Source organism: Coriobacteriia bacterium, from assembly GCA_041658765.1.
GTDB lineage: Bacteria > Actinomycetota > Coriobacteriia > Anaerosomatales > JBAZZO01 > JBAZZO01.
The window spans coordinates 56717-98800 of sequence record JBAZZO010000008.1; the positions used below are offsets into that span (position 1 = coordinate 56717).

General features: G+C 68.7%; 40 protein-coding genes and 2 tRNA genes (1 of these 42 running past the window's edge). 21 read left to right on the forward strand and 21 right to left on the reverse strand.

Annotated features, from left to right (window positions below):
• Together WC971_06330 and serS are read right to left on the reverse strand one after the other, a co-directional pair.
• Positions 1–438, reverse strand: partial view of a DNA-3-methyladenine glycosylase 2 family protein gene (locus tag WC971_06330; GenBank protein MFA5844429.1) — the 5' portion only. Its footprint begins 171 nt before the window's first position; only the first 438 of its 609 coding nucleotides appear in the window; it begins with the start codon at positions 436–438; the stop codon falls past the left edge of the window.
• Positions 435–1718 carry a serine--tRNA ligase gene (gene serS / locus WC971_06335; GenBank protein MFA5844430.1) on the reverse strand — a complete coding sequence of 428 codons (1284 nt, stop codon included), beginning with the start codon at positions 1716–1718 and terminating at the stop codon, positions 435–437. The genes WC971_06330 and serS overlap by 4 nt, the downstream gene beginning before the upstream one ends.
• Before the next feature lie 202 nt (positions 1719–1920).
• Between serS and WC971_06340 the strand changes: the two genes are divergently transcribed.
• Together WC971_06340 and WC971_06345 are read left to right on the forward strand one after the other, a co-directional pair.
• Complete coding sequence (locus WC971_06340) at positions 1921–2175, forward strand: hypothetical protein (GenBank protein MFA5844431.1); 255 nt, start codon at positions 1921–1923, stop codon at positions 2173–2175.
• A complete protein-coding gene (locus tag WC971_06345) occupies positions 2172–2603 on the forward strand; it encodes a type II toxin-antitoxin system VapC family toxin (protein ID MFA5844432.1) in 432 nt (143 codons plus the stop codon). The genes WC971_06340 and WC971_06345 overlap by 4 nt, the downstream gene beginning before the upstream one ends.
• On the opposite strand, the gene pheA is transcribed toward WC971_06345, so the two are convergent.
• A complete protein-coding gene (pheA, locus tag WC971_06350) occupies positions 2566–3387 on the reverse strand; it encodes a prephenate dehydratase (GenBank protein ID MFA5844433.1) in 822 nt (273 codons plus the stop codon). The genes WC971_06345 and pheA overlap by 38 nt on opposite strands.
• Positions 3384–4997 carry a GGDEF domain-containing protein gene (locus WC971_06355; protein ID MFA5844434.1) on the reverse strand — a complete coding sequence of 538 codons (1614 nt, stop codon included), beginning with the start codon at positions 4995–4997 and terminating at the stop codon, positions 3384–3386. Before WC971_06355 ends, pheA begins: the two co-directional genes overlap by 4 nt.
• Positions 4998–5105: 108 nt before the next feature.
• Here WC971_06355 and larB point away from each other — a divergent pair, with 108 nt between their 5' ends.
• From larB to WC971_06370, 3 genes are all read left to right on the forward strand, one after another.
• On the forward strand, positions 5106–5861 hold the full coding sequence (gene larB, locus WC971_06360; protein MFA5844435.1) for a nickel pincer cofactor biosynthesis protein LarB: 756 nt from the start codon (positions 5106–5108) through the stop codon (positions 5859–5861).
• Positions 5858–7018, forward strand: coding sequence for a nickel pincer cofactor biosynthesis protein LarC (gene larC, locus WC971_06365; protein ID MFA5844436.1), 1161 nt, complete (start codon positions 5858–5860; stop codon positions 7016–7018). Before larB ends, larC begins: the two co-directional genes overlap by 4 nt.
• A 570-nt stretch (positions 7019–7588) precedes the next feature.
• Complete coding sequence (locus tag WC971_06370) at positions 7589–8290, forward strand: hypothetical protein (protein MFA5844437.1); 702 nt, start codon at positions 7589–7591, stop codon at positions 8288–8290.
• Between the two features lie 61 nt (positions 8291–8351).
• On the opposite strand, the gene WC971_06375 is transcribed toward WC971_06370, so the two are convergent.
• The 6 genes from WC971_06375 to WC971_06400 all read right to left on the reverse strand — a co-directional run bounded on the left by WC971_06375 (position 8352) and on the right by WC971_06400 (position 12708).
• Positions 8352–8591 (reverse strand): hypothetical protein, encoded by a 240-nt coding sequence (locus WC971_06375; protein MFA5844438.1) that lies wholly within the window; start codon positions 8589–8591, stop codon positions 8352–8354.
• A gap of 261 nt (positions 8592–8852) precedes the next feature.
• Positions 8853–9782 carry an HD-GYP domain-containing protein gene (locus WC971_06380; GenBank protein ID MFA5844439.1) on the reverse strand — a complete coding sequence of 310 codons (930 nt, stop codon included), beginning with the start codon at positions 9780–9782 and terminating at the stop codon, positions 8853–8855.
• Between the two features lie 177 nt (positions 9783–9959).
• On the reverse strand, positions 9960–11000 hold the full coding sequence (locus WC971_06385) for an alcohol dehydrogenase catalytic domain-containing protein (GenBank protein MFA5844440.1): 1041 nt from the start codon (positions 10998–11000) through the stop codon (positions 9960–9962).
• Between the two features lie 7 nt (positions 11001–11007).
• Positions 11008–11877, reverse strand: coding sequence for a 3-hydroxy-5-phosphonooxypentane-2,4-dione thiolase (lsrF, locus tag WC971_06390; protein ID MFA5844441.1), 870 nt, complete (start codon positions 11875–11877; stop codon positions 11008–11010).
• 50 nt (positions 11878–11927) lie between these two features.
• Positions 11928–12506: a class II aldolase/adducin family protein gene (locus WC971_06395; GenBank protein MFA5844442.1), complete on the reverse strand. Its 579-nt coding sequence runs from the start codon at positions 12504–12506 to the stop codon at positions 11928–11930.
• A gap of 116 nt (positions 12507–12622) precedes the next feature.
• Positions 12623–12708, reverse strand: a tRNA-Leu gene (locus tag WC971_06400).
• A 162-nt stretch (positions 12709–12870) separates the two neighbouring features.
• On the opposite strand from WC971_06400, the gene WC971_06405 reads away from it, so the two are divergent.
• The 8 genes from WC971_06405 to pknB all read left to right on the forward strand — a co-directional run bounded on the left by WC971_06405 (position 12871) and on the right by pknB (position 26864).
• The gene (locus WC971_06405) at positions 12871–14010 is read left to right on the forward strand and encodes a LamG-like jellyroll fold domain-containing protein (protein MFA5844443.1); all 1140 of its coding nucleotides are present in this window, start codon (positions 12871–12873) and stop codon (positions 14008–14010) included.
• A 149-nt stretch (positions 14011–14159) separates the two neighbouring features.
• Positions 14160–17936 carry a chemotaxis protein CheB gene (locus WC971_06410; GenBank protein ID MFA5844444.1) on the forward strand — a complete coding sequence of 1259 codons (3777 nt, stop codon included), beginning with the start codon at positions 14160–14162 and terminating at the stop codon, positions 17934–17936.
• A 266-nt stretch (positions 17937–18202) separates the two neighbouring features.
• Positions 18203–19933, forward strand: coding sequence for a serine/threonine-protein kinase (locus WC971_06415; GenBank protein MFA5844445.1), 1731 nt, complete (start codon positions 18203–18205; stop codon positions 19931–19933).
• A 6-nt stretch (positions 19934–19939) separates the two neighbouring features.
• A complete protein-coding gene (locus tag WC971_06420; protein ID MFA5844446.1) occupies positions 19940–20701 on the forward strand; it encodes a DUF3662 and FHA domain-containing protein in 762 nt (253 codons plus the stop codon).
• Between the two features lie 2 nt (positions 20702–20703).
• The gene (locus tag WC971_06425; GenBank protein MFA5844447.1) at positions 20704–21120 is read left to right on the forward strand and encodes an FHA domain-containing protein; all 417 of its coding nucleotides are present in this window, start codon (positions 20704–20706) and stop codon (positions 21118–21120) included.
• Positions 21117–22214 carry a Stp1/IreP family PP2C-type Ser/Thr phosphatase gene (locus WC971_06430; protein ID MFA5844448.1) on the forward strand — a complete coding sequence of 366 codons (1098 nt, stop codon included), beginning with the start codon at positions 21117–21119 and terminating at the stop codon, positions 22212–22214. The genes WC971_06425 and WC971_06430 overlap by 4 nt, the downstream gene beginning before the upstream one ends.
• Before the next feature lie 11 nt (positions 22215–22225).
• A complete protein-coding gene (locus WC971_06435) occupies positions 22226–24949 on the forward strand; it encodes an FtsW/RodA/SpoVE family cell cycle protein (GenBank protein MFA5844449.1) in 2724 nt (907 codons plus the stop codon).
• A gap of 94 nt (positions 24950–25043) precedes the next feature.
• Entirely contained in the window at positions 25044–26864 is a 1821-nt protein-coding gene (gene pknB, locus WC971_06440; GenBank protein MFA5844450.1) for a Stk1 family PASTA domain-containing Ser/Thr kinase, read from the forward strand.
• Here pknB and WC971_06445 read toward each other — a convergent pair.
• The 5 genes from WC971_06445 to WC971_06465 form a co-directional block, all read right to left on the reverse strand.
• The gene (locus WC971_06445; GenBank protein MFA5844451.1) at positions 26843–27487 is read right to left on the reverse strand and encodes a phosphoribosyltransferase family protein; all 645 of its coding nucleotides are present in this window, start codon (positions 27485–27487) and stop codon (positions 26843–26845) included. The two genes, pknB and WC971_06445, sit on opposite strands and share 22 nt — an antisense overlap.
• Before the next feature lie 7 nt (positions 27488–27494).
• Entirely contained in the window at positions 27495–28868 is a 1374-nt protein-coding gene (locus WC971_06450) for a radical SAM protein (protein ID MFA5844452.1), read from the reverse strand.
• Between the two features lie 71 nt (positions 28869–28939).
• Positions 28940–30301 carry a cobalamin-dependent protein gene (locus tag WC971_06455; GenBank protein ID MFA5844453.1) on the reverse strand — a complete coding sequence of 454 codons (1362 nt, stop codon included), beginning with the start codon at positions 30299–30301 and terminating at the stop codon, positions 28940–28942.
• A complete protein-coding gene (locus WC971_06460; protein MFA5844454.1) occupies positions 30298–30708 on the reverse strand; it encodes a hypothetical protein in 411 nt (136 codons plus the stop codon). The genes WC971_06455 and WC971_06460 overlap by 4 nt, the downstream gene beginning before the upstream one ends.
• Complete coding sequence (locus WC971_06465; GenBank protein ID MFA5844455.1) at positions 30705–32087, reverse strand: radical SAM protein; 1383 nt, start codon at positions 32085–32087, stop codon at positions 30705–30707. The genes WC971_06460 and WC971_06465 overlap by 4 nt, the downstream gene beginning before the upstream one ends.
• Positions 32088–32255: 168 nt before the next feature.
• Between WC971_06465 and WC971_06470 the strand changes: the two genes are divergently transcribed.
• From WC971_06470 to WC971_06480, 3 genes are all read left to right on the forward strand, one after another.
• The gene (locus WC971_06470) at positions 32256–32732 is read left to right on the forward strand and encodes a cupredoxin domain-containing protein (GenBank protein ID MFA5844456.1); all 477 of its coding nucleotides are present in this window, start codon (positions 32256–32258) and stop codon (positions 32730–32732) included.
• Positions 32733–32827: 95 nt separating this feature from the next.
• Positions 32828–34009 carry a hypothetical protein gene (locus tag WC971_06475; protein ID MFA5844457.1) on the forward strand — a complete coding sequence of 394 codons (1182 nt, stop codon included), beginning with the start codon at positions 32828–32830 and terminating at the stop codon, positions 34007–34009.
• 72 nt (positions 34010–34081) lie between these two features.
• The gene (locus WC971_06480; GenBank protein ID MFA5844458.1) at positions 34082–34972 is read left to right on the forward strand and encodes a hypothetical protein; all 891 of its coding nucleotides are present in this window, start codon (positions 34082–34084) and stop codon (positions 34970–34972) included.
• A gap of 231 nt (positions 34973–35203) precedes the next feature.
• Here the strand turns inward: WC971_06480 and WC971_06485 are convergent, their stop codons facing one another.
• Both WC971_06485 and WC971_06490 read right to left on the reverse strand, forming a co-directional pair.
• Positions 35204–35503 (reverse strand): hypothetical protein, encoded by a 300-nt coding sequence (locus WC971_06485; GenBank protein MFA5844459.1) that lies wholly within the window; start codon positions 35501–35503, stop codon positions 35204–35206.
• A gap of 60 nt (positions 35504–35563) precedes the next feature.
• Entirely contained in the window at positions 35564–36175 is a 612-nt protein-coding gene (locus tag WC971_06490; protein MFA5844460.1) for a hypothetical protein, read from the reverse strand.
• A gap of 83 nt (positions 36176–36258) precedes the next feature.
• Here WC971_06490 and WC971_06495 point away from each other — a divergent pair.
• Positions 36259–36334: transfer RNA gene (locus WC971_06495), tRNA-Arg, on the forward strand.
• Positions 36335–36424: 90 nt separating this feature from the next.
• On the opposite strand, the gene WC971_06500 is transcribed toward WC971_06495, so the two are convergent.
• Positions 36425–37597 (reverse strand): site-specific integrase, encoded by a 1173-nt coding sequence (locus WC971_06500; protein MFA5844461.1) that lies wholly within the window; start codon positions 37595–37597, stop codon positions 36425–36427.
• The gene (locus tag WC971_06505) at positions 37594–38685 is read right to left on the reverse strand and encodes a hypothetical protein (GenBank protein ID MFA5844462.1); all 1092 of its coding nucleotides are present in this window, start codon (positions 38683–38685) and stop codon (positions 37594–37596) included. The genes WC971_06500 and WC971_06505 overlap by 4 nt, the downstream gene beginning before the upstream one ends.
• Positions 38686–38708: 23 nt before the next feature.
• Between WC971_06505 and WC971_06510 the strand changes: the two genes are divergently transcribed.
• Both WC971_06510 and WC971_06515 read left to right on the forward strand, forming a co-directional pair.
• Positions 38709–38924 (forward strand): helix-turn-helix transcriptional regulator, encoded by a 216-nt coding sequence (locus WC971_06510; GenBank protein ID MFA5844463.1) that lies wholly within the window; start codon positions 38709–38711, stop codon positions 38922–38924.
• Positions 38917–39159, forward strand: a complete 243-nt coding sequence (locus WC971_06515; protein MFA5844464.1) for a helix-turn-helix domain-containing protein — start codon at positions 38917–38919, stop codon at positions 39157–39159. Before WC971_06510 ends, WC971_06515 begins: the two co-directional genes overlap by 8 nt.
• Positions 39160–39647: 488 nt before the next feature.
• Here the strand turns inward: WC971_06515 and WC971_06520 are convergent, their stop codons facing one another.
• Positions 39648–40127, reverse strand: a complete 480-nt coding sequence (locus WC971_06520; protein MFA5844465.1) for a hypothetical protein — start codon at positions 40125–40127, stop codon at positions 39648–39650.
• A 231-nt stretch (positions 40128–40358) separates the two neighbouring features.
• On the opposite strand from WC971_06520, the gene WC971_06525 reads away from it, so the two are divergent.
• Together WC971_06525 and WC971_06530 are read left to right on the forward strand one after the other, a co-directional pair.
• Complete coding sequence (locus tag WC971_06525; GenBank protein MFA5844466.1) at positions 40359–40796, forward strand: ATP-binding protein; 438 nt, start codon at positions 40359–40361, stop codon at positions 40794–40796.
• The gene (locus tag WC971_06530; GenBank protein MFA5844467.1) at positions 40793–41344 is read left to right on the forward strand and encodes a hypothetical protein; all 552 of its coding nucleotides are present in this window, start codon (positions 40793–40795) and stop codon (positions 41342–41344) included. Before WC971_06525 ends, WC971_06530 begins: the two co-directional genes overlap by 4 nt.
• Positions 41345–41885: 541 nt before the next feature.
• Here the strand turns inward: WC971_06530 and WC971_06535 are convergent.
• Positions 41886–42084 (reverse strand): IS110 family transposase (locus tag WC971_06535; GenBank protein MFA5844468.1); only part of this gene is annotated, 199 nt, incomplete at its 5' end.

The following is a 42084-nucleotide window of genomic DNA, read 5'->3' on the forward strand; positions in this document are numbered from 1 at the left end:
CGAGAAGATCAGGAACATCTCCGATGTCCACCGGCCGACGCCCTTGATCGTCGTGAGGCGGCCTATCGCCTCCTCATCGCTCAGGTCATCGAGCGCGTCGAGGTCGACAGACCCGTCTGCCACGCGAGTCGCCAGGTCGGTGACGTACGTGAGCTTGGCGGCCGAAAGGCCCGCGGACCTGAGAGCGTCCCGATCGGCGGCGGCGACTCCGCCGGCGGTGACCGTGCCGACCGCCGCTTCGACGCGCGACCATATCGTTCGCGCCGCCTTCACCGACAGCTGCTGGCCGACGATCGCCCGCGCCAAGGCGGCGAACCTGTCTTCGCGCAGTTCGAACGATGTGACGCCGATCTGCTCGATCAGACCGGCGAGACGCTCGTCGTTCGCGATCAGGTGCTCGACGGCGTCGCCTCCCGGCCCGTACGACACACGGGTCACTTGCGGATCGCGTCCGTTCCCATGTAGCCGCGCAGCACCTCGGGCACGACGACGGAGCCGTCGGCCTGCTGGAGGTTCTCGAGGATAGCAGCGACGGTGCGCCCGACGGCGAGTCCGCTGCCGTTGAGTGTGTGCACGAGGCGCGAGCCCTTGAACACGCCGGGGTCGCGGTACTTGATCGACGCGCGGCGCGCCTGGAAGTCCCAACAGTTCGAGCAGCTCGAGATCTCCTTGTATGCGCCGTACGACGGCAGCCAGACCTCGATGTCGTACGTCTTCGCCGCTCCGAAGCCCATGTCGCCGGTGCACAGCGTGATCACGCGGTACGGCAGCTCGAGCAGCTCGAGGATGTTGCACGCGTCGGTCACCATGCCCTCGAGCTCATCCATCGACTCCTCGGGCTTCGCGAACTTCACCAGCTCCACCTTGTCGAACTGGTGGACGCGGATCATTCCGCGCGTGTCGCGCCCGGCGCTGCCCGCCTCCTCGCGAAAGCACGGCGTGTACGCGGTGTAGTGCAGCGGCAGGTCGGCGGCCTCGAGGACCTCGTCGCGGTGGATGTTCGTGAGCACGACCTCGGCGGTCGGCACGAGGTACAGCGGCGTGCCCTCGCCGGACGTCTTGAAGAGGTCCTCCTCGAACTTCGGGAGCTGCCCCGTACCGGTCAGCGTCTCGGCGTTTGCGAGCACCGGCGGCCACCACTCCTTGTAGCCACGGGCCGTGTGCGTGTCGAGCATGAAGTTGATCACGGCGCGCTCGAGCCGGGCTCCGAGCCCGCCCATGAGCACGAAGCGGCTCTTCGCGAGCTTCACCGCGCGCTCGAAGTCGATGATGCCGAGTTCGGGGCCGAGGTCCCAGTGCGCCTTCGGCTCGAAATCGAACTCTCGCGGCGTGCCCCAGCGGCGCACCTCGACGTTGGCGGTCTCGTCGGCGCCGACCGGCACGCTCTCGTGCGCGATGTTCGGGATCGTCATCAGCAGGTCGCGCACGTCCGCCTCGACCTGCGCCAGAAGCGCCTCCAGAGAAGTGAGCTCGTCGTTTATCGCGCGGACCTCGTCCTTGAGCGCGTCGGCGTCGTCGCGACGGCCCTGCTTCATGAGCTCGCCGACCTGTTTCGACGCCTCGTTGCGCCTCGCCTGCCGCGCCTCGACCTTCCCGATGAGCTCGCGACGCTCCTCGTCGTGCGCGGAGAACCCGTCGAAGTCCCACGAGGACCCGCGGTCGGCCATCGCCTGCCTCACGGCGTCGATGTTCTCGCGGACGAAGCGTGCGTCGAGCATGTGGACCTCCCAGGCAAGGGCGGACTCATTCGCGCGTCGAGGCGCTAGGACGAGTATAGCGGAGCGTCGGGACGAGGATGTTCAGCCCCCGGTAAGACCTCGGTTCGACCGCCGCGCTACCATCCGGGCGTTGTCGCCACGAGAGAACGGGGGTAGGATGACGAGTGCTAGCGTTTCGCTATCAAAGAACCGGAGGATCGTCGTGCCGGACATACTGATCAGAGGGATCGATGCGGACGCGTATGCGCGCCTGAAGTCACGGGCCTCCCTACACGGGCGGTCCGTGAACGCCGAGGTAAGACGGATCCTCGAACACTCGGTCCGGCCACGCCTCACGCGGGAGGAATGGTCCGAGAAGACGCGGGCGCTTCGTAGCGAGATCGCCGCCGACTGGGAGCATCGCGGGATGACGCCCCCGTCCTCGGTCGATCTCATCCGCGAGGACCGCGATCGGTGAGCGCGCGGAGGGTGCTCGACGCGAGCGTCGCGGTCGCCGTCAACGTGCCTGAGGCCGCAAGCGAAGCATGCATGACCCTGATCGACGAGACGCGCGAGCGCCTCGTCCCCGACATCTTCTTCGCCGAGTACGGGAACGCCGTGTGGAAGCGCCGGATGCGCGGCGACATCACCGCGGAACAGGCGTCGATCGCGATGGAGTGGCTCGGAGACCTCGATGTCGAGACCGTGCCTTGCCGAGATCACATCGCCGAAGCCGTGGAACTCGCCATCGCCATGGGGCAGCCGGTCTACGATTGCCTCTACCTAGTGCTCGCGAGCCTCTACGACGCGGAACTCGTCACGCTGGACACGAACCTCGCCGCCGCCGCGCGGCTGGCCGGCGTCGGCGTCACCGTCCCGCTTTCGGGTAGCTTCCGAGCACCTTGACCTCGCGCAGCTTCAGGCGCAGGCACTCGAGCGCGAGCGCGACGCGCTCGTCCTCGAGATGTCCCTCGAGGTCGACGAAGAACATGTACTCGCCCAACCCCTTCTTCGTCGGTCTCGACTGGATCTTCGTGAGGTTGATCTGCCCGTAAGCGAACTCGGAGAGGATCATCAGCAGCGCCCCGGGCTTGTCCTGGCGCAGGAACAGCGCGAGCGACGTCTTGTCGCGACCCGTGCGCGGCCGGATGCCGCGTCCCACGACGACGAACCGCGTCTGGTTCCCGCGGTAGTCCTCGATGTCGCGCTTGAGCACCGCTCCGCCGTGCAGCTTCGCCGCGAGTTCGGTGCCGATCGCCCCCAAGCCGGGCTCCTCGACCGCCCTGAGCACCGCCTCGGCGGTGGAGTTCGCCGCTTCTATCGCACGACCCGGCAGATGGTCGGCGAGCCACCGGCGGCACTGCGCCGTCGCCTGCGGATGGCTCACGACCGCCTTCACATCGCGGATGCCCGTCGCGGGCCCAGCGATGAGCGCGTGATGGACGTCGAGCACGACCTCCTGCTGGATGTGCAGGTCGGAGTCGAAGGCGAGCGCGTCGAGGGTGGCGTTCACGCTGCCCTCGATGGAGTTCTCGATCGGCACGATGCCCGCCTCGGCGGAGCCTCCCTCGACCGTGACGAAGACGTCGGGGATGTTGGCGCACTCGACCGGTTCGACTTCGGGCAGGTCCATCGAGAAGAGGGCCTCCTCGCTGAACGTGCCGGACGGTCCCAGGAAGGCGTACCTCACGTCGTCTCCTCCTCGTCGTCGTGGGAGACGGCAGCGGCCACACGCGGCGAGCGCACCCGGTCCTTGCCGGTCGTCTTCGCCTGGTAGAGCGCCTCGTCGGCCTCCCGCAGCAGCGACTCGCGGTCCTCGCCGTGGACGGGATACGAGGCGAGACCGACGCTGATCGTGAGCCGCACGGTGCGCGCGCCGTCCACATCGACGAAGCCATGCTGCTCGACCGCCTCGCGGACCTTCTCCGCAACGACGAAGGCGCCTGAGGCGTCGGTCTCCGGCAGCAGCACCGAGAACTCCTCGCCGCCGTAACGCGCGACGATGTCGACCTCGCGCACGCTCGTACGCAGCACCTCGCCGAGCTCCTCGAGCGCCTTGTCCCCCGCGACATGACCGAACGTGTCGTTGTAGGCCTTGAAGTCGTCGACGTCGATCATGAGGAACGACAGGTCTTTCCCGTAGCGGCGGGTCCGCTCGACCTCCTGGTCGAGACGCTGCTGCAGGAAACGGTAGTTGTAGAGTCCCGTCAGTTCGTCCGTGATGGAGAGCCGCTTCGTGAGCTTGTACAGCTGCGAGTTCTCGACCGCCACGGCGAGTTCGCTCGCGACGGCCTGGAGGACGAGGCGGTCCTCGTCGGTCATGCCGTCGATACGCTCGGACTCGGCGCAGAAGACGACCATCATCTGGTTGTGCTCGAGCAACGACGCGCACGAGAAGTGGCCACCGGACGACTCCGCTTCCATCGCGGCGAGGTCGAGATAGGGCTCGACGCCGAGACCGGACGCCGGCACCTCGGCCGTCTGCACGCCCTGGCTCGCACTGAACAGGGTCAGCCCCTTCTGCTTGTCGATGACGAACAGCGCGCACGCCGGCATGTCGATGACCTTCTGGAGGATGTCGAGAACGAGCGGACCGACGCTCTCGAAGTCGAGCGTGGAGTGGATGACCTCGGTGATCTCGGAGACGGCGTGCAGCTCGGCGAGGCGACGGTTGAGCCGCTCGTTGAGCCCGGCGATGTGGCGGCTGCTCTCCTCCAGTTCGCGCCGGCGCAGGTCCTGCCGCTCGACGCCCACCGCGACGACGAGTCCGAAAGCGAGGATCGACACTCCCTTGAGCGCCACGAAGAGCACGTCGTCGAGGGTGCTTCCTGCCGCATGCGCCAGCAGGAGCGCAAAGAGGTAGGTGACGGCCACTACGCCGGAGATGGTCCACGCCGAACGGGTGCGCAGCACCCAGGCATAGACGAGCGGGAGGGCGAGCACCACAGGGTACATTGGGTCGCCGTGCTCGTACGTCGCCCACGTCAGCACGCCAAGCGTCACCAGGTCGAACGGAAGGACGACCATCATCACGCTGGCGAGCCGCATCGAGGACGCGAAGACCACGCAGAGCCCGACGGCGGTGGTGATCGCGAAGAGCCCAAGACCGCCCGCGAACAGCTGCCCTTCGAGCCAGCCGGGGAAGTCGATGATGCCGGGGACGAACATCGACACGAGCGTCACCACGATGGCGACACGCCCGACGAAGTAGGCGCGCTCGCTCACCGTCAGCGCCGGGGAGACCCTGCCGGCAGCGACGGGCGGCGGCTCGGCGTGAGTATGCTCTGCAGCGTCTGGCATGCGGACACCGTTCCTCCTGCGCCGGTGCTAGAGTGGCACCGGACGGACGTACGGGCAGTATACCGCGTCCCGCCGGCGCTCCGGACGGGACGCTTGACGGGAGGTCGCATGGACGAGAAGCGGTTGCGGGAGCTGCTCGCGGGGGTCGCCGACGGCACGACGGGCGTCGAGGCGGCCGCGGACGAACTCGCTCGGCTCCCCTTCTGCGACCTCGGCGACGCCAAGGTCGACCACCACCGCGAGCTGCGCTGCGGCTTCCCCGAGGTCATCTTCTGCGAGGGCAAGTCGCCGTCACAGGTGCGTGCGATCGCTCGCGAGCTCCTCGACCGTGGAGACGTCGTCCTTGGCACCCGAGCGTCCGCCGCGCACTTCCAGGCGGTCGCGCAGACCATCCCCGAAGCGCGCTACTTCGAGGAGCCGCGCATCCTGCTCGTCGATCGCCGCGCGGATCCGCCGCGCGAAGGACACATCGTCGTCGCCTCGGGGGGCACCGCCGACCATGCCGTCGCCGAGGAGGCCGCAGTCTGCGCCGAGGTCATGGGGAACCGCGTGACGCGCCTCTACGACGTCGGCGTGGCAGGCATCCATCGGCTCCTCTCTCACCAGGACGTCCTGCGCGACGCGCGCGTCCTCGTCGCGGTCGCCGGCATGGAGGGCGCCCTGCCCTCACTGGTGGCGGGACTCGTGGCGGTACCCGTCGTCGCCGTGCCCACATCGGTAGGGTACGGGGCGAGCCTCGGCGGGCTCGCGGCGCTGCTGGCGATGCTGAACTCCTGCGCGTCGGGCGTCGGGGTGGTCAACATCGACAACGGTTTCGGCGCGGCCGCGCTGGCCAGCCGCATCAATCGGGAGCGCGACCGGTGATCGCGTTCGTCGACGGCGTCACCGGCGTCTCTGGAGACAAGCTCCTCGGCGCGCTGGTCGACGCCGGCTTCGAACCCGACGCGCTGGCGGCCGCTCTCGACGCGCTCGGCCTCGGCGACTTCGACCTCACCGTCGCTCGCACGTCCCGACGGGGCATCGCGGCGACGAGCGTGGTGGTCGAGCCGTGCGGCGAGGAGCCCGACCGCTCGTGGCGCGAGATCCGTTCCCTCGTCGGAGCATCCGGCCTTTCCGCACCCGTGCGCGATGGCGCGATCGAGGCGTTCCGCCTGCTCGCGGAGGCCGAGGCGCGCGTTCACGGCGTCAAGGTCGAGAACGTGCGCTTCCACGAGGTGGGCGCCCTCGATTCCATCGTCGACATCGTAGGTGTCTCGGCGGGTCTCCACGCACTGGACGTGACCGATCTCGTCGCCGCGCCACCCGCGCTCGGCTCGGGGACCGTCCAGACACGCCATGGCGCTCTGCCCGTGCCCCCGCCCGCCGTCGCCGAGCTGCTGCGGGACGTCCCCTCCTACGGCTCAGACCTGCCCGGCGAGCTCACCACGCCGACCGGCGCGGCGCTCCTTCGCGCCTTCGCCTCGCGGTTCGGGCCCATGCCGGCCATGACCGTCACGGCGGTCGGCTACGGTGCCGGCTCGCGCGACCTGCCGGCCGCCAACGTCACGCGAGTCGTGATCGGAGAACCGGCTTCGTCCGTCCCCGACGGACTCTCCCGCGAGACCGTCGTCGAACTCTCCGCGAACCTCGACCATCTCTCCCCCGAGCACGTCGCGTTCGCCGCCGAGGAGTTGCTCGAAGCCGGCGCGCTCGACGTCTGGCAGACGCCCGTGGTCATGAAGAAGGGACGCGCGGCGGTGCTGCTCACGGCGCTCGCCACGCCACCCGACGCCGACCGGATGGCCGGCCTCCTCCTCAGGCTCACCGGTTCGCTCGGCGTCCGGATGCGCGCCACGGAACGGCTCGTCGCGCCCCGCGAGGTCCGGGAGATGGAGACGTCCCTCGGTACCGCGCGCGTGAAGGTCGCGCGCATCGACGGACGCGACGTGATCCGCGCCGAGTACGAAGACGTGGCCGGGATCGCCCGTCGGCTCGCCGCCGAAGCGCAGGAACTGCTCCGAGGCGAAGACCCGAGGAGATGAAGGGGGCCCGCGGGCTCGTTCGCCCGCAGGCCCTCCCGCGACTCCCTGCACTTGGTCGAGCGCCCGCGAGCCGCGGCGATACCGGCGCTGGCACCGCGCGGGTGCCCTCCGTGTACCCCTTATATCGGCGGTCTCGGACGCCTCGATGAGACGTCGCGCGACCGGCGGCGTACGCACGCCCGGATCGCCGTTCGTCGGCCAATGGTGACTTTCGTCACATGATGAGGGTCTCGGCTCAACTCCGGCACACCCCTTGCCGATGAAGTTAATGAAAGTTAAGTCTCCGGAAGGGGGCCAGAAATGGTTACGAAGCAGACCTGCCCGACGTGTGGAGGGAACAAGAGCGTAGTCGTCCGAGTCCCGGGCGGCCCAAGCAAGGTCCGTCGCTGCCCCGATTGTGCGGGCCGCGGCTACCGGGTGAAGATGGTCACCTGGCGCTAGACCACCGCTCTCCTCTCCCCGCGACCCCGTGCTCCCGCGCGGGGTCGCGTGCGTCCGGGCACGAAAAGGGGAGCGGACCTGCACGCCTCACGCTAGAATGTCCTCGACACCCTTCCGTGGAGGTCCAGCATGCGTCGAACCGCCCTCCTGATCTTCCTGCTCTTGATGTCTGCCGCGGTCATCTCCGGCTGCCGCTTGAGGACCGCCTCGACCGTCCCGTACCCGGCAGCTCCACTCGTCGTCTACGAGACCACGGCGGTCGGTCACCCCGATGTCATCGCACCCCCTGGCCCGCCTTCGATCCCGGCGACGCCGTACCCGCTCCCCAAGGTGCCGAAGACGCGAGTAGACGCCCACCTGAGCAAGGCTTTCATCGACCGGGTCGCGAGCCTGTACCGTGCCGGCGACGTCCTGGGGCTGATCGGATTGCTCCCGCCGGATGCCAAGACCGCGAAGCTTATCGGTGAAGACTACGAGGGGGATGCGTACTTCTCCAGGCTTTCGCAGTGGATGTTCTCCGCCAAAGCGACCGACCCGGCGAAGATAGCCAACTGGGCGACCGCATCCTCGTGGGAGTTCGACACCGGGTCCTATGCCTACGTCTACGATTCCAAGGCGCTGCCCTACGTCGTCTACCGGGTCTTCTTCGCCCTGCGGACGCCGCAGGGCGGCAAGGTGAACACCGCTCTCGACCTCGCGCGCGACCGCAAGACGGGCACGTGGTACTACCTGCCCCTGATCTTCGGCCCCATCCAGCGCAACCTCACGGGCAACCCCAACGACCCCTATTACGACGACATCACCTGGCACTTCCTCGTCGCGCCGCGCTGACGTCGGCCCTCGAGCAGTAGCGCCTTTCGGTCCTCCACGAGCGCCTTCTACCGGTCCGCCCTCATCGACGACGTCTCCGACGGAACATCCACAGGACCCACACGGTCACCGCAGTGCTCGCGACGCCCCCGATGCCGCCCCACACTCCTCCGGTCCACGAACCGATCCAGTACACGAGCCACAGGAGGAACAGGGCGGGCACGGCCACTAAGAGCACGGCGGCGATCTTGATGCCGCTGCTCTCGTACGCGTCTGGCTTGGGTTCCGGTCGCAGAGCACGACCGTCGATCGACATGGTCATCACCCGTCCCGGTATGTTCCCGTCGGCGCTAGAGGGGAAGCCGCAGGTAGAGCATGCGCACCGCCGGTACCACATGGCTGTGGTCGGTAAACGGCTCCGTGCGTGCGAAACCCATCCCCTCGTACATCGCGAGAGCGGCGGGCATCGCATCGGGCAGCGTGGTGAGCCGGATCTCGGCGTACCCCAGATCGCGAGCCTCGTCGAAGGCGGCTTCGCCGAGTGCGCGGCCCAGACCGAGGCGGCGCGACGCAGGCTGGGATCCTACACGAACTCCATCTCGGGCTCGATGACCGCAAGGAACGCGGTGACCACCTGGGGATCGAACTGAGTGCCGCAGCACCGTTCGATCTCCTGCAGCGCCTCGCGCGGCGTGCGCCCCGACCGGTACGGGCGGTCGGAGATCATCGAATCGTACGCGTCCGCCACGCACAGGACGCGCGCGCCGAGCGGGATGCGGTCGCCTCCCATGCCGTGGTAGCCGGACCCGTCGAAGTTCTCGTGGTGGCACAGGATGAGAGGGATGACGTCGCGCAGCAGACCCCCGACCGGGCGCAGCATGTGGGTCCCCTTGTCGGGGTGCGTCTTGATGTGCTCCCACTCCTCGTCGTCGAGCTTCGATGCCTTCTGGAGCACGTCGAGACTGATCTCGATCTTGCCGACGTCGTGCAGCAGGCCGGCGACGCGTACGTTCTCGACCTCGTGGTCCGGCAGCTGGAGTCGCTCCGCGACGCGGGTCGCGAGTCCCGCCACGCGCACCGAGTGCTCCTTCGTGTACCGGTCGACCGCGTCGATGTACTTCGCGAGTATCTCGAGGATGCCCTCGTAGGCCTGCCTGAGGTCTCGGACGTTCGTCTCCTTCAGGTCATACAGGGTGCCCACGAGATAGGAGGTGAGGATGAGGAACGCGCCCCACAGGACGACGTTCAGGTACGGGATCTCGACAAGGGTGTCCCTGAAGACGTTCGGGTCGATGATCTCGTACAACGAGACCATGAGCACCGCCAGCATCGAGACCGCCACGCCGCGATTGCGCCCGAGGAAGTAGGCGGCTATCAGCGTCGGAACGTAGAAGAAGTTGAGGAACGCCACCTTGTTCGCCGCCACGAGTACCGCGAACGCGGTCGCGGCGACGAGGACCACGACGAGGATGATCTCGAAGTGACGCATCACGAACTCTCGGAACCGCTCCATGATCCCCCCTAGACCCCGCGGGTTCTCCCAACGGATAGTGTGCGTTCGCGCGGCGGGAGCGTCAAACCTGGCGGCCCACGAAGACCGCGGCCCCGGCGGGGCCTCGCAGGAGATCCCTTGGTGCGGGTGAAATCCGCCACACCCGCATAGCGCGTGCGAGCACCCCGTCCGCGCTCGCTACGGTTCGATGACCACCTTGACGGACTCCCCGGCGCTCGCTACCAAGCCGAAGCCTTCCTGGATCCTGTCGAGCGGCAGGCGATGCGTGATCATGTCCTCCACTGCGACACGGCGAGTCGCGATCAGGTCGAGGGCCATCGCGAGGTCGGCCGGCGCCGCACCGTACGCAGTACGGATGGTGACCTCGCGACGCCAGAGCTCATTGAGAGGCACGGGGTGATCCTGCCCTGGCGACGGTACGGCGAAGATGATGAACACCCCCCCGTTCTCAAGGCACGCGATGCCTTGGTCTATCGCCGAAGGCGCACCGGTGCACAGGATCACGAGGTCGGCCAGTCGCCCGTCATTGGCCTCGCGCACGAGCCGAGGAAGGTCATCGCCCGCTTCGACGGCATCGAAGACTCCGGCCGCTCCGCTCCCACGCGCCCAGCCGAGCCGATACGGACTCACATCCGTGGCGAAGACGCGTCCCGCGCCCAGGGCGAGTGCGAGACGGATATGCAGCAGCCCGGAGATGCCGCTGCCGACGACGAGGACCGTCGAGCCCGGCCTGACGCCGGCACGGGTCTGCGCCCGCACGACGCACGCGAGGGGCTCGACGAACGTGGCCGCCTCGTAGCTGACGGATCCGGGCAGCACGAACACGCCGCGGTCGACCTGCAGAGCAGGCACGCGCACGTATTCGGCGAACCCGCCCGGATCGAAGTTCGTGGCATGCAGCGTGTGGCAAGCCGTGTGGAACCCTGCCAGACACATGCGGCATGAGTTGCACGGCACGTGATGCGAGACGACGACCCTGTCTCCCGGCTCCACGCCCTCGACACCATCACCCACCGCCACGATGTCGCCCGAGACCTCGTGCCCCAGCACGATCGGCGCCTTCGGGACACGGTACCACTCGAGCACGTCGGATCCGCAGATGCCGCTCGCGCGTGTCCGCATCAGGACCTCGCCCGGCCCGATCGCGGGTACCGGCATCTCCTCGACACGGACGTCGGAGTTGTTGTAGTAGACGCCGGCGCGCATGGTGTCGGGCACGGGTGGGTCAGACCTTGCGGGAGTCGTCAGCGGCCACGGCGGACGCACCGGAACGCGGACCGGTCACGCCGGCTGTCGTCTTTTCATCCATGTAGACCGCGTAGGCGTCATCCACGGATGCGTTGCCGTGGACCACCGCTCTGACCGCCTTGATCATGCCGATCGGGGAATCCGACTGGAAGATGTTGCGCCCCATGTCGACGCCGGCGGCGCCGCCCGCTATCGCCCTCGCGGTCATCTCGAGCGCTTCGCGCTCCGGAAGCTTCTTGCCCCCGGCCATGACGATCGGCACCGGACAGGTGCCGGTGACGCGCTCGAAGTCCTCGCAGTAGTAGGTCTTGACGATGTGGGCGCCCATCTCCGCGCCGATCCGGCTGGCGAGCGCGAAGTACCGCGCATCGCGGACCATGTCCTTGCCCACCGCGGTCACGGCGATCACCGGTATGCCATAGCGCTCACCCGCGTCGACCAGCTTCGCGAGATTCGCGATCGTCTGGTGCTGGTGCGGCGAGCCCACGAAGATCGAGAGCGCCATGCCCGCGGCGTTCATGCGGATGCACTCCTCGGTGCTCGTGATGATCGTCTCGTTCGAGAGATCGTCCTCGAGGACGCTGTTGCCGCCGGAGACGCGCAGCACGATCGGCGCAGTGGTCGTCGAGTCGATGCACTGCCGCAGGACTCCACGTGTCAGCATGAGAGTGTCGGCGTACGGCGCGAGCGGCATCACCGAGAGTTCCGGCTTCTCGAGACCCGTGGTGGGGCCCAGGAAGTAGCCGTGATCGACGGCGAGCATGACGGTGCGGCCGTCTTCCGGCTTCAGTATGCGGGACAGGCGGTTCTCAAGACCCCATGACATGGCGCTTTGACCTCTCTTCATCTCGGAACAACGCGAGGTCCATGCTAGCAGACGGCGGACGCCGAAGAACCCTAGAGCAGCCGCAGCCCCGTCGCATCGCGAAGGTTCAGGATGTGGCACGACTCCTCGAGCACGCCGACCATGCCCCACGCGTCCCAGAGCGTCTCACCGATGGCGAAAGGCCCGTGCGTGCGAAGGACCGCGACCGGCACGGCACGCAACGCCTCGGCAAGCATGCGTGCGGCTTCCGCGGAGCCGATCTTCACCTCGGGGACCAGCACCGGTATCGCCGAGCCGATCACGCATCCCGCCTCGGAGTCGAGCGGGACGATCTCGTCTTCGACCAGCGAGCGGAACATCGTGTGCGGCGGGTGCGCGTGACAGATCGCGCGGGCATCGGTCGCGTGGTACACGGCGCGGTGCACGACGAGCTCACGACTGCAGCCCTCGTCCGACGATCCCGGCTCCATGCCCGTCTCGATCAGGTCGTGCGGCTCGAGCCTCGACAGCATCGAGCCGGAGCGAGTGATGATGATCCGGTCATCGACCCGCACGGAGAGGTTGCCGTGCCGAGCGGTCACGGATCCCGCGAGGAACAGATCGCGCCCCACTTCACGGAACAGTTCGTAGCGGGCGGAGCCGACAGCCACCCGCCCACCTCCCTCTACTCTCGATACGTTCGTCCGCGGATCCGTCCGACCTCGCCGCCCCCACCGAAGAACGACAGGGGCTCCGCCGACTCGGACGAAACCCCTGTTCATGGCTGTGGTGCGGGTGAAAGGAGTTGAACCTTCACGGGGTTGCCCCCACATGGACCTGAACCATGCGCGTCTGCCATTCCGCCACACCCGCGTGCGTGGAATTGAAATCCTACCATCGCGTCTGAACAGCGTAAAGACGAGGAGTTGGGGTCGTAGGGCTTGGAAACCTCAGATCGACATCAGCGAAGTGTGCCTGCTTCTTGGTAAAATTCTATATCGTCATATTCGAGATCCCAGGCAGGAGGGCGGACAGATGTCGGCGATACACACGGTGGCCGCAAGACGCTCACGCAAGATCTTGGGAGATGCTCTGACGGCTATGGCGCTGGCGATAGCGCTGGTACTCGCACTCGCATGTCCCGCATGGGCGCAGGGGCTGCAGGGCTCGTCGGTCCTTGCGCTGGATGGCGTCGACGACTACGTGGCCGGAACGGACCGCTCGGCCTACGACGTCGGTACCGGCGCGAGCGCTGACTTCACTCTCGAGACGATGTTCAGCGTCTCCGACTCGGCCGGGTCTCGGACGGGGACCCTGTTCCACAAGAACGGGGCCTATTCGGTCTACATCCTCCTCAACGTGAACGGCGATGAGGACCGGATCATCTTCAGGCTGTGGACGGGGCCGGGCAGCAGCTACACCTACATCTATCACAACGTCACCCTTGCGACCGGGTGGCATCATCTGGCCGCCGTCTTCGACAACGAGAGCACGGCCGACACGGATCTCATGGCGATCTACCTCGACGGCAGCCGCGTGTCCCAAAGCTCCGCCGTCGAGTGGACCCCGGGGATCCCGAACTCGTCGAGCGCACTCAACATCGGCGGATACATGGGGATCAACCCCTTCCCCGGGTGGCTGGAGGAGACGCGGATATCGAGGTGTGTCCGCTACTCCGGCGGTTCGTACACCGTGCGGAGTGCCCCGTTCGCCACGGATGCGAACACGCTCGCCCTCTGGCACTTCGACGAGGCTTCCGGCTCGAGGACCTTCCTCGATTCTTCGGGAGCGGGCAACGGCCTTGCAGGCGTCAACGGGGCGGCGACCTACAACGACACGCCCACGCCCACTCGCGTGACGCCGGCCATCACCAAGACGCCGACGGGTAGCCTGTACACGCTGACCCGCAGCCGTGGGGTGGCCTACTGCACGTTCGGGGCGACACTGCGTGCTCCGACCGGCGCGGCGATCACATCCAAGCGCGTACTCCTCCAGCGCAGCGCCAACGGCACGACCTGGTCGACGTACGCCACCCTGTATACGAACACCTACGGCCGGGTCTCACGCCGGGTCGCTTTCTCTGCTGCCGGCACCACCCATTGGCGCTGGTACTCACCGCTCGACACGAGATACAGCGCGGTGGCGAGCGCGAGGACCCGGATCGTCACTAGGTAGAGTCCTCGCCGCCGAAGTGGGTATAGAACCTCACGTACGGCGCTTCCCCGCGCCGTCTGTACCCTGCGCCGCTATGCAGCCGACGAAACGAGACCCTCGTGAGTGCATCGCAACTCGCGACGAAGCACCGAGCGAAGGCTCCGGGTTCCGTGGTCCCTGTCGTCGGCATCGGCGCTTCCGCCGGGGGCTTGGAGGCCCTCAGCACCCTTCTGTCCGGGCTCCCCGCCCACACCGGACTCGCGTTCGTCCTCGTGCAGCACCTTGAACCGTCCCACGCCAGCAACCTCGCCGAGATCCTCAGCCGCCAGACACCTATGCCCGTGACCCAGGTCGAGGAGGGCATGCCTGTCGAGGCGGACCACGTGTACGTCATCCCGCCGGACACCCAGATGCGCGTGCGCGGCGGCGTCTTCGCGCTGAGCCCGCGCCCGGGGGGCCGGACTCCCAGCCTGACCATCGACGTGTTCATGGAGTCGCTCGCTCGCGAGTACGGCAACCGGGCCATCGGCGTGGTCTTGTCGGGCGCAGCTTCCGACGGCGTCCGCGGCCTCGCCGCCATCAGGGCGGCGAACGGCATCGGGCTCGTGCAGGACCCCGCGACCGCCGCCTTCCCGAGCATGCCGCAGAGCTCCATCGACGCCGGGGTCGCCGACCTCGTCCTCGACGTCCCGGGGATCGCCGCCGAGATCGGGCGGTTGGCGCTCCATCCCTACCTTCGCGAGAAAGCGACGTCCAAGACGGTAGGGAAAGACGGCGAGCGGCAGGTAGACGATCTCGACGCCATCTTCGCGCGGCTGCGGGAGGTCTCCGGGCTCGACCTGACGAACTACAAGCGGCCCACGATGGTCCGCAGGCTCGGGCGGAGGATGGCCATGAGGCACGTGGACACGCGTGCCGACTATCTTCGCTTGCTCGAAGCGGATCCGGACGAGGCTGCGCTTCTCCTTCGCGACGTCCTCGTGCGGGTCACCTCGTTCTTCCGGGACCCTGCCGCCTTCGAGACGCTCAAGACCGAGGTCTTCCCGCGCATCATCGGGGACCCCCTGGTCACGCGACCGGTGAGGGTCTGGGTCGCCGGCTGCGCGACTGGGCAAGAGGCCTACTCTATCGTCATGGTCCTCGTCGAGTACCTCGAGTCGATCGGCTCGAGCCGCTCCATCCAGGTCTTCGCGTCGGATCTGAGGGAGGACGACCTCGTCCTCGCGCGACACGACTTCTACCCCGCCGGGATCGAGAACGAGGTCACCCCCGAGCGCCTCGCCCGGTTCTTCTCCCCGGCTGGGACCGGCTACGAGGTGTGCAAGAGCGTGCGGGAAGCATGTGTGTTCGCGCGCCACGACATGACCGCCGATCCGCCTTTCGCGCACCTGGACCTGATCTCGTGCCGCAACGTGCTCATCTACATGGACACGGCCCTGCAGCGGCGCGTGCTGTCGATCTTCCACTACGCACTGCTCGACGAGGGGATCCTCTTCCTCGGCCCCTCGGAAGGAGTGACCAGCGCCCCGAAACTCTTCGGCCGCGCGAAGTCCAAGAGCATGTTCGTCCGCAACAAGCACGAATCGCCCGTGCCGATCCTGGGGAGAAGGGGTCCGAGCCACCGGGCAGCGGGAGGTTCGGTCGAAGCGGGTAGGAACCCGCGGCCGGCCGACGCACCCACCGTCGGCCCCCAGGGCAGCGTCGACGAACTGCTGCTCGAGCGCTACTCACCGGCGGCGATCGTGGTCGACGGCGACCTGCGCGTCCTGCAGTTGCGGGGCGATGCCGGCGACTATCTTCGCCCCCGGGCCGGAGTCGCCAGCCTCGACCTCCGCAGCATGGCGAGCGAAGGTTTGTCGACCGCGGTCGAGTCCGCGGTCGAAGAGTGCACGCGCACGCAGGCGCCCGCGCGGCGCGCCCGCTTGCATCTCAAGACCGAGAAGGGCAGCACGGCGAAGGACCTGGTCGTGGTGCCCATCGACCCCGGGTGCGAACAGCCGACCTTCTTGATCATGCTGGAACAGGCCGATGCCCGCAACGGCGACGCGGGCGGCAGCCCCGGGCACCCGGACGAGATCCCCTTCCTTCGCCAGGAGCTCGAGGCGACACGCGAGCGGCTCAAGGCAAGAGACCGCCGAAACGAAGCAGCGAACGAGGAGTTCCGGGCGGCCAGCGAGGAGATCCAGTCGAGCAACGAGGAACTTCAGAGCGTCAACGAGGAACTCGAGACCGCCAAGGAGGAGTTGCAGTCCGCCAACGAGGAGCTCACCACGCTCAACGACGAGCTTCAGTCCCGCAACCGGGAACTCGGCGCCAACAACGACGACCTGGGCAACCTGCTAACGAGCGTGGACATCCCGATCGTCATGCTCGACAGGGACCTGGGTATCCGCCGCTACACCGCGCAGGCCGCGGAGATCTTCCACCTGATCCCCGGCGACGTCGGCCGACCGTTCGCGGACATCCGGTCGCGGCTGAGGATCTCCGACTTCGAGAAGATCCTACGCGACGTACTGGCCCGCGATGAGCCGGTCGAGCGGGAGGTCGCCGACGAGAAGGGGATCTGGTACCAGCTGGTGGTCCGCCCCTATCAGACGGCTGCGGGTGAGACCACCGGCGTCGTGGTGACGCTCCAGGACGTGAACGCGCTGCGAACCTACCAGGCCGAGCTCGAGACCATGTGGCGCAACAGCGAGGCCATCAACCGGATCGCCCTGGCTTTCCAAGAATCCACGGACCCCGGGACCGCGGGGCGAACCCTGCTCGGCGAGGCGGTGGCGGCACTCGGGGCGGACCGTGCCCTCTGGCTCGACTATGAGAACAATGAATGGTGTCTGCGGATCGAGTTCCCGCGACCCCGGGGAAGGGGCGCCGTGCTCGCGCCCCACGCGCCCTACTCGTCGGCCGAGGCGAAGCGGCTCGGGCTGCGCCACTACAAGACCGGTGAGGTCCTCCTCGAGAACACGGGAGGACTGTCAGCCCGCGGCGGGCCTGGCGATACCGCAACGGGCTCCCTGCTCACCCTCCCCGTCCTGGCTCTGGACGGGAAGCTCGCAGGCGCCGTGCGGTTCACGTTCTCCGGCGAGCCTCGTACGTTCTCCTCCGCCGAACTGGACTTCTGCCGCAAGCTGGCCGTGGTGGTCACGCTCATCTTCGAGCGCGCGAACCGCGACCGGCTCACCGCGGCGCTCGTGGAGGAGCGCACCGCATCTCTGGCAACGACGGTCGTGCAACTCGCTGAGGCCGTCCACATCAAGGACATCTTCCTCGCGAACATGAGCCACGAACTGCGGACACCGCTCAACTCGATCATCGGCTTCTCGGGCGTGCTGCTGGGCGGCCTCGCTGGCGAACTGAGCGAAGAGCAGAGGCGGCAGATCCAGATGATCCGGACCTCCGGCGACCGGCTCCTCGCGACCATCTCGGACATCCTCGACCTGGAGAAGATCGAGGCCGGGGCGATGCCCGTGGAGCCGACGGAGTTCGTCGCGGCGGACATCGTCCGCGGGGTCGTGGACCTCTTCGAACCGCTCGCGCGCGCCAAGCATCTCGAGTTGACCTGCGAGCCGCCGAACCGCCGCATCGTCTTGCGGACCGACGAGGCGAAGCTCAGGGCCATCCTCGTGAACCTGCTGAGCAACGCGATCAGGTACACGGACTCGGGGACCGTGGCGGCGTCGGCCGAGTCGACGCGCACCACATTCACCGTCACGATCCGCGACACGGGCTACGGCATGACGCCGGAGCAGACGGCACAGGCCTTCGACGCGTTCCAGCAGTTCGCGAAAGAGGGTCACGTCAAGCCCGGGGGCACGGGGCTGGGCCTGAGCATCGCGAAACACCTGGCGGAGATGCTCGGCGGGCACGTGGACGTCGAGTCGGAGCCCGGTAAGGGCTCGACGTTCAAGGTGACGATCAAGCGACGGATCGCGCCGCCTCGCAAGTGATGAGTGTTCCTCAGGCCCGGATGGCGGAAGCGCGCATCGCGGAAGGCGACTCCAGGCCGATGGCACGCCCCGCACGGCAGACCCGCGGTGTCCCTCGGGACGCAAGTGACAGGAGCCGCACGCGGCGCATACCCCCGATCGCAAGTCCCGGCCGGTCCGCCATCTTCGCCTCCGCTGAGCGCTGCCGTGTCCATCCGTTCGTACCCGAATGCCCCTTCGCCGCGGCGCGGTACAATCTCGGGGACGAACGACGACGCGGAGGCCGGATGGAGCAGGACCTCATCCTTGGGCGGTACCGGCCGCTCGCCGAACTCGGCGAGGGCGGGCACGGCTCGGTCACGCTGGCGTACGACACCAGGATGGCTCGCCGCGTCGCGATAAAGCGCCTCCCGCTGCCGAGGCGCTCGCGAACAGACACGACCGGCCTCGCGGAGGCGCGCACCACCGCGCTGCTCGCGCACCCGAACGTCGTGACCGTCCACGAGTGGGAGACGGACGACGACGCAGCGTACCTCATCATGGAGCACGTCGAGGGGGTCACGCTCGCCGACCTGCTCGACGACGCCGAAGGTCCGCTCGACGTCGACGAGGCGGCGGCGGTCCTCGGCGCGGTGGCCGACGCGCTCGACCACGCGCACGACAACGGCGTGCTCCACCTCGACATCAAGCCCGAGAACGTGCTCGTCGACCGCGACGGCCGCGTCAAGGTGGCGGACTTCGGGGTCTCCGCGCTCGAGGGCCTCGGCGGCGGGGCGTCGGGCTCCGGAGGCACGCTGGGGTTCATGCCTCCCGAACAGCTGCGCGGCGAGACACTCGACGCGAGCGCGGACCAGTGGGCGTTCGCGGCCCTGGCATACGTCACGCTCACTGGTGAAGAGCCTCTCGCGGCGGACACCGCGGAAGGCGCTCTCTTCAAGGCGACCGTCACCGAGGTCCCGCCTCCGTCCGAGTTCGAGCCGACGCTGCTGCCGCTCGTCGACGACGCCGTCCTCGTCGCGCTCGCCCCGGACGCGGGCGACCGCTTCGCCGACGTGGCGACTTTCGCCGCCGAGCTCCTGCCGCACCTCGGCGACGCCGCGGCTGGACGCGCGACGCTCGCGGCGACCGTACGCGATCTGCTCGAGGAGGAGGGACACGTCCCGGAACGCGAGTCTCTCGCAGCCCGTCTCGCGCGCCGCGCCGGCGCCGCGCGCAGGGTCTCGGCGGCGTTGGCGTGCCTCTGGCTCGCCTGGGCGGGACTGGCCGCCTACCCGCTCGGTAACGCCGCCGTATGGGGAGGCGCCGGCCTCGTGGCTCTCGCCGCCGCGCTGGCGCCTGGGCTTGGTCTCGCGCTCGCCCTCGCCGCGTTCTCCGCGGGGCTCTTCACGGCGGGGATCCTGCCGGGTCTGGCGTTCGCGGTCCCGGCGGCCGCCTACTGGCTCGTCCTCGGGCGTCGGGGGACCGGCAGCGCCATCGCCCCGGTCGCCGCCCCGCTGCTCGGATCGGTCTGGGCCGCGCCCGCGGTGCCGCTTCTCGTCGGGCTCTCCGGCGAGCCGGTAGACGCCGCGATCGCCGGGGGCTGCGCGGCGGCGGTCGCCATGGTCGCCTCCGCGGCGTCCGGCGGCCGCGCGCCGTACCTCGTGCTCGACCTGCGGCTGCTCGCCGACCCCTGGGCGGCCGGAGTCATGCGAGAGAACCTCCTCGGCCTCGTGCGCGGACCGGGACCCGCGCTGGCGGCGCTGGCCTGGGCCGCAGCCGCCGCGATCGTCGCCTTCGCCTCCCGCCGCGGGTCGCGCATCCTCGCCGCGATCGCGGTGCTGGCGGGCCTCGGCGTCATGCTCGCCTCCTACCGGGCGTGGTCGCTGATAGGGCCGCCGCTGCGCTGGCCCAACCCCGGCGTCGTCCGCCAGCTCGCCGGCTCATCTATACTGGTCGCTGTGGTGTTCGCCGCCGGGATCGGTCCCGTGCGGGGAGCCGATCGGAGGCGCGCCGTCCGGCGCGCGGAGGAGGGCCGCTAAGCCCGCATGAGCTTGCTTTCCGACTTCGAGGATCGCGTCGCGCGCGCGGTCGAGGGCGTCTTCGCCGGCGCGTTCCGCTCGCCGGTCCAGCCCGCCGAGATCGCGAAGGCGCTCGCCAAGGCGATGGACGACGGGCGCACCGTCGGGGTCGGCCGCGTCTACGCGCCTCTCTCGTATCGGGTCGCGCTCTCCGGCGAGGACGCCGAGAAGCTCGGCTCCTTCACCGTCACTCTCTCGAGCGAGCTGGCCAGATACCTCGCCGGGCACGCGAGCGAACGCGGGTATCACCTCGCCACGAAGCCCGCGATCGCCTTCACCGTCCACGAGGACCTGCGCCTCGGCCGCTTCCGCGTGAGCGCCGAACTCGCCGCGACGGACGACGAGTCCGCGCCTGAAGAGGACCTCCGTGATCCCGTGTCGATGCCCGCGCGCCGCCGGCGCACGGTGGAGGTCGAGCCTTCGGGAGGCCATCCTCTGCGCGATCTCGCGACCGTCACCGTCGGCGAGGTCAACCACGACGTGGTGCTTCGGGGTGAGCGCCTGGTGATCGGACGCCTCAACGCTTGCGACATCTGCCTCTCGGATGTGAACGCATCCCGCAGGCACGCGGTCCTCGAGCGCGAGGGCGACGGCTGGACGGTCGCCGACCTCGACTCCACGAACGGCACCCTCCTCAACGGCGTCCCGGTCCAGCGTGAGCGCCTGCGCGACGGCGACGTGATCGAGATCGGCCTCACGCGTCTCGTCTATCACGAGCCGAGGGGGTAGCGGTGGTCGACATCGTGCTGCTCTTCGGCAGGATCGTATTGCTCGCGCTGGTCTACCTCTTCCTCTTCGCCGCGGTGCGCGCGGGGATGGGCGCCGTGCGCGAAGCCGCCGCGGCCTGCCCCGGAGAACTCTCGCTCCTCGTCGCCGCGGGACCGAAGGCTTCCGTCGGCGTGCGTATGCCGCTGATCAAGCCGATCGTCGTGGGGCGCTCCCCCGAGGCGGACCTCGTCATCTCCGACGACTTCCTCTCGGCGAAGCACGCCGTCGTGCGCCCGGAGGGACAGGGGGCCGTGCTCGAGGACCTCGGCTCCACGAACGGGACGTCGCTGTCGGGCGCCCGGGTGGACCGCCCGACGCCCGTGGGACCGGGCGACGTCGTCGAGCTCGGCCGCGTCCGGATCAAGGTCGAGAGGCGATGACCGGCTCGCGCCGGGAGGCGCATCCACGCTATGCCGCCCTCACCGACGTCGGTAGAGTGCGCTCGGCGAACGAGGACTCGTACCTAGCCGAGCCGCCCCTGTTCGCCGTAGCCGACGGCCTCGGCGGCCACCAGGCCGGCGAGGTCGCGAGCCGCATCGCGATCGACACGCTGCTCGCCTCGGCGCCACGGCGGGCCGACGCGAGAGCGCTCGGGCGCGCCGTGCGCGCCGCGAACGTCGCGGTCATCCAGGCCGCCGAGCGCGGGCACGGGCGCGCGGGGATGGGGACGACGCTCACCGCGGCGATGGTCGAGGGGACCCACATCGTCCTCGCGCACGCCGGCGACAGCCGCGCGTACCTCTTCGCACACGGCCGGCTCCAGCGGATCACACGAGACCACTCGATGGTCGCGGACCTCGTGCGCCGGGGCGAGCTGACCGAGGAGGAGTCCCGTCACCACCCCAACCGCAGCGTGGTCACACGGGCTCTCGGCTCCGACCCCGAGATGCCGGCGGACACCCACGAGCTCGACGCGGGTCCCGGCGACCGCCTCCTGTTGTGTACCGACGGCCTTCACGCGATGCTCACCGACGATCGGATCGAGGCCCTGGTCGCGGCCTTCCCCGACCCCAAGGACGTCGCGCGCGCACTCGTCGCGGAGGCCCTGCTCGGCGGCGGGTACGACAACGTGACCGTCGTCGTCGTCGACATCGCGGAGACGGGCCCGGAGCGCGCCTCGGAGCGCCGGAACTCGGTGCGACGCTGGTGGGCGGCGGGCCTGTGGGCGGTCGTCGCCGCGGCGATCGTCGTCACGGGCTCGTTGGGCGCCTACACCTACGCCCGCTCCCGCGCCTACCTGACCGCCGAGTCCGGCGTGGTGGTGATCCACCGCGGACTGCCCGGCAGCTTCGCCGGCATCCGTCTCGACTGGCGCGAGCAGGAGACCACGCTCGCGCTCGACGCGGTCGCGTCGGCCGACCCGGTGATGGCCCAGCGACTGCGCATGGGGCTCGTCGTCCGCGACCTCGCCGAGGCGCGTCGCGTGGCGGAAGACCTGCGCGCGCTCGTCGCATCGGCGTCCGCCGCACCGTGAGACCGGCCCCCATGCGCCAGCGGCGGACCTCCGAACTCCTGCTGATGCTCGCCGCGGCTCCGGCGGTGATGCTCGCGTTCGCGCTGGTGCACGGGGCCGCGCGCTCCTCGGTCGGGTGGAGCGACCTGTCGGTCCCCGGTGGCCTCTTCCTCGCGTTCTGCGTCGCGCACCTCGCGGCGCGGCGCTGGGCGCCCGAGGCGGACCCTGTGACGCTCCCGGTCGTCTTCCTCCTGTGCGGCATCGGGCTCGCGGTCGTCACGAGGCTCGACGCCCGGCTCGCGGCGAGCCAGACGCTGTGGGTCGCCGTGGGTGTCGGCGTGCTCGTCGCCACCCTCGCGCTCGTCCCCTCGCTCGAACGTGTCGCGCGCTACAAGTACACGGTGATGCTCGCCGGCCTCACGCTGCTGCTGCTCCCCGCCGCGGTCGGCAAGGAGGTCAACGGGGCCAAGCTCTGGCTGCGCGTGGGCGGTCTCTCGTTCCAGCCGGCGGAGATCGCCAAGGTGCTCCTCGTCCTCTTCCTCGCCGCATACCTAGCCGAGAACCGCGAGGTGCTCTCCGTCTCGACGCGTCGCATCGCGGGGATGTGGGTGCCCGCCGGCCGCCATCTCGGGCCGATGCTGGCCATGTGGGCCGTCTCTCTCGCCGTACTCGTGCTTGAGAAGGACCTCGGCTCGAGCCTGCTCTTCTTCGGCATCTTCCTGGTGATGGTCTACGTCGCCACGGGCCGGCCCGCCTACGTGGTGACCGGTATCCTGCTGTTCGCGGTCGGAGCCGCCGGAGCTTATGCGGCCTTCGGACACGTGCAGACGCGTATCGCCATCTGGCTCGCGCCCTTCGCCGACGCCGACGGGAAAGGCTATCAGCTCGTCCAGTCCCTGTTCGCGCTCGCCGCGGGAGGGATGACCGGCACCGGTCTCGGGAAGGGCATGCCGGGGCGCATACCCTTCGTGGAGACCGACTTCGTCTTCTCGGCGATCGGCGAGGAGCTCGGCTTGCTCGGAGCCGCCGGACTTCTCGCGGCGTACCTCGTCGTGTGCCTGCGAGGCCTTGCGACGGCCGTGAGAGCGCGCTCGGATATGGCCGCCCTCACCGCGGCGGGACTGGTGGCGACCTTCGGGCTGCAGACGTTCGTGATCGTGGGAGGCGTCACGCGTCTCATCCCGCTGACCGGCATCACCCTCCCGTTCGTCAGCTACGGAGGGTCCTCGGTACTCGCCAACTTCGTCCTCGTCGCGCTCCTGATGCGGGCGGGGGACGCCGCCGTCGGGCCGCGTCCGGCGAACGTGACGGGCACCATGAGCGGCGCCGCGCTCGGACGCAGGCTCACCTTCGTCGCCGGCGGGATCGCCGCCCTGCTGCTCGCGCTCGTGGCGAACCTCACGTATCTGCAGGTGCTCGCGGCTCCCGCACTCGCGGCGAACGCGCACAACACCCGTGCACTTGCCCGCTCGCTGGCGCAGGAGCGCGGCTCCATCGTCACGGCCGACGGCGTAGTGCTCGCGGAGTCGGTCGCGGACGGAGCCTTCTTCCGGCGGCGCTACCCGCAGGGATCGCTGGCCGCGCACGTCGTCGGCTACTTCAGCCCGACCTACGGCCGCGCGGGCCTCGAGTCCTCGCTCGACCCCTCGCTGGCCGGGCACCGCTCGCTCGCCACGCCGCGGGACGCGCTGGACGCGGCGGCCGGCGTCCCTGTGGCGGGCGCCGACGCGCACCTGACGATCGACAGCCGCGTCCAGCGCGCCGCACAGCGCGCGTTGGCGGGCAGACGCGGCGCGTGCGTCGTGCTCGACCCGCGCACGGGCGCCGTGCTCGCGCTCGCGTCGAGCCCGACGTTCGCGCCGGGACGTGTAGACCGCGACTGGGAGTCGATCTCGGCGAGCGGCACCGGTGCGCCGCTCGTGGACCGGGCGATCGCGAGCCTCTACCCGCCGGGCTCGACGTTCAAGCTGGTCACCCTCACCGGTGCCCTCGCGTCCGGAGTGGCGACCCCGGGCTCCACCTTCCCCGCGCCGGCGCGCCTCGATATCGGCGGCGCACCCGTCACCAACTTCGAGGGCGGCGGGTACGGGCTTCTCGACCTGCACTCGGCCACCGAACGCTCGGTGAACACCGTCTTCGCACAGCTCGCGGTCCGCGAGGGCGCGCGCGCGCTGGTCGCCCAGGCGCGCCGCTTCGGCTTCGACCGCCGTGTCCCTCTCGAACTCCGCGCCTCGACCTCGCTCATGCCCGACCCGGACGAGATGACGACCTGGGAGCTCGCGTGGGCGGGGGTGGGTCAGCCGGTCGGCGAGCACGCCAGCCCTCCCGGCCCGCAGACCACCGCGCTGGAGATGGCCCTCGTCGCGGCGGGCATCGGCAACGGCGGCGTGGTGATGCGGCCGTACCTCGTGCAGTCGGTGACGGACCGGACCGGGCGCGTCGTCTCGGAAGCCGCTCCTCGCGCGTGGACGACGGCGACCGACGAGCGCACGGCCGCGACGGTGCGCGACATCATGGTCGACGTCGTCGAGCACGGCTCGGGGACGCGCGCCCGCATCCGTGGCGTCGCGGTCGCGGGCAAGACGGGCACCGCCGAGGTCGGCGCGGGCTCCTCCACGCACGCGTGGTTCGTCGCGTTCGCGCCGGCGGGCGCCCCCAGGGTGGCGATGGCGATCGTGCTGGAGCGCGCCGGGGTCGGCGGCAGAGTCGCCGCGCCGGCAGCGCGCGGGGTCCTCGAGACGGCGCTGTCGCGATGAGGCGCTCGCGTCCGGCCCGCTCGAGAGGCGCATACGGTAGAATCCGTGTCGTGGGGGCTGTCATGCGAGCAGGGGAGACGGTGCGGGAGCGATCGTGGACGACCTGACGTTCGGCCGCAGGTACAAGACGATCGAGAAGATCGGCTCGGGCGGGATGGCGGACGTCTACAAGGCCGTCGACGAGACGCTCGGCCGCACGGTCGCCGTGAAGGTGCTCCATCCGCGCTACGCCTCCGACCCGGCCTTCGTCGCCCGCTTCCGCCAGGAGGCCCAGGCCGCCGCGAACCTCTCGCATCCCAACATCGTGAACATCTACGACTGGGGCCGCGAGGGGGACACCTACTACATCGTCATGGAGTTCGTGCGCGGCACCGACCTGAAGACGCTCGTCACCGAACACGGGCCTCTCGACCCGCGCAAGGCGGCGGAGTACGCCGCCCAGGTCTGCGCGGCGCTGTCCGTGGCGCACGGGTACGACATCATCCATCGGGACATCAAGCCTCACAACATCGTGCTCACTCCCGACGGCATCGTGAAGGTCATGGACTTCGGCATCGCCCGCGCGGGCAACACGACCATGACCCAGACCGGCTCGGTGCTCGGCACCGCCCAATACATCAGCCCCGAGCAGGCCCAGGGGCGCACGCTGGGCCCGGCGAGCGACCTCTACTCCCTGGGCGTCGTCCTCTACGAGCTCACCACGGGCGTCCTGCCCTTCGACGGAGACACGCCCGTCGCCGTCGCGCTCAAGCAGGTCAACGAGGAGCCGAGACCGCCGCGGAGACGCCGCGAATCGATACCGCCGGACCTCGAGGCCGTCATCCTCAGGGCGATGCGGAAGGACCCGGCCGAGCGCTACACCTCCGCTGAGGAGATGCGTGACGACCTGCGCCGAGTCCTCGCCGGCGCGCCGGTCGCGACGCCCGCGCTGATCGACGAGACTTCCGTCCTCCCCGCCGTGGGCCGGACCCGCGATTCCGCGCGCCACCCCGCACGCTCGCCCCGCCGCGGTCCGCAGGTCCTGGCTTGGGTGCTCGCGCTCGCCGCTCTCCTGGCCATCGGCCTATTTGCGGCGTGGGCGCTCGGGCTCTTCGGTCCGTCGACCGTCGCGGTCCCCGATCTCACAGGCCTCACGCAACAGGAGGCGAGCTCGACGCTCACAGGCGTCGGCCTCTCCCTCGGCACCGTCAAGACGACGCCCGACCCCGAGGCCGCCAAGGGGACCATCATCAGCCAGGACCCGGGCGTCGGGGCGCGCGTCCCCAAGAAGTCCTCGATCGACATCGTGGTGAGCTCGGGAGTCGAGAGCGTCGACGTGCCCGACCTGGTCGGTCTCCCTCAGGAGGACGCGCTCCGGGCGCTGCGGGAGACGGGACTCCAGCTCGACACTATCGCGCCCGAGTACAGCACGTCGTTCGCCGAGGGTACCGTCATGCGCCAGACCCCGGAAGCGGCCGAGAAGGTGGCGAAGGGAACCGCGGTCACGCTCGTCGTGTCGCGCGGCACCCAGCTCGTCTCGGTGCCCGACGTCACGGACCTCACGACCGCTGAAGCCCGTGCCTCGCTCGCGGCCGCCGGCTTCACCGCATCGACGTCGAGCGCGTTCAGCGACACCGTGACTCGCGGACGCGTCATCAGCCAGAACCCCCAGGGAGGCGTCTCCGTCGCCGCCGGCGCTCGCGTCACGGTGACGGTCTCGCAGGGCCCCGATACCGTCACCGTGCCCGACGTCAGGGGCATGGCCGAGGCGGACGCCAGGACCACGCTGCAGCGCGCCAACCTTCGCGTGCTCGTGAACTACCAGGTCAGCCCCGACGACGGCCTCGTCCTCACACAGAATCCGATCCCCAACGCGTCGGCGCGGCGCGGCGACACCGTCACGATCTGGGTCGGTCAGGCGCCACCGGCCCAGTAGGATCCGCGCGCGTCTTCCAGCAGCGCGACGACCTGCTCGTCGGTCAGCTGCGGGAACCGCTCGTAGAACGCGCCTACAGCCCCGAAGTCGCGTGGTGTCCGAACGGCGACGAGCCGGTCGACCGACGCCGCGAGGCGCCTCGCGGCGTCCGGCGCGATCACCGGTGTGGCGAGCGTCACGGACGCAGCGCCACGGTCGCGCGCCAGACCTATCGCCGCTAGGGCGGTCAGCCCGGTCGCGATGCCGTCGTCGACGAGCACGACCGCCGCGCCGTCGAGCGTGATGGCCGTCCGATCCCCCCGATAGAGCGCGAGACGTCGCGCCACCTCCGCGTGCTCGAGGGCGGCCTGTCGTCGCAGGTAGTCGTCGGGCACGCTCGCCGAAGGGTTGCGCAACACCCGACCGTCCTCGTCGACCGCGCCGACCGCGAACTCCGGGTAACCGGGGGCTCCGATCTTGCGCACGCCGACGACGTCGAGCGGGAGACCCAGCGCGCGAGCGATCTCGGCGCCCACGGCGACACCGCCGCGAGGGATGGCGAGTATCAGCCCCCCCGCGACTCCGCGGTACTCCCCGAGCAGCGCCGCAAGAGCTATGCCCGCCTCCGCGCGGTCCCGGAACATCCTCTCCTCACCTTCTGGAGCGCCTGCGCCACCAGGGCCGCTTCTCGTTCGGGTCCCGCTGGAGATCCTCGTGATCGCGCGCGAACTCCTTGAACGCCCTGCCTTGCGGATACTGGATCATCAGCGAGGCGATGTGCGACATCGGGAACCCGGATCGCGCGATGTGGCCGACACGCCTGAACATCTTCGGCCAGTTGAAGAGGGCGGCCCGCAGATCCCGCACGGCTCTCTCGCGCGCTTCAGGGGTCATCTCAGGATCGTCATGGTAGAACGTCGCGTGATTGCCGTCGTAGCGGTCCCAACCGATCCCGGGGATCAGATACGGCCCGTACTCGTCTCGCAGGCGCGTCCCCGGGAAGGGCGTGGTCATGACGGGGTGCGCGGAGATGCACAGCCGATCGGTGAGGTCGAGTACTCCGTCGAAGTCCTCGGCCCGATGCTCGCGGCTGCCGACCATCATGAAGAGCATGACGTCGATGCCGTGCGAACGGATGCGCTTGATCGCGTCGAGGCGGTCGCGCCCCTGCTTGCTGGTCGCGTGGAGCTCACGCAACACGCGCGGATTGTCCGACTCGTATCCGCACATGATGGCGACCATGCCCGCTTCCCGCGCGGCCTCCAGCATCTCGTCCGCGCGCGGGTGCTGCGCGCTGACCAGGTCTCCTTGTCCGAACCACCACTTGCCCTTGACCTGCTTGGCCATCTCCTTGAACAGAGCGATGGAGCGGTCGAAGTCCACACCCCACACGTTGTCGTCGACATTGAAGAAGAGCCTGCGCTCGCTCGCGGCCACCTCTCGCACGACCTCGTCGATAGGACGCATCCGTACCGTGTGGCCGAACGCAGCGTGAACGCTGCAGAATCCGCAGGAGTGCGGACATCCGCGGGCGGTGAAGAACGAGCCGAAGGGGTAGACGTCCGGCAGCAGATCGGTCCGTGGGCGCGGAAGTCCGGACAGCGAGCAGAAGGGCCCGTCGTAGCGCGGCTTGAGCGTGCGCATGCGCGTGTCTGCGAGCACCCGACCCCACACGGTCTCCGGTTCGCCGACGACGATGGAGTCGGCATGCTCGGACGCCTCTTCCGGATTCGCGTTGACGTGCATCCCGCCGAGAACGACCTGGAACCCGTGACTGCGCAGGGTGTCGGCGGTCCGGTAGGCCCACGGAGCCTGCGGCGTGAGAACGGTGATGCCGACCAAGTCCGCATCGAACGTCTCGGGGTCGAACTCACGGCGGTTCGCGTCGACGAGCGTCACCCTGGCGTCCGGGTGCACCTGTTCGGTGAGTCCCGCCATGTACTCGATGACCGGCGGCGCGATAGGAAGGCCTGCCGACCGGGCGCCGTCCACCCCGAAGGGCGGGCTGATGAACGTGACCTTCACGTGGCGGAGCCCCCGGATGCCGGTGTCGGCGACGTTACCCCCGAGTCAGAGTATAACCGGCGAAGCCTCTCTCAGCGACGCGCGTCCACGCGGGCTTCCGCCACCTCGGGCAGCGTCTCGGGGACCCGGTCGTATCCGAGCTCCCACTCGCGGAACCCGCGGCCCTGCAGATACTGCATGATGAACGAGAAGACATGCGTCGTCGGGAACCCGGCGAGCGGGATGCGCCGCACGCGACGGAGTATCCGATCGGTCTCGAACACCTGGGAGCGCAGCCGAAGCAGCCCACGTTCCCGCGTCTCCACTCCGGTGGTGGGGTCGGTGTAGACCGCGTGTGTCCCGTCGAACCGGTCCCAATCGAAGCCAAGGAGCCGGCTCTCGTACTGTCCGTAGAGTTCCGTCCCGGGGAACGGCGTCACGATCTGCGGGTGCGCGCTGACGTCGAGACGGTCGCACAGCTCGAGGATCGCCTCCGACTCGGCGGCGAAGTCCGCTCCCGCACCGACCATCACGAAGAGCACGACGTCTATGCCGTGCGAGCGGATGCGCTTGATCGCGTCGACGCGGTCGCGTCCCTGTTTGCCCACCGCGTGCAGGTCGGCGAGGACCGTCTCGTTCTCGGATTCGTAGCCGACCATCACCGCGCGCATCCCCGCGGAGTGCGCCGCGGTGAGCAGCTCGTCGGAGCGAGGATTCCCGACGCTCACTAGGTCCGCTTGGCCGAACCAGTACTTGTGGCGCAACGTGCGGCCCATCTCGCGGAAGAGGTCGATCGACCGCGGCACGTCGACACCCCAGGCGTTGTCATCGAGGTTGAAGAAGAGCCGCCGCTCGCTGGCGGCTACCTCGCGCACGACCTCGTCGATGGGGCGCAGACGGACACTCCTGCCGAAGAACTTATGCACAGCGCAGAAGGAGCAGGCGTGCGGGCAGCCGCGCGAGGTGAAGAACGACCCGAACGGATAGACGTCGGGGAGAAGGCTCGTCGCCGGACGCGGGAGCCCCTCGAGCGGCGATCGCGTGCCGTCGTAGCGGTCGGCGAGCCTGTATCGCATCGCGTCTTGGAGGACCTGCCCCCACACGCTCTCGGCCTCGCCCACGACGATCGAGTTCGCGTGCCCGGCCGCCTCCTCCGGCAGAGCCGAGACGTGGACACCACCGAGAACGACCTGGATGCCGCGATGGCGCAGTGCATCCGCCGTCTTGTACGCCCACGGCGCCTGCGGAGTGAGCACGGAGATGCCGACGAGGTCGGCTGCGCAGCCCTCGACGTCGAACGGATGCTGGTGCGCATCGATGAGGTCGACCTCGGTACCTGGACGGACCTGGTGGGTCAGGCCGGCGAGGTACTCGAGTACCGGCGGAGCGATGGGAAGGCCCTTCGCGTTCGGCGAACCATCACCGAACGGCGGGCTGATGAGCGTGAGTCTCACGTCGAAGCGCCGCCATCGTCGCTCGCAGCACGCGCCATCCTCCGCCACAGCGCCACGCCGAGGACGACGGCCACGACCATCAGCGAGTGCTTGACCATGAGCGCCGGCAACATGAAGCGAGTCTTCGCCGGGTCCCACTCGAGCTGCGAGAAGAAGATCGTTCGCGGGATCCCGCCTATCACGATCCAAGCGATCGCGCCCCACGCGAACCGCGTCAGCACGGGGAACGCACGGCGGAGCATAGCCGCCTCGCCGGGTCCGCCACGCTCGGCGGCGCGCCCTAGCACCCACATGATGACGGCGCTCGCGAGAAGGAGCGCCGTGGCGACGTCGTGGAAGTAGTCGTTCATCACGAGGAGGACCTTGAGCAGCGCCTGATCCGGTCCGAGGACTGGCACCCAGCTCACCGCGAGACGTCCTGCCCGCCACGGACCTGCACGGGTTCGAGCGTCGGCAACTCGGCGAGGACCTGCTCGTGCGCGGAGGCGAACTCCTTGAACGCCCGTCCCTGCGGATACTGGACCATGAACGACGTGATGTGGGCCATCGGGAAGCCCTTCGCCGATATCTGGCCGACGCGGCGCAGCATGCGCGGCCAGGTGAAGAGGTCGGCCCGCAGACGCAGCACGGCGCTCTCGCGAGCTTGAGGCGTCATCTCGGGATCGTCGTGGTAGAAGGTCGCATGGTTGCCGTCGAAAAGGTCCCAGTCCATCCCGGGGATGAGGTGCGGGGTGTACTGCCGGTAGAGGTCGGTCCCGGGGAAGGGAGTCGTCATCACCGGATGCGCCGAGACGTCGAGCCGGTCGCACAGCTCCAGCACCGAATCGAAGTCCCGAAGATGGTCAGCGCGGCTCCCGACCATCATGAAGAGCATGACGTCGATGCCGTGCGAGCGGATGCGCTTGATGGCGTCGATACGGTCGCGGCCCTGCTTGTTCGTCGCCTTGAGCTCGGCGAGCACCTCGGGACTCGGTGACTCGAAGCCCACCATGGCGGCGGTCATCCCCGCCGACCGGGCTGCGTCGAGCAGCTCGTCGGCGCGAGAGTTCTGCACCGTGGCGAGGTCGCCGGAGCCGAACCACCACTTGTTGTGGATGGTGCGACCCATCTCCTTGTAGAGCTCGATGGAGCGGCTCTGGTCGACGCCCCAGACGTTGTCGTCGATGTTCCAGAACATGTGCTTGCTGCTCGTCGCCACCTCGGCGACGACGTCGTCGATCGGACGCATGCGCACGACATGACCGAAGTTCTCGTGGACCGAGCAGAACGCGCAGGAGTGCGGACAGCCTCGGCTGGTGAAGAAGGAGCCGAAAGCGTAGAAGTCGGGAAGCAGGTCCGTCCGCGGACGTGGCAGGTCCTCCAGCGGCGCGTACGGGCCGTCGTACCGGAGCCTCAAGCGGCGTGCGGCGGCATCGAAGAGGATGTCGCCCCAGATCGTCTCCGCCTCGCCCACGACAATGGCGTCCGCGTGAGCGGACGCTTCGTCGGGAAGCGCGTGGACGTGGATACCGCCGAGGATGACCTGGATGCCGCGCGCCCGAAGCGCGTCGGCGGTGCGATAGGCCCACGGCGCCTGGGGCGTGAGGACCGTCATGCCGACGACGTCGGCGTCGCACGTCTCGGGATCGAAATCACGAAGGTTTGCGTCGACCAGCGTCATGTCGGTACCCGGGCGCACCACGTCGGTCAGTCCGGCGAGGTACTCCAGGACCGGTGGAGCGATCGGAAGCCCTTTGGACTTCTGCCCGCCTTCCCCGAAGGGCGGGCTGATGAACGTGATCTTCACGGCTGGCTGGCGCCTCTCGAAGTGGCGAACCGACCCCCCTGGGGTCGTCTCTCCGCATAAAGCAAAGCACATGCCGAGCCTGGACGCATCCTCACATGTGACGTCGCGCGTGGCATGGAAATCGCTGTATGCGGTCGCGTGCATACGACGACAGGGACGAACCACAAGATGGCTGAACGGGAACGGACGTCGAATGATGGACGCCCGGCGGTCAACGGCCGCCGGGACGAGGACGTCCGGTACCTGGTCGTGCTCGGCGTCCTCGTGGCGCTCATCGTCTTCGGCGTGACCATCGCCCGCGCGAACGCCGCGCGCACCCTGCTCGCCTATCCGAACGGTGCCGCCAGTCAGGCGGCCGCCACCTCCGGAGAGACCGTCATCGCCGACGGGGTGCAGAGCATCCACGTCGACGTGTCGACCGGCGTGTTCGTCCCCTCCACGATCATCGCCAAGACCGACGTCCCCCTCAAGATCACCTACTCTCAGGGCAGCGGCTGTATCTCGAAGGTCATGTTCAAGCAGTTCGGGATCGTCACGGACATCTCTCGCGGCGGCACGACGGTGAAGATCCCCGCCCTGCATGCCGGCGAGTATCCGTACTCCTGCGGCATGGAGATGATCTTCGCGCGCATCATCGCGCGGTAGCGTCACCGTATGCGCGGGACGAGCGGATTGCTATGCTTTGGCTCGAAATGAGCCCCCTCGGCTACCGCTGTAAGCTCCGGCTCCGGGAGATCCCGATGTCCCGCAAGTCCCCCGCTATCCTGTTCGCGCTGGCGCTGGCTCTGGTCATGCTGGGCGCCAGCACGGCCCTGGCCGCGCCGACACCCACACCCTGGCAGAGAGTCGACTTCACGCTCCAGGTGGAACAAGCCGACTCCCTCATGTTGTTGTACGGGACTCTTCCCGACTCCGTCAGACTGCCGGCGCGAGCCGAGCTCTCCGCCCCCAAGGGCGCCAGGGTGGGGTGGGTCGGCGAGATCCTCGGCGGCGACCTCTCCAAGGACCCGGCGCTGTCGACCACCACGCGCACCGTCGACGGCTTCGACGTCTACAGCTTCACGCTGACCAAGTCCCGCACGGCGCAGCTCGAGGGCTACTTGGACGGGGTCGTCGTCTTCGACGGCACGACCTACTCGACCGGATTCGAGTGGGTGCCGACCACCGACATCGGAGAAGTGCGGCTCTACGCCCGCCTGCGAAGCGACGCCAAGATCGTCCGGACTTCGAGCGGCGCCGAGCTGCAGCCGGGTCCTACCGGCTACCAGTACTACGGCAAGGTGTTCAAGTCCGTGAAGGCCGGGCAGCCACTCAGCCTGGACTTCTCGTTCACCCGGCCCAAGGCCGCACCGGCAGGCACGACGAGCGATGGCCCTAGTACACCCCCCGTTCTGCTCGTCGTGGCCGCCATCGTGGGGGCGAGCTTCGTGCTGCTCGTGCTGGCGATGCGCCGGAAGCGACAGACGCGGACGGAGACGACCGCGGACGACGACGGAGTCGAGACGGACGAGGCCGGCGCGCAGACGCCCCCGACGCCGGCCCGCAGGAACAACCGGCTCATAGTGGCGCTCATAGTGGTCGGCCTGATCTCCGCCATCGCGCTCGCCGGCATCAAGACCGCCGACACGCAGCAGGTCGTGGATGGGAAGATCACCCGCTTCTTCGGGTCGGCGGACTCGTGTACCTCGGCCTCGTTCGCGCTCGAGCCCGGCGCGGGTGTCGACTTGGCGAAGTCAGGACAGGAGCTCCTCGCGGTCTTCGAGAAGTTCCAGGGCGTCGGCAACGTCACCATCTACCTGGACGGCCCGCGCATGGACGTCGCCTTCTGTGAGTCCAGTCTCAACGAGGCGACCATCATCGAAGCGCTGAACGCAACGGGGCTGGTGACCGCCACCTCGGCGGGAGCCGCTGCGCCCCAGTAGCTGGAGGCCGGATCCGGCCACTTTCGTGCAGGACATCCCGAGAGTACCCTCGGATGGGGTGAGGCGGCAGACATGCTCCATTTCGCGGAGGTCCCCATCGGGAGGGCGGGCGCCCTCCACTGCAGACGCTGCACCACCGGCGGGGGCGAGACGCTGCGCGACGTCTCCGACGTGGCGGCGGACATCGCCGCGGCCGTGCGCGACTGGGACGATGGCGCGGGCCCGAACGTCTCGCTTACCGGCATCGAGCCTTTCCGTCACCCCGCGCTAGCCGACCTCATCGCCGAGGCCGTGCGCGTGGGAGCGGTGCGTCTGCGCCTGGACACCGACTGCGCCGCGCTCGGGGCGCCGGAGACCGCTCGGGCGACGATCGACGCCGGCGTCCGGCACGTCCGCTTCACGCTGCTGGGCTCGACACCGGAACTGCACGACGCTCTCGCCGGCGTCCCCGGCGGATTCGCCGCGACGATGCACGGCGTGAGGACTTTCGTGGAGACGGCGGCCGAGACCGAGACGCCGGTGCACGTCGCCGCGCGCGTGCCCGTCTGCCGCCACGACCTGCACGACCTGCCCGGCACGGTCACGGCTGCAGCCCGGGCCGGGGCCACTTCGGTGCTGCTCGTCGTCGAGGACACCGACCTCGAACTGCGATCGGCCGCACCGTGGCTCGGGGCCGCCTGCGACAGCGGCATCGTCAACGGGACGTGGGTCGAGGTCGAGGGGGTGCCCTACGGCCTGGCGCCGGGATGGGAGCTCCACCTCGCGTGGCTGTACCGTCCGGTCGCGAGCATGAAGTCCGCCCTCTGCGGGCCGTGCCCGCTCGATCCGATGTGCTCGGGAGCCGTTCCCGGCGCCGCCGACTCCGTGACCTCGGCTTTCCGCCCGCCCGTCGACGCCCGGAGCATCGCCGACGCCGTGTCGCGCGGGTTCTCGTATCCCGAGGGGGTCGTCTCCGGTGGCTGAGGAGCCTCTCAAGGTAGCCCTGGTGGCGCTGAACAGGCCCGGCTATCAGTCCCTGGCCCTGGGCTACCTGCGCGCGTACGCGGAGGCGAACGAACGGCTGCGCGGAAGGGTCGTCTTCCAGACGCTCGACCTCACCACCGACGTCGATCCCTGGTGGGTGGCCTACCGCGTGCTCCGCATGGGACCGGACGTGGCCGGCTTCTCGGTGTCCTGCTGGAACGCGCGCGCCATCTACGCGGCGTGCTCGATCATCCGCAACGCGCGACCCGATATCGTGACGGTGCTCGGAGGTCCGGAGGTCGGGCCGGTCGCCGAGGAGGTGCTCTCGGAGAATCCCGCGGTCGACATCGTGGTGCGCGGAGAAGGCGAGGAGACGTTCGCCGAGTTGCTCCGGGTGCTCTCCTCCGGCAAGCGCGCGTGGATGGTCGAGGGCGTGACGGCGCGGGACGGGGAGAGGATCGTCTCGGCGCCCGACCGCGCGCCCATCGAGGACCTCGACTCGATCCCGTCGCCGTACCTTTCCGGCGTCATCACGCCGAGCGAGACGTCGTCCTACATCGAGACGTTCCGCGGATGCCCGCACGCTTGCGGCTACTGCTTCGAGGCGAAGGGCGTCGCCGGGATACGAAGCTTCTCCCGCGAGAGGATACAGGCCGACATCGACGCGATGGCGAGCTCCCCCGGCGTGCGGACCTTCTCGTTCATCGACTCCGTCTTCAACCTGACCGGCGAGAGGCTGAGCTGGCTCGCCGACGTCCTCGAGCCCCACGCGCGTCGCGGCATCCGCCTGCACACGATCGAGGTCGACGTCGAGCGGATCGGAGACGGCGAGGCCGAGGAGCTGAGACGCGCCGGCGTCGTCTCGGTCGAGACCGGACCCCAGACGATCGGGGCGAAGGCGCTGGAAGCCAGCGGGCGGACGTTCCACGCCGACCGGTTCGTCGCCGGCGTCTCCGCTCTCAAGCGCGCCGGCATCTCGGTCGAGTGCGACCTCATCATCGGCCTGCCCGGAGACGATCCGTTCGACGTCATCGGCGGTCTCCGCTGGCTTTTGAGCCTCGACCCCGGGATCGTGCAGTCGTCGACGCTGCGCGTCCTGCCGGGCACGGACTTCTCGGCCCGCTCGGAGGAGATGGGGCTGATGTACGACCCGAAGCCGGACCATTCGGTGATCCAGACGCCCGGGATCGGTTTCGCCGACATGCGCAGGCTCGAGGTCCTCTCGAACGACCTCGGGATCTCCTACCGGGCGCGGCTCGACCGACCTGCGGTACAATCTCCCTCGCGCCCTCGTAGCTCAGGGGATAGAGCACAGGTTTCCTAAACCTGGTGTCGCGCGTTCGATTCGCGCCGGGGGCACCATAGATAACCTGCGGGAATGCTGCCCGCTTACATACCGCGGACCCTGCTCCGGCTGGGCTTTGCCCGAAATCTGGCACAAGTCCTTGAACGCTAACCCTCCGCGGCGAGCCTCTCGCGGGCTTCGGCGCGCCTCTCTGCTACCCGGTCCACGGCCTCGGCCTGCATCCCAGGCAACAGGTGGCCGTACGTGGTGAGAGTGAAGCCAGCCGATGAATGCCCAAGCCGCTCCTGTATCACCTTCGCCGGAGCACCGGCTGCGATGAGTTGGGCCGCGTGAGAGTGCCGGAGATCGTGGAAGCGGACGTGTATCCCCCGCCGTCCGCAGAAGCGCCGGTACACCTGCGAGAAGATGGACGGGCGCCACGGCTCCCCGCGATGCTCCGGGCATACGAGGCCGTTGTCCCGCCACGCGGGGCCTAGCTCGAGGCGCCGCTGGCTCTGCCGGATGCGATACTCCTTGAGCTCCCGGACCGTGAATGCGTCGAGCGCGAGGCGCCGACGGCTAAGCTCCGATTTCGGCTGACGGAAGGCGAGCCCGCTCGAGGGATCCTGCAACGTCTCCCGGACGACTAGCGCACCGCCCTCAAGGTCAACGTCACTCCACCGCAGCCCAAGCACCTCTCCCCGACGGAGCCCGACATTGGCAGCGAGCAGGATCGCCGTGTACAGGCTGAGGTGTCCGCTCTCCTCGCGCGCCGCGGCCAGGAGCCGCTCTGTAGCGAGCTCGTCTATCGCGTGGGCCTCCTTGCGCTCGGGCGTTGGAGGGTCAACCGCATCGCACGGATTGAGCGGGATGTACCGGAGCCTCACCGCGCGGCTCAGAGCGCGCCGGAATACGCGATGGTGGTGGAGCACCGTCCGGGCGCTGAGCTCCCCGCCGGAGAGCCGGCCGCTCTGGAGGGCCTCAAGGTAGTACCGCTCGATACGCTCGGGCCCGAGCTGGGCCAGCTTCACCGTGCCGAACGCGGGGATGAGGTGCCGGCGCACTATCGTCTCGTAGCGGTCAAGCGTGTACGGCGCCACGCGCGAGCCGCAGGAGGCGAGCCAGGATTCGAGATACTCGCCGACGGTCAGCTTGGACGGCTTGACGTGCGTTCCCGTCGCGCGCTCGTGCATGATGCGCGCCTGCTCCGCCTCGGCCTCGCGCCGCGTGGCTGCGTGTATCGTCTCGTACTCGTAGCGATACCGCCCGCTCTCGTCCCTGCCGGCCGGGATGCGAAACTGCCACGAATCGCCGTCTCTCCTGCGGAGCTTCCCGATCATCGCTCAGCACCCCCTTCACTCTCGGCCTGCTGCTTCGCTTCCTTCTGTAGCCGATCGTGCTTGTGTGCTCTGCACTTGTCGCTGCAAACCCTCTTGTGCGAGCGAGCAGCCGTGGCATCCCACCAACTCCCGCACTCCTTGCACTGTTCGTACTTGCGGTTTCCGTCCACCGCAGCCGCGAACTGCAGCCAGAGCGCCCCGAGTAAGTCACTGACGTCGAAGGCCAGGCGGAGACCCTCGCCGAAGGGCTTGCCATCCGGGACGAGCGTGGGCGTCACGGCCCCCCGCCGCAGCCCGTCGGTGATTGTGTGCTGCAGGACGGCTTGCGCAATCTGCCGGGATCCGAGTTTCGGTGAGAAGGAAGGCCGATACTCATCGGCCCGCAAAGTGACGAACCGAGGGACACCTTCGCCCCTGTAGTCTCCGTAGCTCTGCCACTTGACGAGCTCCTCATAGGCCGGCGTCCCGCCGTCTAGATCGCGCCGCAGCTCCCACATGACAACCGTCGGCAGCGCGCCGCCCCCCGGCAGCGGAGGGTTGTAGGCTTGCGTCCACACGTTCGCCGCGACGCCCTCCCCGGCCTTCCCGTTCCGCAGTGATTCCCACAAGCGCACCGCGGCGCACATCGTTTGTGTCTCGTACTGCCAATGAGCGAGCGATTGCAGCCAACCGGCATTCCACGACCGGAGCGGGCCGTACTCGCGCGCGAAGCGCAGAAACGTATCCTCCCCGTCCAGGTTCGCGAAGATCTGGAACAGGGCCAGCTCATCATTGAGCGGTGCGTAGTCGGCCGCAGGCATGGTGCGGAGCCACACGCTCTCGGGATAACTCGTCTCCGTGACGCGCATCTCCTCCCGCGCGGCCCGAGCCAGGTCCAGTCCAAAAGCCTCCAGGTGCTTCTCCCACGGAACCCACACGGCGGAATCCGAGCGGTGCCAGGTGAAGGCTACAAGCTCCGTGAGTGCTGAGCTGGGCTTTTTCGCTGTCATCGGATTCCTACGCTTTCTCCTCGTCATAACGTTTGTGTGCCCACAACCCGTTAGGTACACTCTACCCGTGGTCAAGCCGTTGGTCAATGCGAAGTCCACCCGATTGATTCTAAGGAGCGACAATGACACCTAAGCCGCGCGTCACGGATAGGCGCGAGCGAGCAAGGCTCACCATCGCTGCGCTCGCTCGCAAGGCAGACATGAGCGCGAGCACAGTCGGCCAGATCGAGAGCGGCCGTCTCGTCCCGTATCCAGTGCAACTCGAGAAGATCGCCGCGGCGCTCGGATACGAGGGCGACCCATCCGAGCTGCTGGATGAGGTGAGTGGCGATGAGTGACACCGGGACCCTCACGCTCGACACCGCGCCCGACGTGCTGACCGTCGCGGATGTGGCGGCTCTCCTCGGCGTCGCTGAGAGCACCGTCCGCGGCGCGATCGCCCGGCGTGAGCTCCATGCCGTCAACCTCGGACGCCGAATCATCGTCCCGAAAGCTGCTCTCGTCAGGTTCCTTGTCCCGCCCGACACCGACGGGCGAGTAATCGGCGCACCGTCGCCGGACGAACCTGGATAGAGGCAAAGGTGAGCTCGCCTAGCGGATTCGTGAGATACCCGCGCGAAGCGCGTAGAGCCCTCCGCGGCCTGCCGTGGTCGGCACACGCCGTCTACGCGCACCTATTGCTCGCGGCCAATCACCGGGATTGGACGGGGACAACCTCGGCCGCTGCGATCTCGGAGCAGCTCGGCGGAACCCGTACCACCGCCTCCAGTGCTCTGGCCGCCCTCGCTGGCCGCGGGATCATCGAGTATCACAAGGGCGCGAATCAGTACGAACGGACGCGCTACCGCGTGCTCCTGAATCACGATGCTGTCCAATCAGAGAGCTGGCACGGTGTCCAAATAGAGAGCCAGCAACTTGACAGCACTGCTCTGAAAGTGGACAGCAACTTGACAGCACACCGACCCGCACCTGCGGAAACGCGGCCTTTAGAACCTTGTATATCTCTACAAGAGCGTTGTACCACCGTGGCGGCGGGCCCTATCCCCGAGATAGTCAGAGCTTCACGCGACAAACTCACCGAGCGACAGGCGCGCGATCTTGCGAAGACGCACGGCGCCGAGACCGTCCGTGCCGGCGCTGAGCGCCTCGCTTCCGACATAGCGCACGGGAGCAAGATAGTGAGCTTCCATGCGGTCCTGGCTCATCGCCTCAAGGAGGGCACCGAAGATCCCGGCAAGAGCGCCGGACCCGCTCGCCCGAAGGTCGAGCCCTATCCCGAAGGCTAGGAGAGAACCATGAGCATAAAGGCGGACGATCTCGGCGATCGCAGCCAGGAGTGGCTGGACGTCGAGGAGCGAGCGATGCAGAAGCGCCGGCGCGACCGCGCCGCGGCCGAGCAGAAGGAGACCGAGATGCACCGGCAGCTCGAGGAGCAGCGTCGCCTCCTGGCAGAGCAGCACGCCGAGCAGCTCCGAAAGGAAGAGGCGGAGGCCGAGGCCCGCGGCCCCGAGCCCGCGCCCGTCCCGTGCCCGGAGTGCCAAGCCCCGCAGCGGCATACCGCCGACGGGGAGAGCTGGCTGCCGCCCGACGAGGGACCGTGCCCCGAGTGCCAGCAGCGTACCGCCGAGATTGAGCGCGAGGCCGAGGCGAGGCGCTACCGCATCGCTGCGCTCTGCCTCAGCGAGCTCGAGAGCGGATGGACACTCGAGGCATACCGCCCGCGGACACCCTCGGGACAGGAAGCACTCGCAGCCGCGAATGGCGAAAGCTCCTTGTGGCTCTACGGACCGCCGGGAACCGGAAAGACGCACCTCGTCACCGGGGCCGCCATCCGAACGCTCGAGGCTGGCTCTGCCCGCGTCGAGCGCTGGCTTGTATCGAACCTGCTGCGGACGCTGCAAGAAGCATCCCGCGCTGGCAACGGCCTAGAGGAGCGCATCATCCGCTCCTTGAGCGAGTGTGACTTGCTCCTCCTTGACGACCTCGATCTAGACCGAACCTCGGGGTTCCGCCGCGAGCTGCTCCATGAGATCGCCGATGCACGGTGGCGCAACGGCCGGCGTACCCTCGTCACCTCCAACAAGCCGCCCCACGAGATCGCCGAGGGCGTGGGCGAGCGGGTGACATCCCGCCTCGCCGGGCTCTGCCGCGTCCTACACCTCGAGGGACCGGACGGCCGGCGCTCCCGAAAGGAGAGCGATGCGGCGTGACGCAATCCAACCGCCCCACAAGGCGAGGCCGCCCCTCCAAGTACTCGCCCGCCCTGTGCGAGCGCGTCGAGAGCACCGCCGAGCACGGTGCGACGCTTGTCCAGATCGCGGTCGCGTGTGACGTATGTACCTCCACCGTCAAGACGTGGATGCGCGAGTTTCCGGAGTTTTCGGCCGCCGTCACGCGCGCGCGCGCGAGGGCAGACGCCCCCGTTGAGAGCGCCCTGTACCACGCCGCTCTGTCCGGCGACAATGTCGCGATCAAGATCTGGCTCTCGAACCGACGCCCGCATGAGTGGTCCGACGCAAAGCGCGTAGAGGTCAAGCGCGCGGGCGGGGGCGCTATCGAGTATGCCAACGTCAGCGACGCCGACCTCATCGCGGAAGCCGAGGCAATCATCGGAGCCTCGAAAGCCAGGGCAAGCGCCGATGACGCCCGGGTACGTCTCACTAGCGCGGTTGACCGTATCGCTGGCGCGACGATAGACCCTCGAATGCTATCCGATGGCGTACTCGACGCGCTCGAAGCGGCAACGGTAGACGAGTAGCTCCCACGTCCAACGCTGCTTATCAGCGGGATAACAGCGGGGCTCCACACTCGCGAACACAGGAGTACCCCGAGCGCAGGAAGAGCCGCGAGGGAAGCGGCTCGGAGCGAGCATAGAAGGAGCCGGACAGCGAGCTGGTGCTGAAGGTCGATGACGTGGTGTTCTTCGGCCTGTAGGCTGAAGAAGCGGTGCCTACGGATGCTCACCTAACCCGCGCATCGACACCGACTCGCCGCGGTCGGTAGGGTAATCTGGACCGTGAAGCGCACGGTCGCGGCTCGCGGATCATGCGCAAACACGTTGATATGAGATGGCCGGTCAAGCGAAGTTGGCCTCACGGGGCTCTCGATCGTGGTTCGAGAGGTGCAAGCGGGCGGGCACATGGGAACGGCGCTCGACCATGCTGATATCCGGGGATTTCAACCCCACATCTCGGTCGGACCGGAGCCTGCCTCCCACTAGGCGCGCGCTTACTGGAGTCGCATAACGTGGTCGAGGATCTCTCCGGAGTCTGGCGCCCGCCCGCGTGCATGACTGTTTCCTACGCCCCCAGGTTCCCGGTCATGAGCCCCCACACGAAGCCGGATAGCTCACGCGCGGTCGCCACGACAGCGGTATGCGCACCCTTCCTCGCCGCGATCTTGCGGAACGTGCCGGAGAGCCGGCACTGAGCCGCCCACGAGTAGGCGGTCACCTCGGGGCTCTGTCCTTCGAGCCGCGCTCTGAGCTTCCCACGGACA

Bases quoted from the DNA above. Each gene is read 5' to 3' on its own strand.
- WC971_06445 (MFA5844451.1), bottom strand. From the start codon at position 27,487: ATGTTCCGGGACCGCGCGGAGGCGGGCATAGCTCTTGCGGCGCTGCTC.
- WC971_06405 (MFA5844443.1), top strand. From the start codon at position 12,871: ATGTCGGCGATACACACGGTGGCCGCAAGACGCTCACGCAAGATCTTG.
- WC971_06515 (MFA5844464.1), top strand. From the start codon at position 38,917: ATGAGTGACACCGGGACCCTCACGCTCGACACCGCGCCCGACGTGCTG.
- WC971_06375 (MFA5844438.1), bottom strand. From the start codon at position 8,591: ATGACCATGTCGATCGACGGTCGTGCTCTGCGACCGGAACCCAAGCCA.
- WC971_06430 (MFA5844448.1), top strand. From the start codon at position 21,117: ATGACCGGCTCGCGCCGGGAGGCGCATCCACGCTATGCCGCCCTCACC.
- WC971_06485 (MFA5844459.1), bottom strand. From the start codon at position 35,503: ATGACGCCGGAAAGGTACGGCGACGGGATCGAGTCGAGGTCCTCGATG.
- WC971_06470 (MFA5844456.1), top strand. From the start codon at position 32,256: ATGGCTGAACGGGAACGGACGTCGAATGATGGACGCCCGGCGGTCAAC.
- WC971_06355 (MFA5844434.1), bottom strand. From the start codon at position 4,997: ATGCCAGACGCTGCAGAGCATACTCACGCCGAGCCGCCGCCCGTCGCT.
- WC971_06480 (MFA5844458.1), top strand. From the start codon at position 34,082: ATGCTCCATTTCGCGGAGGTCCCCATCGGGAGGGCGGGCGCCCTCCAC.
- WC971_06475 (MFA5844457.1), top strand. From the start codon at position 32,828: ATGTCCCGCAAGTCCCCCGCTATCCTGTTCGCGCTGGCGCTGGCTCTG.
- WC971_06370 (MFA5844437.1), top strand. From the start codon at position 7,589: ATGCGTCGAACCGCCCTCCTGATCTTCCTGCTCTTGATGTCTGCCGCG.
- lsrF (MFA5844441.1), bottom strand. From the start codon at position 11,877: ATGAAGAGAGGTCAAAGCGCCATGTCATGGGGTCTTGAGAACCGCCTG.
- WC971_06415 (MFA5844445.1), top strand. From the start codon at position 18,203: ATGGAGCAGGACCTCATCCTTGGGCGGTACCGGCCGCTCGCCGAACTC.
- serS (MFA5844430.1), bottom strand. From the start codon at position 1,718: ATGCTCGACGCACGCTTCGTCCGCGAGAACATCGACGCCGTGAGGCAG.
- WC971_06420 (MFA5844446.1), top strand. From the start codon at position 19,940: ATGAGCTTGCTTTCCGACTTCGAGGATCGCGTCGCGCGCGCGGTCGAG.
- WC971_06435 (MFA5844449.1), top strand. From the start codon at position 22,226: ATGCGCCAGCGGCGGACCTCCGAACTCCTGCTGATGCTCGCCGCGGCT.
- WC971_06500 (MFA5844461.1), bottom strand. From the start codon at position 37,597: ATGATCGGGAAGCTCCGCAGGAGAGACGGCGATTCGTGGCAGTTTCGC.
- WC971_06510 (MFA5844463.1), top strand. From the start codon at position 38,709: ATGACACCTAAGCCGCGCGTCACGGATAGGCGCGAGCGAGCAAGGCTC.
- WC971_06490 (MFA5844460.1), bottom strand. From the start codon at position 36,175: ATGTCGGCGAAACCGATCCCGGGCGTCTGGATCACCGAATGGTCCGGC.
- WC971_06380 (MFA5844439.1), bottom strand. From the start codon at position 9,782: ATGGAGCGGTTCCGAGAGTTCGTGATGCGTCACTTCGAGATCATCCTC.
- larB (MFA5844435.1), top strand. From the start codon at position 5,106: ATGGACGAGAAGCGGTTGCGGGAGCTGCTCGCGGGGGTCGCCGACGGC.